Genomic DNA, 41,473 nt, shown 5'->3' on the forward strand with positions numbered 1-41,473 from the left:
GAGTCAGGAGAAACCGGCAATGACCTTGTTACAATCCCGTATTGCCGGATCATTTCCGGCAGTTCAGGCAATTCACTCATTGTAAATACAAGGTCGAAAAGCTTCAGGAACTTGTCCCTGTCGGCAGGAAGAACGCATCCCGACACGAAAGTAACCACATTCCTTTTGTTCTTGGCCTTATTCCAGCGCGCTATTTTCGAATATACCTTATCAATTGATTTCTGCCGGACAGAGCAGGCGATGATTCCCAGGATATTCGCTTCATCTTCATTTTCCGTCCAGCGGTATCCCATTCCCTCAATAACGGTACGCACACGTTCGCTGTCAGACTTGTTCATCTGGCAACCCAGTGTAAGTATAAAATACTTCATTTCAATACACTAATAAGCGTGTACCGATTGCCTAAAAATACACTTCAGTTTTTATATTTCCCGATGGAAAACCGCGTGCAGTAAGGAAATCATACACATCGTAAATCATATCACAATTTCCGCAAAGATACACCAATGTATCAGAATCCAAAGACATTTGTTTGAGGTATTCGGTTACCCTGCCGTTGAAGGTGCCTTTATTATCTCGTGAAGTGCAAAGGGTATACCTTTCAACCGGGTATCGGTGGCTTTCGTATGAATCTCCTGCGAATCTCACTCCATGGAGCAATGTATAATTTAAATCAGGATATGAACCGGTAATGCTTCTGAACGGGGCTATGCCGGTACCTGTTCCGATAAACAGGTATTTTTTATCCATTTTCTGTTCATCAATTGTAAAATAGCCAAAAGGCCCGTCCACTTCAAGTAATTCGCCGGGGATGAGTTTATGTAATTGTTTTGATACCAGTCCGGTATCCACTTCCTTGATCAGCACTTCAAGAGCACCACTGTCCTGTTCGGTGCTGTAAATGGAGTATTCACGCACCTGGTTATTGCCGGGTATACCCAGGGTAATATGCTGGCCAGCCCTGAATTGCATGTTATTCCTGTCGAACCGCAGCACATACGTATCATTGTTCAGATTACGGACCTGCTGTAACCGGTATATTTTCCGGAGGGTTAATGAATCAGAGGATGGCATTGACTTTACTGAAAGATTTCCAAGCAGACTGTTGCCGTTTTTATGTTTATGCTTTTTTGCAAAGGTGGAAGAAGAACTCATTATATAGTTTTTGGTTTTACGAATAACAGACAGATGAATAATTTGTTCTGGTTGATTTCAATCCCCGTATTTTCAGCTATTTTTGCATAAAAGCATCTGCATTTGATCTATCCTGCATCTTTCGAAATTAAAACAGGCTTTAACCAGGTAAGAGAACTGGTTAAGGACCACTGCCTTTTCAGTCGCGGCAAACAAAAGACCGATGAAATTTCTTTCACGTCGAATTATGAAGAGCTGAGGAAAATACTGGAGGAAACAGCCGAATTCAAAGAGATTTGCCTGTTCGAGGAAAATTTTCCCACCGATAACTACAGGGATCTGATCCCTGCACTTAAAAAGGCAAAGGTTGAGGGAACCTACCTTGAAGTTGAAGAGGTTTCGGATCTGAAGAAATCTCTTGAAACCATTAAAGCCATTATCCGGTTCTTTAAAAATACTCCGGCTGAAAAATACACCCGGTTGAAGAAGCTTGCCGGCGATGTGAAATATTTCAGTTATATAGATGACCGGATCGATGCCATCCTGAATAAACAGGGAAAAATTAAGGACAATGCTTCATCCGGCCTGCGGAAAATCAGGGAAGATATAGCCCAGAAGCAGGCAAGTGCCGGTAAACGGCTGCAGAGTTTGCTAAAAAGGGCCATTGATGAGGGAATTGTAGAAAAAGACACTGCCATTTCAATTCGCAATGGCAGGCAGGTTATTCCGGTTCCCGCTTCAAACAAACGCAAAATCAGCGGCATTGTGCATGATGAATCGGCAACAGGGCGAACTGCCTTTGTTGAACCCGGTGAAGTGGTTGAATTGAATAATGAAATCAGGGAATTAGAAATTGAAGAGATCCGTGAAATCATCCGGATCCTCATACTCTTTACAAACGACATAAGGCCCTATGCTGAAGACCTGGCAACAACGTATGATTTCCTGGGAACCATTGATTTTATAAGGGCAAAAGCACTGTTCGCATTGGATATTAATGCCGGGATGCCTGCTCTTATCAACAGTACAGGGTTTCGTTGGAAACAGGCAGTCCATCCCCTGTTGTTCCTGCATCATAAGAAGGAAGGCAAGCCGGTTGTTCCGCTGGACATTTACCTTGAAGAGAAAAGCCGCATCCTGTTAATTTCAGGTCCCAATGCCGGTGGAAAATCCGTTTGCCTTAAAACGGTGGGTCTGGTTCAATATATGTTGCAATGCGGTTTGTTGATACCGGTTGTGGAAAGTTCGGAGGCCGGAATTTTCAATGATATCCTGATTGACATCGGTGATGAACAATCGATTGAAAATGACCTGAGCACCTACAGTTCGCACCTTCAGAACATGAAGAACTTTCTCAGGAACGCTTCTTCTAAAAGCCTTATTCTCATTGATGAATTCGGAACCGGAACAGAGCCGCAAATAGGAGGTGCCATGGCTGAGGCTATCCTTGAAAGCCTCAACAATAAAGGCACTTATGGAGTGATTACAACGCATTATTCAAACCTGAAGCATTTTGCATCCGACGCGCCCGGCATAACAAACGGGGCCATGATGTTTGACACAGGTAAAATGCAGCCGCTATTTAAGCTTGAAATCGGAAAGCCGGGTAGTTCTTTTGCCATTGATATTGCCAGGCAGATCGGCTTGCCGGAAGATATTCTAAAATCTGCTTCAGATAAAGCGGGCGAGGATCACATCAACTTTGACAAACATTTGCGTGAGATTCTGCGCGACAAACGGTATTGGGAAGAAAAACGCGATCGCATCCGCATTGCCGAAAAACGACTGGGCGGAATGCTGGAACAGTATGAGCAGGAACTGGGCGAGACAAAAAAACTCCGGCGGGAGATCCTTGATAATGCAAAACGTGAAGCGGAAAATCTCCTGATGAACACCAACAAGGAAATCGAAAAAACGATACGGGTTATCAAAGAATCCCAGGCAGAAAAAGAGATTACACGTGAGGCCAGGAAAGGGCTTGACAATTATAAGAAAGAATTGCCTGAAAATAAATCAACCGGGGATAACAAGCTGGACCAGAAAATCGAGCAGGTAACCATGCATGTCAAAAAATACAGAAGTGCTGCTCAATCCGAGCCAAACGAAAAGGAGAACGTTGAGAAAGACTTACCACTGGCGGCCGGCGACAGGGTGAAGATACTGAGCCTGCAGGTTGACGGCGAAGTACTTGAAATCAACGGCGATAATGTCCTTGTAACCTATGGCCAGAGCATGATTACCACTGTAAAAGCAACGAATATTCAGAAACTGCCGAGGGTAAAATCAAAGCAGGTTAAAGCCTCACAATTCGACTGGAGTATAAGTCAGCGAAAACTGAATTTCAAAAATGAAATTGATATTAGGGGCAAAAGAGGTGATGAGGCAGTTGATATTGTGCGTAATTTTGTTGATGATGCCACTATTGTGGGTGTTTCAGAATTAAGAATATTGCACGGGAAAGGAAACGGGATTTTAAAATCACTTGTACGCGATTACCTTAAATCCCTTGATGTAGTAAGATCGTGCAAGGATGAACATGTTGAACGGGGCGGATCGGGCATAACTGTAGTACAACTCGATTTCTGAAAACATGGAGACACGGGAAACTATAAATATTAAAAGTTCTCAGGTTTCTCCCAGGTTTCGTTACGTGTTGTCTTACCTTTCAGAGCAACTGGGTATTGATTTCACTATAAACAGTGATTCAGACAGAACTCTTTATTATAGCCCAAAAACTATTGAAGATTCAGTTTGTATATATGATTCCGGTTTACTCCGGGAAAAATCGATAAGCAAAAGGTTAATACCGGTTTCCGCAGAACCCGGAAATGTTCAGCTTTTTCCTTCGCCTTCCGGGTTTGATTTTCCCCTGGACATATTTTCAGCCATATTTTATATGCTGAGCAGGTATGAAGAATACCTGCCTTTTGAGCCGGACCCTTACGGACGCTTTGAAGTATCACAGGGTCTTGCGGGTAGACATGGTTTTGCTGAGGAGCCGGTCGTCGATCGGTGGATAAAAATGTTCAGAACCGCACTTGTTCGGTGGTTTCCGAGCATTAAAGTCCCGGAAAGAAAGTTCGGATTTGTGTCCACAATTGATGTGGATAGCCCCTGGGCTTACCTTCACAAAGGATTTTTACGCAATACGGCAGGAATACTCAGGTCACTGACTTTAATGGATTGGGCTGAAGTGAGTAACAGGTTTTCAGTTATTACTGGCAGGAAGAAAGATCCGTATGACGTATATGATTACATAAACCGGGTTGAAGAAAAAAACGGTATCCGTTCTGCTTATTTTTTCCTTTCGGGTGATTATGGTGGATACGATGTCAATGCCGCATTCAGGAAGACGGAATTCAGCGAACTGGTCACTAAAATCAGGGCACATAACCAGGTTGGAATTCATCCTTCATACCGGTCAAATATAAATTTCAACATACTGAAATCCGAATTCAAACAATTCGGCGCAATTCTGCGAACTGAACCGGAACTCAGCAGACAGCATTTTCTTATGCTTAAACTTCCGGATACCTATGACAGGCTTGTTGAATCAGGTATTACGCATGACTACTCAATGGGCTACGCGTCCACACCGGGTTTCAGGGCGGGCACAAGCAGGCCTTTCAAATTTTACAATCTGAAAAAAGAAACTGAAACAGGTTTGGTAGTGCATCCCTTTGTTGTGATGGATGTAACATTGCAGCAATACCTGAAGTTAGATCCATTGCAGGCAACACGTAAAATAAAGCAACTGATTCAAAAAACGGCTGCAGTCAACGGATTGTTCACCTGGCTCTGGCATAATGAATCGTTATCGGAGCACGGCATATGGAAAGGATGGCGGAAGGTTTTTGAGGAGATGGTTGGCGAGTGTAAATCAGTGACTGGTGACTGGTGACTGGTGATTAGTTAGTAATTAATTAATAAGCGATTAAGTAATAAGGCCAATTCAAAATCGGAAATTTCAATCGTAAATCGTAAATCGTAAATTAAAATGATTCGATTTTTAGCACATAATGAAATTGATGTTGTGAAATGGGATCATTGTATTTCCGAATCCGGCACTACCCTGCCCTATGCCTACTCATGGTGGCTTGATACGGTTAACCCCGGATGGAACGCGCTCATTATGGATGATTACCTGGCAGTGATGCCGCTTACCGGAAGCAAAAAGCTGGGATTCAATTACCTTTTTCAACCCTGGTTTACCCAGCAACTCGGTATTTTTTCACCCCGTGAAGAACCTAAAACCGAAGCCGGCCGGTTCTTACAGGCTATTCCCGGCATTTACAGGTTTGTGGATATTCAGCTGAATGCTGAAAATATTCCGTCTTCTGACCTTTACCGTGTTAATTACAGGACCAACTTTGAGTTGAAACTGGACAAGGACTATATGTCGATATATTCCTCATATCACAGGAATTGCAGGCGAAACGTGCAAAAGGCAAAAGCAGCAGGACTTAAAGCTGACCGTGGTCCCGGAGCTTCACTCTTCAGCCGGTTTGTTGCCCGCAATATCGAAGACAGGCTGCCTCACTCCAAAGACCTTTTCACAGTACTTGAAAAGCTTTTAGGAACCTGTGAAATGAACGGAACGGGGAAAAGCCTGGGGATATACAGGAATCAGGTGCTTCTGGCAGCCGGGTGGATTGTTGAAATGCCGGAGCGTGTATTGTTTATGGCATGTGCATCAACAATGGAAGGTAAACAGAACCAGGCCATGTATGCCCTGGTTGACCACATTATTTCAACCTATGCCGGAACAGGAAAAATTCTCGATTTCACAGGTTCCACAATGCCCGGGGTGGCTTATTTCAATGCCGGCTTCGGCGCAATAAAAACTGCCTATCCATCAGTGAAGAGAAATACGCTTCCATGGTATTTGAAAATGCTGAAAAAGTGACTGGTAACTGGTGACTGGTGACTGGTGACTGGTCCCATTACCGATCACCGATCACCGATTACTGATTACTGATTACTGATTACCTTTTACCCCTTACTCTCTCCCCCTTTATCTCCGAGACTTTGCTTCTTAAAAAATCCCTGAACTCACGGCTTGGCCGCTGGCACAAGTAAACCGTAGTACCATATTCCCTTGCCAGGGTATCCGTAATGGATCCGAGTGAATCAACCCGTTCAAACATAGGAAATACGTCGTCTCCCCTTTCATCGTTGATGTAAAAAAACAAATCGGCATTCGCACTGAGTGTATCAGGCATCCATAGAATATAGCTGTCGGAAAAGCTCATTGCCTGCGGCAGCCCGTGCCCTCTTCCATAAAGATCAACCGAACCTGCCTGTCCGTAATTTTCGCCATAAATAAAAATGCGGCTTTTATCCTGCACCGTGTCGGCAGCTTTGATTACGATACCTGCGAGCTCATCCCAGCCGATCATATCAGCAAAATCCTGGGGAAGCGTGTGCATTTTACCGTCTTCCCATCTCAAAAGAGCCTCCGCGCCCATTTTCGGTGGCATTTTCGAAAAATAGGATGCCAGTTTAGGACCCGATGCCAGCGGAATGCCGGCTGGAACCATTGGAATTGAAAAGGCAACAAGGCCAACAAGGAAGACCGTTCTCCAAATTGCTGACCGGATTGTCTTCTCCCACGACACAGCTCCGGCAGCGAAAAGAAATGGGTACAAACCTGCCAGGTAATAACTTTTCCCTTTCAAAATCAGGAAGAAGACCAGTATGGATAGGTAAATAATGGCAAAAATGCGGAACCTGGCGTTTGTCTTCCTGGCAAGCAGCCATATTAATCCGGCAATCCACAAAAACGATCCAAAGGTAAACATCAGCACCTGGTCGATTACGATATCAATCCTTTTTACATTCACCAGCTGCGTATCCCGTAATTCAATCATGTGTTTGGTTACAGGAAATCCATGATTGTACTGCCATAGTATGTTCGGTAAAAACAGCAGAATGGCAATTCCTGCAGCAATCCATGTATATTTATCAGCCAGCACTTTCCTTTTGGGTGAAAGCAACAAACCTATAAAAATTCCGGCGGCAAGAAATACGACCATGTATTTGTTGAGCATTCCCAGTCCGAATCCGACACCAAGCCACAACAGCCATATATGATTTTCAGTATTGATATATTTCAGCAGGAAATACAGAATGGCTGTCCAGAGAAGAATGTCAAACGGAACGGGCTGCAACATGGAATAGGCCCTGAGAAATAGCAACGTGGTTGAAAGCACAAGGCATGCAAGAATTTTTGAATAGATACCTCCGCCCAGTTCCCCGACAATTAAGCCGGTGAGTAATACAAGCAGGAAACCCGCAATTGCGGATACCAGTCTAATCGAAAATAACGGACCAAAAGGCAACAATTGGGCAAGATAACTCACCAGCCCTATCAAAGGAGGATTCGACCAGTAACCGGCTGACAGGTGTTTGCCCAGTGAAAGATAAAGAAACTCATCCCGATGGAAACCCAGCGTGTTATAGGTAAAAAGGTGGAACAGGAAACCGGCCGAAGCAATGACAATAATCCAGAAAAGGCCTTTGTCTTTACTTAATGGTGTCATGATGGAGGGTTTTAGTTAATCAAAAATAAAGAAAATTGATTCTCTTGTAACTGGTTAATTACGAAATCCGTAAAACTTTAAAAACTGGCTTATGTTGCGGATAGTATTTTTGATTTCTTTATTCATAGCTCCCGGATTTATTCAGGCACAGGAAAAAGCCTCAGGCTGCACCTTTGGAAATTGTGATAACGGGAAAGGAACCTACAAGTATTCGAATGGTTTTGTCTATGAGGGAACTTTTGTGAACGGACTGCGTGAAGGAAGAGGAATGCTCAAAGGCTCTGACGGCAGCTGGTATGATGGAATGTGGGTAAAAGATAAATTCCAGGGCCAGGGTACCTATGTATGGCCGAACGGAGCAAAATATACAGGAGCGTGGGAAAACGGTGTTCAGAACGGGTATGGCATTTTCTTTTATAAAAACGGAGACAAATACACCGGATATTTCAAAGACAACCTCTTCGAAGGTCAGGGCAAGTATACCTGGGCAGATGGTTCAAGTCAGGAAGGAATTTATTCCAAAGGTCAGCTTATATCAGAGCGTAAATAAAAAAGCACTAACTTTGCAATCGATTCTATAAATTGAGATAATGGAGGACGTCAAAGGGCCCATAGTGAAGGATTTTGTGAAGGCAGCAGCAGATTTCTGCCAGTTAGTTGAACAGGCTTCCAAAAAAAAGACGGGTGAACTATTCAATGAATTTCAGCAGTTGGTGCCTGCACTGTATATGAAGGCTGCTTTATTGCCATTGCCAAAGTATTGCTATGATGAAGAAATGACAGCCTTTGTTAAAGAGGATGATTATGCCCGGATCCATGATGGATTGCAGCATAAATTTGAACTCTTTACCGGCATAACCGGAATGTCGCCGGGAACCTTGCCAAATCAGCATGAATTGATAAGCTTCGCGCTCGCTGAAAGTTTTACGGATCTCTACGAAGAATTAAAAAATTTCGTAAAGCTTTACGAAGTAGGATTGCCGCAATCGATGAACGATGCAGTATGGTTCTGCCGGAAAAGCTTTGAACAAAGTCTCGGAATCAGAATTATCGAATCGCTGAAATCTCTCCATTCCCTTGTTTATGATAAAAATTCTACCGGTTCAAGGGCTATTCAGAATGACGATTTTCTAAGGGATGAAGAAGAACCCTGGTTCTCTGATGACCAGGAACAAGTATACGGAGATGATGAATAATCTCAGGTATTTCTCCAATGTTGAAGATGATTATATAAAGTCGTTGCCTTCAATGACTTTTCCGGGTACAATCACAGTTGTGGATCAGCCTGCTTCATATGATGTGATACACCGTTTGCTTAAAGATGAATTTATTCTTGGTTTTGATACAGAAACCAGGCCTTCTTTCAAAAAAGGAAGGACACACAATGTGGCGTTGCTGCAATTATCAACTCGCGAACAAGCTGTTCTCATCAGGACCAACCTTGTTCCCATTCCACGTTTTGTAGTAGACATTCTTGAAAATGAAAACATTATCAAAGTGGGTGTTGCCATTAAGGACGATTTGAATGCTCTCAACCGTCTCGTCAGTTTCAAGCCCGGAGGCTTTGTTGATCTTCAGCAATTCGTTAAGAAATTCGGAATTGAGGATAACGGTCTGAAAAAACTGGTGGCCAATATTATGGGATACCGGATCTCTAAGAAATCACAAACATCCAACTGGGAACAGGAAGTTCTCAGCCGTGAGCAACTCGAATATGCCGCCACGGATGCCTGGGTATGCCGGCAAATGTACGAAATACTGAATAACACCATTAACTGACTTTCGCATGAACGGTTTTACAACCATTTTTCTGAAGCCCGGAAAAGAACAATCGGTCATGAGAATGCATCCCTGGATTTTCTCCGGGGCCATTAAGAAAATTGACGGAAAGCCGGCTGAAGGCGATATCGTTGAAGTTTTTTCCTCTGAACGTGAATTCCTGGCAATGGGCCATTACCAGGTAGGTTCAATTGCCATAAGGCTGTTCTCTTTTGACCCTGTTGAACCCGGCAAAGAGTTCTGGAAACAGGTTATCCGGAAAGCATATGATTTCAGGGCCACACTGAATCTTACAGATAACCCCGGCACAAATGTATACAGGCTTATAAATGGCGAAGGCGATGGTTTGCCGGGATTGATCATTGACTATTATAACGGGATCGCCGTAATGCAGATGCATTCTATCGGGATGTACCGTATCAGGAAAGTAATAGCTGAAATACTTGCGGAGTTGTATGGTAAAAAACTGACCGCAGTTTACGATAAGAGTGAAAGTACGTTGCCCTTCAAAGCCAACCTGAACGCCAAAAATGAATTTTTGATTGGCAGCAGGGCATCGGGTGAGGTTATTGAGAATGGGCACCGGTTCGGTATTGATGCCGAGACCGGGCAAAAGACGGGATTTTTTATTGACCAGCGCGAAAACAGGGAGCTGCTTACACGGTATATTAAAGATAAAGATGTACTGAACATGTTTTGCTATACGGGAGGCTTCTCGGTGTATGCCTCTGCAGAAGGGGCACGCCTTGTGCATTCGGTAGACAGTTCAGCACAGGCCATTGAGCTTACAGACAAAAACATTCAGCTTAACAATATACCTTCAGAAAAGCACCAGTCCTTTGCTACGGATGCTTTTTCATTTCTGAATAACATTAAGGATAAGTATGATGTGATAATCCTTGATCCACCTGCTTTTGCCAAGCACCAGGATGCTCTGAACAATGCTCTGATGGGCTACAAAAGACTTAACCAGAAGGCGATTGAACAGGTCAGACCCGGTGGGATCATTTTTACTTTTTCCTGCTCCCAGGTAGTTACCAAAGAAAACTTCCGCAAATCGGTTTTCGCTGCCGCCGCCAATTCCGGTCGTGAAGTCCGTATCCTCCACCAGCTCACCCAACCCCCCGATCATCCCATCTCCATTTACCATCCCGAAGGAGAATACCTCAAGGGATTAGTGATACAGGTAGAGTAAGGGGCTTGCCCCCATATCATCGGGGTTCATCGGTGTCGGTTCATCGGGGTCGGACCAGAGTACATCATTGTTTTTCAATAATTTAAACCCTAAAAAGAGGCCTTTTTTAGCCTTAGAGCTTCATTTTTAGTATCAAAAACAGGCTTCTAAGAAATTTTTAGGATTTTTAATTAGCAGTCCATAACATTAAAATTCCTTAGAGGGCCAAAAAAAGGGTCAAAAATGGGCCTCTAAGGCCGAAAATAACCAAAAAAACAGGCGTATAATATTGATTATATGTTATTTAGTCTGGTCCGACCCCGATTTCTTCTTCAGCTTAGCCAATGCATTTTCAAGTGATTCATCGGGTTTGATGAAGTTGTATTCTCCCCAGAAGGATTCGTCGTAATCGCCGAGCTGGTCGATGAAGAACTCGAAGGGACGGGCGCTTTCACGATAGGAAAAACGGTTTACATCAACTGTGTCCATGTCGATTACAACGGTTTCAAGACGGGTGTTATATACTGAACTGCTCAGCTGATGCCGGTTCCGGATCTTAAACGCGGTTTCACAGTCGATCATATGCAGGTAATACCGGCTTCCTATTTTGCGGAATGCCACTTTGTAACTGGCTTTTAACGTCTTCACAATCATATTCGGGGGCTTCCGTACAATGAACCTGTCAGTGGCAAGATCAAGGTATTCAGGATCCACCTGGAATTCAACCCATGAATAAGCCATGTCCTGAATATCAATGATGATACGCCCCGAATAGAATGTTCCCTGCGGAGAACCTTTTATGGGTTTAAACTCAACCACATACCTGTCCCTGCCGTCCTCCACCACAATGTCGGATAACTGGTAATGATAATCGCCAAGGTTTTCCCCTGTCAGAAAATCAGGCATGTTCTTAACCACATCAAGCATGAGCATGGTGTTTAACCCGGCTTTCAGTTTCAGCATTACCGAATCATTACGGCTGAAATTCTCGTTTCTTCTTCCCTTGAGTATCTTTACCCTGTCGGGCGCCGAAGACATATACGCGGTCTTGAAATTTTCAAGAATTGCCTCGGATACCATCATGTATTTGCTGCCTTTCTTTATGGTCTCCCTGTAAAAAGAAGTAAGTAACGCCGGTTTGTCGGGGTAATTGTCCCGTATCCTGCGGTCGGCATTCCGCAAAAGCATTACCGGGCTTATTTTACGGATAATTACCTCCTGGATGGGTATAATATCGGGTTCAAGATAATACTGCTGATTGGTGTTGATGAGCGAAGAAACCGGTGCTGAAAAGTTCTTGTATCCTATACATGAAATACTGAGCGTTTCCTTTAACATAGACGATTCAAGCTTTAGCTGGAATTCACCTTCCCCGTTGCTGACCACGCCTATAGGCTTTCCTACAAGGTACACACTGCTGAAAGGAAGAGTTTGCCGGGTTTCCCTGTCAAATACTTTACCGGATATTTTAACCAGGAACACCGAATCAACCACACTGTCGGGATTGGCGGATACTGTTCTGAAGGGTTTATAAATCACCAGGTGCCTCCCGATCACATCATAATCGAGTTCCGGATTGTTAAACATTTTTACAAGAATGCCTTCCAGTGTTTCCTGCTGTGCCTTTAAGGTAATGGTCTTTTTTCTGTCGAACAATCCGGAATTATAAGAAGGTGAAAGACCCGTTTGTTGCTCCAGAATTTTTAATGCCTGGTCAATAGTGCAGGTGGTTTCAGGAATCGTGAGCCGCTTGAGAAGCAACGAATCCTGGGCCTGTGCGACAATTGTCGCAACCAGCAGGCACAGGACTAATGCCAGGGAGCGGTGAGACACCATCAGGGAAATTTATTGTGAAAGATAGATCGTATCGTTTGATTTTGCAAAGTTGAAATTACCTATAATGCTAATTGTTTTAATTACCGTATCAAGGGGATCACCCTGAAAAGATCCGTTTGCTTTAATCGTACCGTTCGGCACATTTTTAAGTATAATTTCAGTATCATAAACACTTCGTACAACTGAAATTACTTCTTCGATAGGAGTGTCTGAGAAAGTGAGTGAACGGGTTTTCCAGGCAATTGAATTGGCATTTACAGCCTTCACAAGGTTTATTTTCTCATGATTAATTGAACCTATGCTACCCGGTTTTATAAGAACCTTATTATTGAGATCATTTCTGTCTGACAGTTCCACCAAACCTGTGGTTACATATACTTCAGCATGTTTTTCGCTGTTGCTTGAATTCACATTAAAAGTGGTTCCGAGAACCCGGATGCGGGCATCACCGGCATATATTATAAAAGGCCTGTCGCTTTCATGTTTCACTTCAAAATAAGCCTCACCATCAAGCCGTACTTCCCTAATTTTTTTACCAAAATGTTTCGGATAAGTAAGGGTGGCATTGCTGTTCAAATAGATTACCGACCCATCTGCGAGTTCAATCGATCTTCCCTTATCCATCAATGAAGCCGTGAAGGTAACTTTACTGAACCGGTTTACAATACTTACTGATGCAACACCAAGCACAACAAGCAATAACAGCGACGCGGCAATACGCATCACCATTGAAAAACGACCCGAAACGGTTTTTGGCTGAACCGGCATCTGTTCCATAACCGGTTCTGCTGCGATCCGGTTCTGAAACTTGCTCCACGCTTTATCCACATCAAAATGAGGCTCCATTGAATTCATCTTCTTCCAATCTGATTTAACATCATTCAACAATGCCCTGTTTTGGGGACTTTTTGAAGCCCATTCCATCAGCGTATTGTTCTCCTTTTCATTGGTTTCACCGGCCATGTACTTTGCTAGTAAATTCCAATCTGTTTTATATTTTGTAAACATAATTTTCATTTTTAAGCCATTTCAGCATATTCTTTAAGGTTCTTCCGGAGCATTTTCAGCGCCTTTCCCATATTAGCCTCCACTGTTTTAACCGAAATCGAAAGCTTTAAGGCTATTTCATTGTATTTCAACCCCTCATAGCGATTCAGCCTGAAAATCCTGCTGCACCGTTCGGGCAATGAATTCAGCGTATCATCAATTATACCCTGCAATTCGCGGGCATTTGAGCTATGCTGTGGCTCGTTGTCCACCTCTGATTCATGCAATAAGTAATAATTCCTGTATCTTGTTTCCACATTCCGGTGCTCGATAAATTTAAGGCACCGGTTATGAACGGCCGAATACAGGTATGATTTCAAAGAACTGTTGATCTGTAACTCCGATTTTTTTTCCCATAACTTGTAAAACAACTCCTGGACAATTTCTTCTGCAGTATCCGAATCATTAACAAAACGGTAAGCGTAAGCGCACAGCATCTGGTAATATTGCCGGAACATGGATTCAAATGATTGCAGATCCATTAATGAGATCTGGCTTGTATTGCCGTAATCGACCATCTTTGCTACTGCCTGTTCAGGGTAATTCATTTGGTTCGATCGTAAAATTAACATTCTTATTGATATCCTGTGAGCTTTTTACTAAATCACCTCCCTCGGACCGGAGTCTTCGGGAGGTGATGACCTTATATTAACCTTCTACCTAACCCCTAGTCAATGTTCTGCCACCGCAGTTTCTTATTGAGCTTGTTTATAACCGACTCAATTGATTCTTCAGGTTTAATGTAATTGTAGTCGCCCCAGAAATTCTCATCTTTATAGGCATTTACCTTGTCGGCAAAAATATCTGTCATCCTGGTCTGGTCCCTGTATTTTGCCTTGTTAATATTTTCCGTATTCCGGTCAGTCACTGCCATTTCAAGTGCCGTGGTATAAGTGGCATCGAAACGTTTCTTTTTCCAGTCGCATTTGAAAACCAGTTCTGACCGTACATGGTTGAGGTACCATTTTTCATTCAGAACCCTGTAATTGATTGAGTAATCGGCACCAAGGACGTCAATCTTAAGATCCATGGGTTTTTTCCTTACCAGTTCATTGTCGGCAATGTCAAGGGCCTTATCACTGAAGGAAAAGTCGATTCTTGAAATGGCCATGTTCTTCGTGTCGAGATAAACAGTGCCTTTGTAAAGAGCAATGTCAACTTCAGGTTTCTGATCAAACTGGATTACATAGTTATCGCGTCCGTCAATGGATGCATATCCGGCGAATTTAAAATTATACTTGTCGAAGTATTCTTCTGAAAGGATTTCACCCGGGTTTTTAACCACATCAAGGAGGAAGCTAGTCTTAGGACCACCCTGTAATTTGAACATCAGGGTATCCATTTTCTTCACATCCTCACTTTTACGGCCCTTGAAAATTTTAACCCTGTCATAATCCATCAGGCTTGTGTAAGGCGATTTATATACATCAAGGACAGCTTCTGCAACAGCCACATAAGAACGGTTCTGTTTAACCGTTTCACGGTAGAATCCAACCTGCATTTCAGGGTCAGCGTTGTAATTTTCAGGAATTCGCCTGTAGGCCATCCTGAGAAGATCCATGGGATCGTCGCTGCGGATAACTACCTGCTCCAGCGGAGTTGCCGCTATTTCGAGCCTGAATGTGTTTTCCCTGTCTTTTAGTTCTGCCAGGTCAACAATCAGGTTTTTGTAACCGAGGTTTGAAATACCCAGCTTGCGGTTCAGTTCTGTTGTGGGAACTTTTAAAATAAATTCACCGTCGGCATTTGTAACAGTGCCCAGGCTGCTTCCAACCAGGTAAACGTTTGCAAATACAACCGGTTTCTTTGTAGTGTGATCGATAACCTTACCTGTAAAAACTTTAAAGGCGGTATCCTGAGGATTTCTTTCGCGGTTCCAACCGGAACCCATTGCCTGCACTGATGTTATGCCGACGAGGATCAGCATCAGGGCAAGAGTGTTTACTGAATTTTTAATTAATGATTTCATGACAATTCGTATTGAGTGATTTATTTATTTTCCTGGTCTTGATCATTCGGAAAAGCTTTTCTGTCTATATGACCTCGACCCCCCTCAATACCCTATCAGGAAATTTATTGATTTGTTGATTTTAAGATTTAACGAGGTTATCCGGCGATTCGTTTTTATTCAACTGCGCGAGATACCAATTGATAATGACACTGTTAAACCCGTTGTAAGGGAGCTTTTTCCTTATTGACGGGTTGATATCGGCAAGCATCGGACCGGTTAACTTTTCATAACAGGCCCAGTCATTTTTCAGAATATACCTGTAACGGACAGATCGGGGTAGCAAAGGTTTCAACCGGTTTTTGATCTTTTGCAATTTTTTTGTGAAGCGACCGGGTGTTAATTCCTTTTCGAAGTTAAGGCTGTACTTTTTAAAATAATTCTCCCGGAGGCAGCTGTCATAAATATGTTTGTGGTTTTTACATTCCGGTGGAAGTTTCCTGAAGAAATCAACTAATTCATTGTCCCAATAAAAGAACCTGACCTGAAAACCAAAAAAAGAAAATACGTGTGACGAATTAATAATGAATTTCGCAATCTTTTCCCGGATATCCCAGTCTTCGAATATACTATATCCCAAAAACGCGGATTTTGCATCCAGTTCCGCGTCAAGCCTTTTCCTGAAGATTTTCAATACCTGAAAGTTATCAGGATAATTAAAATACTTACTTTTAAGAATCCGGGTTAAAACTTTATTGGGTTTTATATCAACGGGAAACACCTTACCAAACTGGCTTCCACCCAGCAGGTCACCGGAGTGTCCGGGTAAAAAAACACTTTCATCCGGAATCAGTTTATGTTTTAACAGGTACAGTACAGCAGGGTATTCCTGGAGGTAGAACATCGATGTAAATTTGGACGCATACCTGTAATAGTCATAAAATTCCTTACTGCTGATTGACAGGGCCTCATCCTGAAATTTTTCATAGTCTACAAAATACCATTTGAAACCAAGCAATTCAGCCACTTTTTGCGAAATGTCAACCTCCCTTGTCCTCCGGCCGTAGGTAAAACAGATCGTATTATCATACCCGTAATTTTTGAGAATACAGGCAATCAGCCTTGAATCAAATCCTCCGCTAAGCGGCAATACGGGGGTGGATTTACCAATTGACCGGATGAAACGCAATGCGGCTCCTTCGATGGCTTTGTGCATGGCTGCAACAGGATCACCATCATGACTGATTTCACCTGGTTTGACTTTAAAGGAGAAAATCCGTTCCCTTTCAATCTTTCCATTGCGGATAGTTACCAATTCCCCCGGGGGCACCTGTTTGATTTCATCAATGAGAGTGTCAGGACCTGTTGTATATCCCATATGTCTGAATTCCGCGGAAACATCCTCCGATATCGAGTCGCCCGGCAACCGCAATTCTTCAGGATCATCGCTGATTGCTATTTGGGGACTTATACGAAAGAATACCGGGAAGAATCTTGATTTATCACAGTACAGGTAAATTGTATTGCCTGATGAATAAATGAAAGAGTATATACCATTTAATGATGTTAACTCCCGCACCGGCTTTTCGGGATTATCCGTCATCTGGGAAAAATAATTCAGCAACGCATCTTCATTCATGAATTCACCACCGGGAGAATGCGCATGACCAGCAACATACAGGTTCCTGCCTTTTCTCCACGAAAAATCGTTGGTGATTATTTTAACAACCGATTCCATTCGGCTTATTTAAATGATTCAGCACTTTTTGAGACGGGCTTAATATTCTTACCGTAATTTTTCAGTAACGACAGGTACCAGACGAAATTATACGTTAACACAATACAGCCGGAGATTACAAATAAAATGATAGCCAGGATGACATCCTTATAATAAACACCGATACCCAAAGAAACCATTCGGACAATCAAATAAACAATATCGATTATCAATGCTTTTCTTTGTTTAAAAAAGATATCCGGAATAAAGCTGATGGGAAATGTGAAAAGAACCAAAAATACCCATGGCAAAAGAATACCGGAAATGCTTCCGGCTTCCTGCCATTCGATTCCAAAAAGTAAAACAAAGACTGGCCTTGAAACAAAAAAGAACAGGATAAACAATACGGCTGTTACCGGCATTAAAATCCGAAGCCATTTAAAAAGTTCCTCTTTGATAGGTGCTTGTTGATTCACCCTTTCAACTATACTTTGGTTGAGTACTTTCGACACCGAACCTGTAAGCAGTTGTACGGGAGTCAGCAGGACCCCCGCAGCGAGTGAATACTGACCGGCATCATGAACAGTAAAAAACTTTGAAAGAACAAAAATCGGTAGCGTTGTGGAAATCGCATTAATTAATTGAAGAGGCATACTGAAAACAGGGAAGTTTTTATACCTGACAGCAACTTCTTTTATGTTGTTCCATGCAACAGGGATCTCACCTGCGGTGATCCTGACCTTTCTCAACACCTGGCAGACCAGTTGAATGGCTGATGTTAACTGTCCGATTAACCTCCCCAAGATAAGACCGTAATTAGTATAATTAAATAATCCAAAGAGCAGTTTGGATATATTGACTCCTATTCCCTGGTTTATTGAACACTGTGAAATGAAACTGAAATATTTGTTGCGGTTCGAATAGCTGATAAAAATGGCATAGATATTTCCAAGTATTACAGAAACAGGCACCCATAAAAGAAACGAACTGATTTCAGGAGTATTGAAAAATTTCTGAGCTATGACATTCCGAAAAAACAGTGAAATAAAAAAAACGACGAGGCTTATCACCACCGTACACATCATGGCCAGAAGAGCAAGAGATCTGGCATGTGTATCATTTTTGGGCAAAAGTATTGCCTGCTCATACACACCGGAGGCCAGTAAAGATACGATGCCTGTAATACTTGTAAATAAACCGAAAACACCAAACTGTTCAGGTGAATACATCCTGCTGAATACAGGGTAAAGAGCCAGCGATAATAGCAGTGCAATTGAAGATCCCAGGAACAGAAAAAATGAATGTCTTACAAATTCCGTTTTGAAAATGCCCGACAACAAATTTTGGTTTCCTGGTTTGTACATTTCTATTCCATCAATGTAAAATCAATTTCAGCACTCTCCTCCACCTCCACCAGTTTTCCGTCATCACACTTCAGTGTGCGGGCGGGATATTTTTTGAGAAGTGTATAGTTATGGCTGGCCATCAGCACAGCCCTGCCACTCTCACTTATTTCGCGAAGCAGTGCCATAATGGATTCGGATGTCTCAGGATCAAGATTTCCGGTAGGTTCATCAGCCAGGATAACCTCAGGATCATTCAGAAGAGCCCTTGCAATGACAACACGCTGCTGTTCTCCGCCTGACAATTGATGTGGCATTTTGAATCCCTTGTTGATCAGGTTCACTTTCTCAAGAACCAGCTTTATCCGGCCGTCAATTTCCTCTTTGACCTTCCAGCCTGTGGCATGAAGTACGAACCAGAGGTTATCATAAACAGACCTGTCCGACAACAGCTGGAAATCCTGGAAAACTATGCCCAGCTTGCGGCGAAGTAAAGGAACCTGTTTGGGTTTTATGTTTTCAAGCGAAAAACCCACCACAGTTGCGGTGCCTGTATTAAGCGGCAATTCGGCGTTTATTGTTTTTATGAGGCTTGATTTACCACTGCCCACACGGCCTATTAGGTAAACAAATTCACCTTTGGATATCGAAAAATTCACATCCGACAGGACAAGGTGATCATCCTGGAAGATAGAAGCCTTTTCAAAAGATATTACAGTGTTTTCGGGCATGCAAGTTGGCTGATGAATGATTAACAAACCCAAAAATAGACAATATCATGCAATTATTACGGGCCGTTAATTAACAACGTAATGTTAATTTAAACAGAATAAGCCGGTCACTTTATACGTTATTAATCCGTAATTTTGGTCAAAATCTGATAATAAGTATGAAACTAGCTGTTAGTCTGATAATTACGTTTGTTCTTTGCACCACCCTCAAATCCCAGCAAACCTATTACAACACCGATGAAGACAAACAGTACCGGCAGGCTGTTGAACTTTACAATAACGGAAAATACAGCGCAGCGCAGGTATTGTTTGATGAATACGCCGCCATGTATGCCGGAGAGAATTCTGATGAGGTATCCGGAAGCCAGTTTTATGCATCGATGTGTGCTGTGAAATTATTCAATAATGATGCAGAGGCAAGGATTATTAAGTTCCTTAATGATAATCCCGAGAATCCGAATAAGAACGAAGCGCTGTTCAACCTGGCGGGATATTTCTTTCAGAAGAAAAGCTACAGCAATGCACTTATATATTACGAACAGGTTGATAATACAAGACTTAGCAAGGATGACAATGCAGAATACGAGTTCAAAAGAGGTTACTGCTATTTTGTGAAAGAGGATTATGATAAGGCACGGATGGCTTTCAACGAAATAAAGGATCTTGACACCAAGTATACTGCTCCGGCACTGTATTATTATGCCCATATTAATTACACACAGGGTAACTATGAAACAGCGCTTGCTGGTTTCAACAGGCTGAAAGATGATCAGAATTTCGGCCCGATAGTGCCTTATTACCTGACACAGATTTATTACAAGCAGAAAAAATACGACGAGGTCATTAAATACGCTCCGCAACTGATGACGGATGCGAGCGAAAAGCGGGGACCTGAAATTGCACGAATTACAGGTGAATCCTATGTTCAGATGAATCTTTACGAGGAAGCCATACCCTATCTTGAGAAATTTATTGAATCGGGAAGCAATGTAACCTCAGAGGATAAGTACAGCCTGGCCTATGCCTATTATAAAACCGGCGCTTTTGAAAAAGCAGCCAACCTGTTCAGCCAGATAACAGGAAGTGAAACAGCTTTGAGCCAGAATGCCCTCTATCACCTTGCGGATTGCCAGATTAAGCTCAATGACAAAAACAAAGCTCGTATGGCTTTCTCTTCGGCGTCGAAAATGAGTTTTGATCCGGCCATCCAGGAGGATGCACTGTTTAACTATGCTCTTCTCACTTATGAACTCGACTATTCCCCTTTTAACGAGGCCGTGCAGTCGCTTAACGAATATCTCGAAAAATATCCCAATTCGAAACGCAGTGAAGAAGCCACCAATTATCTTGTTTTAGCTTACCTGAACGCAAAAAATTACAGCCTGGCGCTTGAATCGATCGAGAAGCTTCACGGCATGAATAACGAGATAAAAAAGGCCTACCAGAAAATCGCCTATTACCGTGGCCTTGAATTATTCAGCAACCTGAGCTTTGATCAGGCCATTGATATGTTCAGCTCGGCCGATAAATACGGGAATTTCGATAACAAGATCTACGCGCTCTGCCATTACTGGATGGGTGAAGCCTGGTACAGGAAAGGCGACTATTCAAAGGCTCTTGATAATTACAATGCATTCCTTGCCCAGCCCGGAGTATCATCGTATCCCGAATATGCCCCGGCGAACTACAACCTTGGATATTGCTATTTCAGCCAGAAACAATACCCCGATGCAGCGGTATGGTTCGGAAAGTACGTTTCACTGGCAAAGAACCCGCAGAAAGAAGTTCTCAGCGATGCTTACAACCGCCTTGGCGACTGCTATTTTGTACAGCAGCAATATTTAAAAGCCGTTGGTTATTACGATAATGCACTGAAAAACGGATCTGGCGCCAATGATTACACCATGTTTCAAAAAGCAATGGCGCTGGGTGTCACAGGTAAAGACAATGAGAAAATCAATGTTCTCAACCAGATGCTGACTACTTATCCTAATTCTTCATATAAACCTGATGTATATTTTCAGATTGCTGAAAGCAATGTAAAGCTGAATCAGAATGATATGGCCATCAGCAATTACAGGCGTGTGGTGAATGATTACCCCAGAAGCAGCTACGTTAAAAAGTCACTTCTTGCACTTGGCCTTTTATATTATAACGCCAACAGGAACAATGATGCCATAACCAGTTATAAAAAGGTAATTGAGGATTACCCGGGCACACCTGAAGCGGAGAATGCGATGATCGGCCTGAAAAACGTATATGTTGACGATAAAAACGTAGAGGGCTTTTATGCTTACATGAAAGATAAGGGGCAGCTTACCTCATCCGATCTCATTGAGCAGGATTCACTCATGTACCTCACTGCCGAAAGGACTTATATGTCGGGTGATTACGCTAAAGCACAGCAAAGCCTGTCGAGCTACATCGAAAAGAATCCGGACGGCCGTTACCTTGTGAATGCCTGGTTTTATAAGGGCGATTGCCATTACCGCAATAAGGAAGACGGTCCGGCTCTTGAAGCTTTTGATTACGTGATAAACAGTCCTCGCAGCAAATTTACAGAACCCGCACTTCTGGGCGCTTCCCGGATAAAATTCAGGCAAAAAGACTATGCCGCTGCTGCTGATTACTACCAGAAACTTGAAGAAAATGCAGAAGTGCAGGCAAACCGGCTTGAAGCCAGGATGGGAATGCTTGAATGCTATTCAATGCTGGGAGATAACCCAAAGGTAATTGAACAAGCCGACCGCATTTTACTTTCAGAAAAACTGTCAAAAGACCAGGAAAGAAAAACAAGGTTTGCAAAAGCTAAGGCACTACAGGCAAACGACAGGCAAATGCTTGCACTCGAAGAATACCAGAAGGTAGCTGTCGAAGTGAAAAGCGCAGAGGGTGCCGAATCCAAATTCAGACTGGCAGAAATCTATTACCAGAGAAAAGATTATGCCAATGCCGAGAAAGTGATTGCAGATTTTGCCGATAAGACAACACCACATCAATACTGGATGGCAAAAGGATTCCTGCTATGGGCCGACATTTTTAAGGAAAAAGGCGATGATTTCCAGGCCATTCAAACCTTGCAGAGCCTGATTGACTATTATGAGAAAACCGATGACGGTATCCTTGTTGAAGCCAAAGAGAAAAAGAAACAGCTTACCGACAGGCAGAACAATGCCGGCAAGGCTAAGCCCGAACAGGATGACCAGGAAATAGAAATCAGGTAAAACACAGTATAAAACGGTAAAAGTAAATCACCATGTTAAAAACGTTCAATATGATCAGATCCGGAATATTCACTGCGTTGCTGGTTTTAGCCTGCTCTGTTTTGAAAGGCCAGGACCTGAATAAGGAAGTTTTTGTAGTAAGGCCTTACGAGCCTACCCTTTCGGATGCCTCAAAATATAATTTTATGCCTCCGGAAAACACGATGGAAACATCCATACCGGCTTTCCAATACCGGATAGCACCGAAAAGGCTGAGCAGCAGCTTTGTTCCCGATCCTATTAAAGCCGCCAGGACCGTTACTACTTCCCTTCCCAAAATTTACAATACTTGGCTCAAGGCTGGTCTGGGCAATTATTCGACTCCGTTGTTTGAATTCAACATCAGTAATGTGAGATCCAAGGATTACGCCTACGGAGCTTACATTCATCATAAGTCGTCGCGGGGAAAGGTGTTCCTTAAAAATGATCGCAGCATGAATGCCGGTTACGTTGACAACCTTGTGAAGCTTTACGGTAAGCGCTTCTTTTCAAATGTCACCCTCAGCGGCGGACTCAATTTTGAACAACATGCTTTCAATTATTATGGTTACAACACTGACACCCTTGTGGGACCTGTTGAACTGGATAAAGACACTTTAAGACAACGTGTTTTTAAACCAGGCGCTGAGATTGGGCTGAAATCCAGTTATGCCCCTGACCGGTTCAATTTTGACCTGAATGCCCGGTTTGACTATTTCACCGACAGGCAGAAGAACAGAGAACCCGATTTTCTTGTTTCAACCCGTTTTACAAAAGAAGTTTCCGGCCTGTTGGGCGGACTTGACATGTCGCTCGACTACTCAAGACTAACCAACAACATGGATACAACTGCCATAAAAACCAACAACACCATATTCAGGTTCAGTCCCTGGATCAGCAAAAGCAGTGAAGACTGGCAGTTCAGGCTGGGTTTTGAAGGTGCGGCCGATTTGAGCGGAATTTCAAGGTTTTATTTTTATCCGAAAGCGGATCTCAATATTATTATTGTTAAAGATGTGCTGATCCCGTTTATAGGCGTTTCAGGCGAATTAAAAAAGAACAGCTACCAGAACCTTTTCGGGGAGAATATGTTCATTCAGCCCGGACTTGCGCTGAAAAACACAAGCAGTAATTTTATCGTATTCGGCGGTATAAAAGGTAATATCAGTTCTGTTGTGCGTTTCAGGGCCGATGCGAGTATTACCATTTTCAAAGATTACCATTTCTTTGTGAACGATACGATTACGCCGGTTAATCTTTTACCTCTTGACAACAAGTTCACAGGAGAATACGATGACATGAACCTCATTACCTATCATGGTCAGCTTGTATTTTCGCCCGGAAACAAGTTTGAACTGATGGCTGACGGCAAAATTTTCAATTATAAAACTTTTGATGTAAAGAAATCCTGGCATGAACCCGATTTTGAAATAAAGACACAGGCTGTTTACCGGTTTGACAAGTTTGAAATAGGTGCAGGCCTCGATGTAATAGGCAACCGCTGGGTGAAAGTGAGAAAAACGATCAATCCTGAAGGGATGGAGAAAATCAAACCTGTTTTTGACGGTAATCTGAGTTTCAATTTTCATTATTCGAAACTCCTTACTGTTTTTGCCGATTTTTATAACCTGGCAGAAAGGAGTTATACCCTCTGGAACCAATACCCTTCACAACGATTTAACTTTCTTGTTGGTTTTTCATACAAACTATAGATGAAGATTTATACCCGTACAGGTGATAAGGGGTTTACCTCGCTCATTGGCGGAAAGAAGGTAACCAAAGATCATATACGTATTGAAGCATACGGAACCATTGACGAACTGATAGCTCACACCGGAATGCTCAGAGATATGTTTACGCATGACATGCAGTATCAGGAATTCCTACTTCAGGTGGAGGACCGCCTTATGGTATGTGCCGCTATACTGGCCAGTGATTGCGAAGACTGCAATGTGAAAATACCCGAAATAACTGAGGGGGATATTACTCAGATCGAAAATGAAATCGATACCATTGTGGCCTTATTGCCGGCCCTTACATCGTTTGTCCTGCCCGGAGGCCACACTATCTCTTCACAGTGTCATATAACACGCACCGTTTGTCGCAGAGCTGAAAGACAAATTATCCATCTGTCCGGTGAACTTTTTGTTCCCGAAACCGTAATAAAGTACGTCAACAGGCTTTCAGATTTTCTTTTTGTGTTGGCACGCAAAGTGTTATACGATTTAAAACAAAAAGAAGTACTGTGGAAACCAAAATAGTAAGTTGTATTTATATTTTTTTATATTTGCACAATTTTTAAGAAAAGTAATCGATTATGTACTGGACCCTTGAACTAGCGTCTAAATTAGAAGATGCACCCTGGCCGGCCTCTAAGGAAGAATTGATTGACTTCGCCATCCGATCTGGTGCTCCTTTGGAGGTAATCGAAAATCTCCAGGAAATCGAAGATGAAGGTGAAATTTATGAAAGTATTGAGGATTTATGGCCGGACTATCCCAGCAAGGACGATTTCTTTTTTAATGAAGACGAATATTAGACAAAGCCCCTCTAAGGGGCTTTTTTATTGATCTACACGTATTGTTTTATTCTTTTTAGTTCCGCTAAGTTCTTCAGACGATTGTTTATGCTCAGGTTTCAGGAAAATATCTTCCATTTTTGCAGGGCGCATATCCTGCAGCCATTTAAAATCTTTTAAAATAAGTTCTTCCGGGGGTGCCACGGTCAGCGGATAAGTGACACCGTTCGGTTTCACATAAAATCGGATATCATCCGGCTTATTGTTCTTCAGATGGATCGTAAGATTAGAACTTTGTGCCACATTCACACCCACCAGTTCATTTTTATCTTTGGCATAATAAACGGTTTGTCCGTTACCTTTCACATCAATTTTATAAGCTTCGTTATTCCTGAAATATCCAATCATGTTTTTTCCCTTGATCTGGTTGAATTTACCGGTATCTTCCTCATTGATTATAAAAGCGGTCTGCTGCATATGAACCTGGTCAACCTCTTTGTTTTTTGTCCAGATTTCGATGTAATCGGCTGATAGTTGATTTACTCCCGACCACAACACAGGTTGCCTGTACAATCTGAGTATTGAATCGGATGTGGTATAAAACAACGAATCGCACATTCCCTGCAGATCCGATTTAAAAAGACGCACACCAAAGTAAGCCTTCAAAACCCGGTTGCCGGCTGAATCAGTTGAAGCCCTCAATGTGTCGGCATGAACAAAAACAGAATCCTGTTCCCCCGTAATATAAACAAACATGGCCTGGTTGGTCAGAACGGCGCTGTCCTTCTTTTGGTTAATAAAAGCATGATTGCCTCTGAGGATTACGTTCTGTACCGAATCAAAAACCTCAATATGGCTAAATCCTTCGCCGTATCCGGTATTTCTTTCATAATAAAGACTGTCGCCTTTAATCACCTGGTCTTTATTCCTTACAAGCGCTTTCTGTTTAAGCATGGAAATATCCGTATCGGTATTATACCAGCCGTCTTCACAATAGATATAACTGCTGTCGCCGATAATTTCGGTTGGTCCGAAAAAATAAGCAACTTTAGTAAGGGTATGGTACCGAAGCGTGTCAGAATAAATGGTGTATTTGGGATTCGTAAGTACAACCGAATCGTTAAAATAATACATTTCCTGCCTTGAATAATAGTAGCCAATCCTGCTGCGTAATTTGTTTTCGCCACTCACGATATTGGCATGTTTTGTATAATATGCCGTGCTGGTACCTGTATTGAATTCCAGTTCGCGGGTTGTAAGAGTTGTATTACGGCCGATCAGCTTTACATTTCTTTTAATCTGTGCTATTTTAATATTGCCGTCGTAGGTAAGGTAATCACCATATAGATTTACGGTGTCACCCTGAACAAGATGCACCCTGCTGAAAGCCTCGAGAGAGTTTTTGTCCCTGAACCAATAGGCACTGTCGCAGTACATTACGGTACCCTGATGGGTAAACATAACATTGCCGATAAGCCTGTAGGCGCCTTGAGCAATATCCTGTGCCTGTTCAAGATAGTCAGCTTTCTGGGTTATTTCTACCTGTCGTTGGGCGAAAGACACATTGCCCAGAAGCAATACAAAAATCAATATCAGAACGCAGGCTCGTTTCAAAAATCAACAGGTTTAAGGTTTTGTCCAGCATTTCAGGTTGAACGGACAATCGCGGAAATTATCCGTAATCCGTATGTACGTGGTTTTGGCTTTGTCAAGCACCCAGTCGTTTACTTTTTCATTTTCCTTTATCTGCAAGGCCTGGGATTTAAACAGGTTGTAATCGTCTTTCAGGTTGCCAACATGAGGGTTTGTACGATTTTTAAGATAAATCACTTTGAACACTGTCTTTCCTTTGCTATCGATTGATTCATACGGGGCTGACATTTCGCCAACCTTTAGTGCATTAACAATGCTGTATTCCTGTGGTTTAAATTCATCAAGTGACCAGCGGATACCGCCGCTCCTTGGATTCACTGCCTGTCCACCGTTTATACGTGTATCTTCGTCCTGGCTGTATATTTTGGCAGCCTGCTCAAAAGTAAGTGAGTCCTGCTTAATAAGGGCCACAATACTGTCGAGTTTTTGACTGGTAGCCTGTTTATCGGAAAAATTTATTTTCGGTTTTATAAGAATATGGCGGGTATGGATACGGTCTTCGGTTTTATCGAGGCATTGAATAATATGGTAGCCGAAAGAGGATTCCACTATTCTTGAAATAGCGCCTTTTTTAAGGGCAAAAGCGGCCTTTGCATATTCAGGGTCAAGATCGGTTTTAGCAGCCCAGCCGATATCGCCGCCTTTAACTGCGGAACCATCTTCTGAATTAATTACAGCCATCGTGGCAAAGCTCCCACCGTTCATGATTTGTTCCCTGATCTTGAGCAATTTTTCCCTTACATCGATAACAGCCTGTTCGCTCGATTTAGGATACATAAGTATCTGGTTGAATTCCACTTCGGCATTTATATAAGGAAGACTGTCCGGGGGAAGGTTTTTAAAGTATGTTTTTACTTCTGACGGAGTCACTGAGATACCTTCGGTAATCTTCCTGCGCATTTCACGTACCATAAGTCCCTGGCGCACTTCCTCGCGGGTGTCCTGTTTGATTTCGATAATCGACTTATTCCAGTAGGCCTCAAATTTTTCCTGGGTACCGAACATGTTAATGAAGTAATTCATCCTGGAATCAAGCTCGCTCTCAATCTGTGAATCGGTCACTTCGATACTGTCAACCTCAGCCTGGTTCAGGAGAAGTTTCTGGATCAGCAGTTGCTCAAGTATTTGGCATGACGTCACATTGCTCACATTTTCCCCACTCTCCTTTAACTGCATTAATCCTTTCTGGATATCTGAATAAAGAATTTTCTTATCTCCCAGCACAGCCACGACCTCATCAAGAATTTTTGCCTGTCCGTATATCCGTGGACATACACATGCAAATAACAACAGAATAGCAGCAATTAGTTTTCGCATCGTTGGATTTTAATAAATGGTGAATTTCTCACGGTTCTGGGCATCCGATAATATGCCGGATTCTAGTTCATTGATGAGTGTAACTTTTCTTTTGTTAAGAATAATTGAATAAATATTATTCTTAACGAGTTCAAACGGGCTTACAGTACCTTCAGGGGCAATTTCCTTGAGAGAAATAAAATAAAAATGGTCTTTGTCGCTTGTTTCAAGATATTTCCTGCTTAACAAGCTGTTTACCATCGTTGATCCTGAAGGGATCATACGGAGGATCTCATTCACATTCACCCAGCCATCATTGAAATGGTTATAAACAAGGGCATTGTTGAAACAATAACCTTCAAGATTATTAAGGTCTTCCGGTTTTTCCGACCTGTACCATTGCCGTACTTTATATAATTCAGGTGCTTTCACCGATAATTTAATAAATAGTCCTTTTACAAGAGTCTCCCCCAATATAAAGTTTGGCTGGTTTTCCTTGTAATAGGCCAGAATGGTGCTATCACTGACAACAGTATCAAGTTTCTGCTGCAAATAGCGTTGTTCATATGCGTAAATAAGCAGTGAGCTTTTATAATTATCAATCTGGTTCTCTACATCCTTTTCCTTATCGGTAAGGTTCATTTCTGCCGTATTCAGAAGGATCTGATTCCGCACCCATTTTTCAATAAAGTCCTTTGACATGGCAATACTGTCCTGGGCTGAAATACCCACCGGAATAACCCCTTTCAATTCTGACGGATACAGGTATCTATCATATACTTTGGCAAGAGGTTTTTCGGAATTATTTATTTTGCCTTTATTGCAGGAAAAGAATGCCAGGGCAACCATACCCGTGAAGAGGATCTTTCTCATGGATCGCTTTATTTTACAGTGTTTAGGACGTCCCGGTTTACCGAAATTTTATGCTCAGCCCTCAGTGATTCGATCCATTGTTTATCAAGGTAATTCTGGTAATCAGCGGTTACCTGGCCCTGCGTTTCACTGAATAATTTTTGCGCAGGTGGCAGGATTGCATTGACGACAAGGATTTTTACATCATTCTTTTCAGGAATTGTTTTAACAGTGCCTTTTTTCCATGTAAATCCGCCGAGAGGAAGCTTTTCGTCCTTTTCTATTTTCTCATCACTTATAATCACGCATTCAATCGTATCAGATTTGCAGGCTGCTCTGATAAAAGCATCCGCTGTCTGCCCGTTTTTAATTCTTTTTTTAGCAAGTGATGTAACTGTTTTCACCTCAGCAGGATTTTTAACGGTATAGATTGAGATATCAGCTCTTTCCTTCCACTGGTACTCTGATGAATGGGCTTTGTAGTAAGCCTCGAGCCCGGAAGTGTCACTCACGGCCTTTGCCCAGACTTTATTATCCATAATATTGAAAAGCAGGATGCCGTCATGGTACTCCTCCATCAGGTAACGGAACTGAGGGTATTTTTCTTCAAGACGGCCTTTTTCGTAATTCATCAGTTCATTTTCGGCCATCTCATTGCACTTGCGGTTAACGATAGCCTGGTAGCTTTCTTTCCTGTTATATCTTTTAGTTTTGAGGATGAAGGCAACCAGGTCCTTTTGTGAATATTCTTTATTACCGATAGCAAAAACCGGTTCAATCAGATGGTTTGTCATCGAGGGATCCCAGGTTCCGTTATAAACTGAGCTGTCCATTTCGCTGGCAATGGCATCCATATTTTCAGGATACGACCTGAAATTGTATTCTTTTTTAAGCCTCTCCACGAAATTGCTTTCCGTCAATTTTCCGCGTTCATCCAGAAGCACTTTTTCTTCAAGTTGCGGTTTGAGCTTTTCAAAGGATGCAATGGGTCTTTTGCCCTGAAGCTGGAAAATATGCCAGCCGTATTCTGATTTAATAGGGGCTGTAAAATCGCCACTGTCTTTTATTTCAAAAACTTCATTTTCGATATCAGCAGGAAGCTCGCCTGAACGAAGCCATCGCATCTGGCCGTTATTCCTGACTGTTCCGGCATCCTCGGAATATTGCTTAACCATATCGGTAAATCTGCTGCCGTTTTTAAGGGCCTGGTAACAGGTTTTTATTTTTTCTTCGTTTTTTGCATTCTGTTCATCAGTAGAAGCCGTGCGGATCATAATGTGTGCGAGTTTTATCTCACCAAGGGCGTCTCTGAAGGCGTTCACGTGTATAATATGATAACCGTATTTTGAACGGACAGGCATAGAAAATCCTCCCAACGGTGTATTATAAGCAGCATTCTCGAACGGGTATACCATTGTAAAGGCAGAGAACCAGCCGAGACTGCCGCGGTTCACTTTGGCTGACGGATCGTCTGATTCAACCATGGCAATCTTTTCAAACGGTTCACCAGCATCAACCCGTCTGCGGATATCCATAGCCTTTTTATAGGCTTTCAGAGTATCCTCAGGAGTGGGATTAGCGGGTAGTTTGACCATTATGTGACTGGCATTTACTTCTTTTACTGTGCGGTCATAAGCCTCCTTTACAAGCCTGTCTATCTGGGTTTTATCCTGAAGATAGGGCCTTGCAAGCTGATCACGGTATCCTGCGAGTTCAGCAGTAAAGGTATGAAGCGTATCATAGCCCAGCTTCCTGGCTTCGAGAACTTTAAGCTTGAAATTAATGAACATATCAAGGTATTCAGCCGGGGTTTTATTTTCATAACCCTCGATATTGCTGTTTTTATGATATATTCTTTCGAATTCCGACTTATAAACCGGTTTACCATCAATTGTTAAAAGTACCTCATCCTGTGAAATTGCCCTGAAAGGTAAAAGAATGAGGATTAGTGAAAGAAAAAATATGTTTTTCATTGTGAATGGGATTATGAATCTAACGGCTGTAATTTGGAGCTTCACGGGTTATTGTAACATCGTGCGGGTGGCTTTCAGTGATTCCTGAACTGGTTACTCTTACAAAACGGGCATCCATAAGTTTTTCAACAGTATCGGCACCGCAGTATCCCATTCCGGCCCTGAGACCGCCGATCATTTGATACACCACTTCAGAAAGTGAGCCTTTAAATGGTACCTGGGCAACGATACCTTCAGGAACAAGTTTTTTAATATCGTCTTCCTGATCCTGGAAGTACCGGTCGCGTGAACCCTGCTGCATGGCTTCGATAGAACCCATGCCACGATATGATTTGTATTTTCTGCCGTTGTAGATAATTGTTTCACCTGGTGATTCCTCAACGCCGGCGAACAATGACCCTGCCATCACTGAGCTGGCGCCTGCCGCAATAGCTTTCACAATATCTCCGGAATACCGGATGCCTCCGTCGGCGATAATGGGCAAACCTGTGCCTTTGAGCGCAGTAGCTACATTGAAAATAGCGGACAACTGGGGAACGCCTACACCCGCAATGACACGGGTGGTGCAGATTGAACCCGGTCCGATACCTACTTTAACACCGTCGGCCCCTGCCTTCAGCAGGTCAGTTGCGGCCTCAGCGGTAGCAATATTTCCAACAATAATTTCCAGGTTTGAATATAACTTTTTAGCCTTTCTGAGCGTCTGGAGTACATTTTCGGAATGCCCGTGAGCGGTATCGATAACAATAACATCCACATCCGATTTCACAAGAGCTTCCATACGTTCAAAAGTGTCAGCTGCAGTCCCTACGGCAGCAGCAACACGTAACCGGCCCATGCTGTCCTTGCATGCATTGGGACGGTCCTTGGCTTTTGTAATATCTTTATAGGTGATCAGGCCTATGAGCTTCCCATGATCATCAACAACAGGAAGTTTTTCAATCTTGTAATTCTGAAGAATATCGGCTGCTTTTTCAAGATCTGTTTCCTGGCTTGTTGTGATAATGTTTTTACTCGTCATTACCTCACGGATCAAACGGCCCATATCATGTTCAAACCTGAGATCACGGTTGGTAACGATGCCTACAAGTTTATGCTGATCATCAACCACGGGTATACCGCCAATACGGTATTCCTTCATGAGGTTCAGGGCATCGAGCACTGTGGCAGTGGGTCTGATTGTGATAGGGTCATAAATCATCCCGTTTTCAGCCCGTTTAACGGTTTTCACATGCTTTGCCTGTTCTTCAATACTCATGTTTTTGTGAACCACCCCGATACCGCCTTCACGGGCAATTGCAATTGCAAGCATTGCTTCAGTGACAGTGTCCATGGCTGCCGAAACAATGGGCGTGTTAAGCTTAATATTCCTTGTCAGATTTGTGGTTATATCCACCTCGCGAGGCAATACCTTTGAATAGGCAGGTACCAGTAAGACGTCATCAAATGTCAGGGCTTCGGAAATTATCTTATCAGAGAGATTCTTCATGATGGAGATTTATAAATTGTGCGAAATTACAAAAAAAGAAGTAATATTGATTATTAAATAATATTAAAGGTTTCCTTTCATAGTGCATCGTTTTTAGAGATTTAGGATGCTTCAGCCTATGATACCTGATTACCAATCCACACTTTCCAGACACTGGGGATACAGCAGTTTCAGGCCTCTCCAGGAAGAAATTATTATTTCGGTATTATCGGGTAAAGATACCCTTGGTCTTATGCCCACTGGTGGTGGCAAATCTCTTACTTTCCAGGTACCTGCCATGACGCTTCCGGGTATATGCCTTGTTGTTACGCCATTGATCGCCCTTATGAAGGACCAGGTGGAGAACCTGAAAAAACTGCAGATTAAAGCCGTTGCCATTCATTCCGGTTGTACGCGCGATGAAATTGATGTAGCACTCAACAATTGTCTTTACGGAGGTTATAAATTCCTATATGTATCACCCGAACGTCTCACGACGGAGCTATTCAGGATACGGTTCCAGGAGATGCCGGTAAACCTTATAACCATTGACGAAGCACACTGCATATCACAATGGGGTTATGATTTCAGGCCATCCTATCTCAGAATAGCCGAATTGCGACAATATCATCCTTCTGTTCCAATCCTTGCACTTACAGCTACTGCAACTCCCGAAGTTGCCGCTGATATACAGGAAAAGCTCCTTTTCAGGCAAAAAAATCTCCTTACAACCAGTTTCAGAAGGGAAAACCTGATTTATGCCGTTAAAAAGTCTGAAAACAAGGACCGTGATGTTATCGACATGGTGAAAAAGCTCAGGGGAAGCGGAATTATTTATGTGAGAAGCAGGCGTAAAAGCGTTGAAATTGCACGAATCCTTCAGCAGGAAGGGATTGCAGCCGCTTATTACAACGCCGGACTTGAACATCCTGTACGCACAGCGGTGCAGCAGGACTGGACGGTGGGTAAAATCAGGGTGATTGTGGCTACCAATGCTTTCGGAATGGGTATTGACAAGGCAGATGTGCGGTTTGTCATCCATGCCGACCTGCCAGATTCGCCTGAAGCGTATTTCCAGGAAGCAGGCAGAGCAGGCCGTGACGGCACAAAATCTTTCGCCATCCTTTTATCAGCTGCTTCCGACGCCTCTTCCGTAAGCCACCGCATCCAGGTTAACTTTCCGGATATTGCCACAATAAAAAGTACGTATGCAGCACTCGGCAATTACCTTCAAATTCCGATCGGCGGAGGTAAAGGAATGTCGTATGATTTCGATATTCATGATTTTGCCCGCACCTACCGCCTGTCGGTTTTCACTTCATTCAGCAGCCTGAAAATCCTCGAAATGGAAGGATATATTGAGCTTACTGAAGAAATCAACAACCCGTCGAGAATCAAATTCATACTCGACCGCGATGATCTTTATAAGTTCCAGGTAAGCAACACAAGGTTTGACGCGTTTATCAAACTGCTGCTACGGTCTTATACGGGTGTTTTTACTGAATACACGACAATTGATGAAACCATGCTTGCAAAGAGAGCCAATGTTGACCAGGGACTTGTAAGACAGTACCTGAGCAAACTGGTTACATTAGGCGTTATCAGTTATCTACCGCAGAAGAGATCGCCCATGGTCATTTTTTTCGAAGAACGGCTTGATGATAAATCCATTTATATATCAAAAGAACACTACCAGGTAAGAAAAACACGGTACACCGAAAGAGCAAGCGCAATGCTCCTGTATGCTTTATCGGCCGATAAATGCCGGAGCCAGTCGCTTCTTGCCTATTTCGGTGAAAAGGATACCGCTCCCTGCGGTGAGTGTGATGTTTGCCGGAATAAAAACCAGGATACACTGGTACGTGAAGAATTTGATTCAATAAGAAACCAGGTACTTGAAAGCCTGGCTGCAAATCCTGCCGGACTGGAGGAATTTCTCGAAAACAGCACTGTAAACCGTGATAAACTCATTACGGTTCTTCAGTGGATGCTTGACAACGATTTTATTCAGTTTAACGAGGAACAGTTGTTAGTACCGGCCAACCAGCGGCATCTTTCTTCCTGAGCCGAAAGCTTTTGTTGAAATCCGCAGTACAGGCGGTGTCTGGTAGCGTTTGTATTCGTTATAGTTGACCATCCTGATCACTTTTCTCACAATTTCAGCATCATAGCCCATAGCCGAAATCTCTTCGGCCGACTTCTTCATTTCGATGTAGCTGAATAAAATCGGATCGAGGATGTTATATTCAGGAAGTGAATCGGAGTCCTTCTGATCGGGCCTAAGTTCGGCCGAAGGCGGTTTTGTAATGGTATGGTTGGGTATGATTTCCTTATCCTTGTTGATGTAAGCGGCGAGACTGTAAACATCGGTTTTGTAAACATCACCAAGAACCGAAAGTCCGCCGTTCATATCACCGTATAGCGTGCCATAACCTACAGCGGCTTCGCTTTTGTTGGATGTGTTCAGAACAGTGTTCCCGAATTTATTGGACAGGGCCATCAGCAGGTTTCCCCGGACACGTGCCTGGATGTTTTCTTCGGTTATATCTTCGGGGAGTCCCCTGAAAATGTTACCGAGTGAAATTGTATATTCCCTGAATATCTCGCGGATATCGAGGATATCATACCGAATGCCCAGGTTTTTTGCAAGCGCTACCGCATCAGAAACCGAATGGTCAGATGAATATTGTGAAGGCATCAGAAGCGCCCGCATATTGGTACCGCCAAGCGCGCGCACTGCAAGGACAAGCGTGACCGCGGAATCAATTCCACCCGACAATCCCAGTATCCCTGACTTAAGCCCCGATTTATGAAAATAGTCCCTGATTCCCATTACAAGGGCATCATGAATTCGGCCTGTGACATTTTCAGTCACCGGCTTTTTCACGGAAGGAGCATTGAATATCTCAGTGGTTTCGAATACTTCAAAATCCTCTTCAAAAAATTTCATACGGCTTACAACACCTTCCGGGTTAACCACCATGGAACCACCGTCAAATATAAGATCGGTATGGGCCCCTACCTGGTTAATGTAATAAACAGGCAGCCTGTAATTGGCTGCATTTTCAGTCAGAATCTCGGTTTTGATTTCCTCCTGCATATGTGAAAAAGGAGAAGCAGCAATATTGACAACAAAATCAGGACAAAGCGCCGCAATTTTGTCCATCGGGCATACCGAATACATCCTGTCTTTTCCATAACCTGTGAGGATAGGCTGTTTGTACCAGAGGTCTTCACAAATGGTTATGGCTATATTGCATCCCTTATAATTTACAAGTTTAAATTCGGTATTCTGTTCAAAATACCTGTATTCGTCGAAAATATCATAAGTAGGAAGAAGAGTTTTATGAATAACCTGTTGCACCGCACCGTTGGCCATGAAATAAGCGGAGTTGAACAGGTTCTTGCCAAGCGGATTCTGATTAACCGACGGACCTCCGACAATGGCCGCAATTCCATGGCATTCGGCAGCGATCTGGTTGATCCTTACCGAGCATTCATCAACAAAATGCTTGTATTCAAGAAGGTCATGAGGAGGATAGCCGCAAACCGCCAGCTCCGAAAATACAACAAGGGCAGCCTTTTCCTGGCGGGCCTGCCTGATAGCCCGTATTATTTTTTCGACATTTTCGTCAAATGCCCCGATTGTGTAGTTTAGCTGAGCGAGTGCGATTTTCATGGATGATCAGAATAATACTCCCACTCTGAAGCTAAGGTAATTCATAACCGCTTTATGGTCATTATTTGAAAGTACGTCAACGAAGCCGTTGTGGAACAGCACCCCGGCAACCAGGGAGGTGTTTCCCCCGATATTGTATTCGATTCCTCCTCCGAAGAAATACGACATATTCAGCAGGTTAACTTCTTTCGGAACGTTGTCTTTGTTAAGCCCGTTTCCGCTTGAACTGGCCCGGGATCCGATGTTAATATTCTGGTTGAATCCGAGTTCAGCAAAATAGGTAACATAACCAATCTGATTGGTTTTCAATTTCAGACCCACCGGAATGCTTAAGTAGCTAAGGCTGTATGCAACCGTTTCACCTCCCGGGACCCAAACTGATGAGCGTTCACCTGTTGAGATTCTTACCGAATCATTGTAGAGCACGTTGCCACCCATAACGCCCAGGTTAAAGCCGGTCACCAGGCCATAATTAGGATGGAAATAGTATTCAACCATTAACCCGCCATTAATTCCGGGACGTGCACCATCCTTATCAATCCTGTTGGTTTTTGGAGATAACCAGGTTGCAACGGGATCGAGATTAACACCAAGGCGCAGCTTCGACTGGCCGAAAACGACAAACGACAAATTTACAATCAGCAATACCAACAGGATTTTTTTCACGGTTTTAAATTTTAGTTAACTGCAAGGCAAATTTAAGCAGTTCTGCTTTTCCCAAAAACAAATTTCATGAACAATTCGCTATTGTTGCAAACAAAAAGATTTTGTCATTGAATTAATTGCATGTATTTTTGATGTTATATAAATCATTTTCCATGCGGTTCGCTGGCTGTTTGTTATTACTCATAGCGCTTCTTCCGGGGTGCAGGTATAATTCACGAAATGTTGATATTTCGGGTGTTGAAAGCCATATCCAAATTACCCGTTTTGAAAAGGAACTGTTTACTACTGATCCCTCGGCACTTGAACAAAAGATACCGTTGTGGCAGAAGGAATACGGGACTTTCTTCTCCCACTTTTGTTACATTCTCAGACTGGGAAGTCCTGAAGACCCGGGATTTGCTGAAAGGCTGCGCGCTTTCGTAACCGACAAAATAAATTACGAAATATTCTCGAGAACCTTGAAGGTTTTCCCTGACACAGCGCTTATTGCCGATCAGCTAAATATTGCCTTCAGGCATTATAAATACTATTTCCCGAAAAAGACTGTGCCTGCAGTTTATACTTTCGTTTCTGCCTTTAACCAGTCGGCTATTATCGATGACAGTCTCATGGCCATTGGTATTGACAGGTACCTGGGCTCAAATGAAAAGCTTTACAGGGAGGCCGGTATTTATAGTTATATCACCGCAAAAATGAACCCCGCCCGAATTGCACCCGACTGCATGAACTTTTGGGCTGAAACCGAGTTTGTGTTTAATGATTCGGTTAACAACCTGATCAGTCAGATGATATATAACGGCAGGCTCATTTATTTCACCAAAGCAATGTTGCCTGATTTACATGATTCACTCACTGTTGGCTTTACCGGCAAACAGCTGGATTATCTTGAAAAATCGGAAAAATCTATCTGGACTTTCCTGGTTGAGCATAAGTTGTTATTCAATACCGATCATTTCACAATAAATAAATTCATACAGGAAGGCCCTTTTACTGCTGATTTTGGCAGGGAGTCCCCTTCAAGGGCTGCTGTATGGACAGGTTACAGGATAATAGAATCATATATGAAAAGAAACCCGGAAGTTACCCTTGAGCAGTTGATGCAGGAAAGAAATTATCTGAAAATGCTCAACCAGAGCGGATATAACCCGTGAAAAGGATTTGCGATTTACGATTTACGATTTACGATTTAACAATTGGCCATTTACGATTTACGATTTAACGATTGGCGATGAAAAAAACTGTTAGTATACTATTTTTTCTGGCTGTTATTCTTAATGCTGGTTCACAGACAATTGACACATTGTGGAACAGGGGAATTAATTCCTTTTCGCAGAAGAATTATCATGGCCTTAGCGCTTACATGGACAGCGTTCTGGTGTTGAATCCGACAGTGGGTGAAGCGTATTACAACCGTGCCCTTGCAAAGATCAACCTTGGCAATACGGAAGACGCCTGTGCCGATCTGCAGCTGGCACAGCAGTATGAAACTAAGATCAGCAAAGATTTCATCGAATACCAGTGTGATCCTGAATTTATCAGGAAAATCATGATAAAGGAATTCTATAAAAATGAAAAAGTTTATCCTCAAACCGGATACAGGCCGCTATACACCAGGGCGGATACACTGAGGGGTGCCCTGCGGCCTGAAAGAACCTGTTTTGACGTTACCTTTTATGATCTGAATGTCAGTATCTTTCCGGATACTAAAAAGATTAAAGCCTCCAATGATATCTATTTTAAAGTAGTTGAACCTACCAAAACCATTCAGATTGATCTTTTCGATGATTTCAAAATTTCTTCGATAACATGGAATCATGTAAGTTTGAAGTGGCGCAGGGAGTTCAACGCGCTGTTTATCGAATTTCCACAAACACTCAATGCCGGTGAACGCCATTCAATAAAGGTTATATACAGGGGAAAACCGATGTCGGCCCCCAACCCTCCATGGGACGGAGGATTTGTATGGAAAAAAGACAAGAACCGTAACCTTTGGCTGGGAGTGGCCTGTGAACAGCTTGGGGCAAGCAGCTGGTGGCCGAATAAAGACCATCTTTCGGATAAACCCGATTCCATGCAGATCAGCATTGAGATCCCGGCCGGGTACCAGGCTGTATCCAACGGGAATCCCAGGAAGGTTGAGAAAGTTAGTGACCGTCGCAACCGGTTTACCTGGTTTATTCATTACCCGATCAATAACTACAATGCGACGTTTTATGTAGGAAAATACGTCAGCTTCAGCGATACCCTTATTGAAGGAAAGGACACTCTGAGGATGGATTATAACGTGCTGAATTATAACCTGGATACTGCAAAAATGCATTTCATCCAGGCCCGTGATGTTCTTGCATTCTACAACAAAGCCTTCGGGTTTTATCCTTACCCTGAAGACGGTTTTGGCCTTGTGGAATCGTCATATGAAGGAATGGAGCACCAGACGGCAATTGCCTATGGGCATGGTTATAAGAAAAACAATGATGATTACAGGAATAAAATGTATGATTATATCATTGTTCATGAGGCCGCACACGAATGGTGGGGCAATTCCGTTACAGCAAAGGATATGGCCGATATATGGATTCATGAAGGATTTGCCACATATGCTGAATACATGTTCCTTGAAAATCGTTTTGGAAAAGATGAATATTATTACGAACTGACCGATAAGAGCCGGTATATTTTCAATGTATGGCCCATGGTGCAGCACAGGGATGTGAATGAAGACGCGTTTGCAAGTAACGATGTGTATAACAAAGGCGCCATGATGCTTCATTGCCTCAGATGCATCATCAACAACGATTCAATGTTCTTCGGTCTTATTCATGAGTTCTGTGTTCAGCATAAATACATGACAGTGACAACCGATGATTTCATCGCCTATGCCAATAATTATGTGCATATGGACAATACATCTTTTTTCAAAAAATTCCTGTATGACACTAAAATTCCGGTACTTGAATACAGGTTTAAACAGGACGGTCATGATCTTGTGCTGACGTATCGCTGGGCAGAAGTTGAAAAAGGATTTTCAATGCCTTTCGGAATTCAGACCGATACACAAAAGGCTTTACGCATTGAAGCCGGCACCACATGGCAGGAAATGAGGATCCCTGAAACTGCCTGGTTTAACTTTTTCAATATCTGGAACGGCTATGAAGGTTGTGCCGATAATTCTTACACGTATTATCATACGAGGATTGTAAAAACGGTCGATTAATAACCGTTTGCAGAGACGCACGATCGTGCGTCTCTACGATTTAAGGCATTATCTTCCGGTTCAACTCCTGCATTTTGCGTATCACACGTGTTTTAAACCGCGTAGGAATGATTCCCGAAGCCTTTGCAATGGATAAATTGATAATTCCGGGAACGACTATTTCTTTCCCTTCCATCAGTGCTTTGTAAGCAGCTTCGGCAACGGATGCGGATGTGGCCATCATACCCAGTCTTGAAGCGTTACTTTTTTCAGAACCGACTTCCTGCTGGAATCCTGTTTTTGTTAACCCGGGACACACGGCAGTGATCATAACACCGGTTCCTTTAAGTTCGCTATTGATGGCTTCGGAAAACGATTTCACGTAAGCCTTGCTTGCATAGTAAACCGCCATGTATGGGCCTGGCAGAAAAGCCGCCAGTGAGGAGACATTCAGAACTTTACCTTCCCTTCTTTCAATCATGCCGGGGAGAAATAACCGGGTAAGCTCCGTAAGGGCAAGTATATTCAGGTTAACCATCCGCGATATCCGGGCAGGATCCTCCCTGCTGAACATACCGAAATCACCTATACCGGCATTGTTTACCAGAACGTCAACCTGAATGCCGTAATTCATAACCTGTTCAAATACTTTTAAAGAGGCGTCCTTTTCTGACAAATCCTGACCTATGATCCTGATTTTTACCCGGAAACTTCGTGAGAGTTCATCCCTTACCCGTTCAAGCCGTGACAGGTTCCGGGAAACCAAAATAAGGTTGTAATGTTCTCTTGCCATTACACGGGCAATATCAAATCCGATTCCCCTGGATCCTCCTGTTATAAGTGCGGTCTTCAATAGATATTCTTTAATTACTAACACCTCAGCACGACAGATGCCTAACGTGTTGATAATTAATTAACAAATATTTAGCAGTAAGCAGGCCGGCGGCGGGTTTTAAAAGTAAAGTATAGTTTTTTCAGATTTATTTGTATAAAATCATAAAATACTTACCTTTGCAATCCGATTTTTAAGGAAAATATAAAAATACACGGCAATGAAAAGAACATATCAGCCCTCAAACAGGAAAAGACGCAATAAACATGGCTTCCGCGAAAGAATGTCAACCGCTAACGGCCGCAAGGTGTTGTCAAGTCGCAGGGCAAAAGGCAGAAAAAGACTGACAGTTTCTGACGAAATAGCCAGCAAATAAATCAGGGCTGTTCTTTAACGATACTACCCCGAAGCATTGTCTTTGGGGTTTTTTATTTTTTACTTGCTCTCAGAATCTCTCTTTTTCCGGGAGGGCCCGGAAGCTTTTCAATTTCAAAACCGCAATTTCTGAGAGTTCTTTTCACTGATCCTTTGACGCAATATGTAGTAAGAATTCCACCGGGATTCATTGATTGATAAATGGCGTTAAAAATTTCTGCCGTCCAAATCTCCGGCTGGGTTTCCGGTGAAAAGGCATCGAAATACACAAGGTCAATATCCCAGGGAGGTAAGTAACCGGTTACATCGCGATGAATTTTATGCAACGTGAAATAGTCATGGATAACAGAATCCGAATCCCAACCGCATTCATGGATTTTGTAAAATAAAGCATTATGCTCCTGTTCAACCGGGTAATTAAGTGTTTTTATCACCTCTGAAGGAAGGGGATTTTTTTCTATCGCATAATAATGAA

General features: G+C 42.8%; 34 protein-coding genes. 15 read left to right on the forward strand and 19 right to left on the reverse strand.

What is annotated here, in order from left to right; translation table 11 throughout:
- The coding region (locus VK179_01230) for a hypothetical protein (GenBank protein ID HLO57340.1) at positions 1-371 on the reverse strand (371 nt) is incomplete at its 3' end.
- Between the two features lie 31 nt (positions 372-402).
- Positions 403-1,155, reverse strand: a complete 753-nt coding sequence (locus tag VK179_01235; GenBank protein ID HLO57341.1) for an FAD-binding oxidoreductase — start codon at positions 1,153-1,155, stop codon at positions 403-405.
- Between the two features lie 102 nt (positions 1,156-1,257).
- Between VK179_01235 and VK179_01240 the strand changes: the two genes are divergently transcribed.
- The 3 genes from VK179_01240 (at position 1,258) to VK179_01250 (ending at position 6,040) form a co-directional block, all read left to right on the forward strand.
- Positions 1,258-3,720, forward strand: coding sequence for a Smr/MutS family protein (locus VK179_01240; GenBank protein HLO57342.1), 2,463 nt, complete (start codon positions 1,258-1,260; stop codon positions 3,718-3,720).
- Positions 3,721-3,724: 4 nt separating this feature from the next.
- A complete protein-coding gene (locus VK179_01245) occupies positions 3,725-5,035 on the forward strand; it encodes a polysaccharide deacetylase family protein (protein ID HLO57343.1) in 1,311 nt (436 codons plus the stop codon).
- Positions 5,036-5,131: 96 nt separating this feature from the next.
- Complete coding sequence (locus VK179_01250; protein ID HLO57344.1) at positions 5,132-6,040, forward strand: hypothetical protein; 909 nt, start codon at positions 5,132-5,134, stop codon at positions 6,038-6,040.
- Between the two features lie 79 nt (positions 6,041-6,119).
- On the opposite strand, the gene VK179_01255 is transcribed toward VK179_01250, so the two are convergent.
- The gene (locus tag VK179_01255) at positions 6,120-7,676 is read right to left on the reverse strand and encodes a glycosyltransferase family 39 protein (GenBank protein ID HLO57345.1); all 1,557 of its coding nucleotides are present in this window, start codon (positions 7,674-7,676) and stop codon (positions 6,120-6,122) included.
- 91 nt (positions 7,677-7,767) lie between these two features.
- On the opposite strand from VK179_01255, the gene VK179_01260 reads away from it, so the two are divergent.
- From VK179_01260 to VK179_01275, 4 genes are read left to right on the forward strand one after another with little or no spacing between them, the layout of a single operon-like run.
- On the forward strand, positions 7,768-8,226 hold the full coding sequence (locus VK179_01260) for a hypothetical protein (protein ID HLO57346.1): 459 nt from the start codon (positions 7,768-7,770) through the stop codon (positions 8,224-8,226).
- Positions 8,227-8,266: 40 nt separating this feature from the next.
- Positions 8,267-8,872: a DUF5063 domain-containing protein gene (locus VK179_01265; GenBank protein HLO57347.1), complete on the forward strand. Its 606-nt coding sequence runs from the start codon at positions 8,267-8,269 to the stop codon at positions 8,870-8,872.
- The gene (locus VK179_01270) at positions 8,814-9,455 is read left to right on the forward strand and encodes a 3'-5' exonuclease (GenBank protein ID HLO57348.1); all 642 of its coding nucleotides are present in this window, start codon (positions 8,814-8,816) and stop codon (positions 9,453-9,455) included. The genes VK179_01265 and VK179_01270 overlap by 59 nt, the downstream gene beginning before the upstream one ends.
- Before the next feature lie 7 nt (positions 9,456-9,462).
- Complete coding sequence (locus VK179_01275) at positions 9,463-10,650, forward strand: class I SAM-dependent rRNA methyltransferase (GenBank protein HLO57349.1); 1,188 nt, start codon at positions 9,463-9,465, stop codon at positions 10,648-10,650.
- A gap of 279 nt (positions 10,651-10,929) precedes the next feature.
- Here the strand turns inward: VK179_01275 and VK179_01280 are convergent, their stop codons facing one another.
- From VK179_01280 to VK179_01310, 7 genes are all read right to left on the reverse strand, one after another.
- Positions 10,930-12,465 carry a carboxypeptidase-like regulatory domain-containing protein gene (locus VK179_01280; protein ID HLO57350.1) on the reverse strand — a complete coding sequence of 512 codons (1,536 nt, stop codon included), beginning with the start codon at positions 12,463-12,465 and terminating at the stop codon, positions 10,930-10,932.
- 9 nt (positions 12,466-12,474) lie between these two features.
- On the reverse strand, positions 12,475-13,473 hold the full coding sequence (locus VK179_01285) for a FecR domain-containing protein (GenBank protein HLO57351.1): 999 nt from the start codon (positions 13,471-13,473) through the stop codon (positions 12,475-12,477).
- A gap of 11 nt (positions 13,474-13,484) precedes the next feature.
- A complete protein-coding gene (locus tag VK179_01290; GenBank protein HLO57352.1) occupies positions 13,485-14,060 on the reverse strand; it encodes an RNA polymerase sigma-70 factor in 576 nt (191 codons plus the stop codon).
- Between the two features lie 119 nt (positions 14,061-14,179).
- Entirely contained in the window at positions 14,180-15,481 is a 1,302-nt protein-coding gene (locus tag VK179_01295) for a carboxypeptidase-like regulatory domain-containing protein (GenBank protein ID HLO57353.1), read from the reverse strand.
- Positions 15,482-15,602: 121 nt separating this feature from the next.
- The gene (locus tag VK179_01300) at positions 15,603-17,198 is read right to left on the reverse strand and encodes an asparagine synthase C-terminal domain-containing protein (protein ID HLO57354.1); all 1,596 of its coding nucleotides are present in this window, start codon (positions 17,196-17,198) and stop codon (positions 15,603-15,605) included.
- A 5-nt stretch (positions 17,199-17,203) separates the two neighbouring features.
- Positions 17,204-18,541, reverse strand: coding sequence for an oligosaccharide flippase family protein (locus VK179_01305; GenBank protein ID HLO57355.1), 1,338 nt, complete (start codon positions 18,539-18,541; stop codon positions 17,204-17,206).
- Positions 18,542-18,543: 2 nt separating this feature from the next.
- Positions 18,544-19,251: an ATP-binding cassette domain-containing protein gene (locus VK179_01310; protein ID HLO57356.1), complete on the reverse strand. Its 708-nt coding sequence runs from the start codon at positions 19,249-19,251 to the stop codon at positions 18,544-18,546.
- A 158-nt stretch (positions 19,252-19,409) separates the two neighbouring features.
- Here VK179_01310 and VK179_01315 point away from each other — a divergent pair, with 158 nt between their 5' ends.
- The 4 genes from VK179_01315 to VK179_01330 are packed head-to-tail and all read left to right on the forward strand — an operon-like array spanning position 19,410 to position 25,032.
- Complete coding sequence (locus VK179_01315) at positions 19,410-22,475, forward strand: tetratricopeptide repeat protein (GenBank protein ID HLO57357.1); 3,066 nt, start codon at positions 19,410-19,412, stop codon at positions 22,473-22,475.
- A gap of 50 nt (positions 22,476-22,525) precedes the next feature.
- Positions 22,526-24,205, forward strand: coding sequence for a hypothetical protein (locus VK179_01320; protein HLO57358.1), 1,680 nt, complete (start codon positions 22,526-22,528; stop codon positions 24,203-24,205).
- Positions 24,206-24,754 carry a cob(I)yrinic acid a,c-diamide adenosyltransferase gene (locus VK179_01325; protein HLO57359.1) on the forward strand — a complete coding sequence of 183 codons (549 nt, stop codon included), beginning with the start codon at positions 24,206-24,208 and terminating at the stop codon, positions 24,752-24,754.
- 56 nt (positions 24,755-24,810) lie between these two features.
- Complete coding sequence (locus tag VK179_01330) at positions 24,811-25,032, forward strand: DUF2795 domain-containing protein (protein HLO57360.1); 222 nt, start codon at positions 24,811-24,813, stop codon at positions 25,030-25,032.
- A 24-nt stretch (positions 25,033-25,056) separates the two neighbouring features.
- Here VK179_01330 and VK179_01335 read toward each other — a convergent pair whose 3' ends face one another.
- The 5 genes from VK179_01335 to guaB are packed head-to-tail and all read right to left on the reverse strand — an operon-like array spanning position 25,057 to position 32,274.
- Positions 25,057-26,625, reverse strand: a complete 1,569-nt coding sequence (locus tag VK179_01335; GenBank protein ID HLO57361.1) for an OstA-like protein — start codon at positions 26,623-26,625, stop codon at positions 25,057-25,059.
- Between the two features lie 12 nt (positions 26,626-26,637).
- Positions 26,638-27,981: a peptidylprolyl isomerase gene (locus tag VK179_01340; GenBank protein HLO57362.1), complete on the reverse strand. Its 1,344-nt coding sequence runs from the start codon at positions 27,979-27,981 to the stop codon at positions 26,638-26,640.
- 9 nt (positions 27,982-27,990) lie between these two features.
- Positions 27,991-28,833 (reverse strand): hypothetical protein, encoded by an 843-nt coding sequence (locus VK179_01345; protein ID HLO57363.1) that lies wholly within the window; start codon positions 28,831-28,833, stop codon positions 27,991-27,993.
- A gap of 8 nt (positions 28,834-28,841) precedes the next feature.
- Positions 28,842-30,785: a peptidylprolyl isomerase gene (locus tag VK179_01350; GenBank protein HLO57364.1), complete on the reverse strand. Its 1,944-nt coding sequence runs from the start codon at positions 30,783-30,785 to the stop codon at positions 28,842-28,844.
- 19 nt (positions 30,786-30,804) lie between these two features.
- Positions 30,805-32,274 (reverse strand): IMP dehydrogenase, encoded by a 1,470-nt coding sequence (guaB, locus tag VK179_01355; protein ID HLO57365.1) that lies wholly within the window; start codon positions 32,272-32,274, stop codon positions 30,805-30,807.
- 118 nt (positions 32,275-32,392) lie between these two features.
- On the opposite strand from guaB, the gene VK179_01360 reads away from it, so the two are divergent.
- Entirely contained in the window at positions 32,393-34,318 is a 1,926-nt protein-coding gene (locus tag VK179_01360; protein HLO57366.1) for an ATP-dependent DNA helicase RecQ, read from the forward strand.
- Here the strand turns inward: VK179_01360 and VK179_01365 are convergent.
- Positions 34,283-35,932, reverse strand: a complete 1,650-nt coding sequence (locus VK179_01365) for an NAD+ synthase (protein HLO57367.1) — start codon at positions 35,930-35,932, stop codon at positions 34,283-34,285. The genes VK179_01360 and VK179_01365 overlap by 36 nt on opposite strands.
- A gap of 6 nt (positions 35,933-35,938) precedes the next feature.
- On the reverse strand, positions 35,939-36,598 hold the full coding sequence (locus VK179_01370) for a porin family protein (protein ID HLO57368.1): 660 nt from the start codon (positions 36,596-36,598) through the stop codon (positions 35,939-35,941).
- A gap of 152 nt (positions 36,599-36,750) precedes the next feature.
- Here VK179_01370 and VK179_01375 point away from each other — a divergent pair, with 152 nt between their 5' ends.
- Both VK179_01375 and VK179_01380 read left to right on the forward strand, forming a co-directional pair.
- Complete coding sequence (locus tag VK179_01375) at positions 36,751-37,749, forward strand: hypothetical protein (protein HLO57369.1); 999 nt, start codon at positions 36,751-36,753, stop codon at positions 37,747-37,749.
- A gap of 77 nt (positions 37,750-37,826) precedes the next feature.
- Positions 37,827-39,812: a M1 family metallopeptidase gene (locus VK179_01380; GenBank protein HLO57370.1), complete on the forward strand. Its 1,986-nt coding sequence runs from the start codon at positions 37,827-37,829 to the stop codon at positions 39,810-39,812.
- Positions 39,813-39,852: 40 nt separating this feature from the next.
- Here the strand turns inward: VK179_01380 and VK179_01385 are convergent, their stop codons facing one another.
- Complete coding sequence (locus tag VK179_01385) at positions 39,853-40,644, reverse strand: SDR family oxidoreductase (protein ID HLO57371.1); 792 nt, start codon at positions 40,642-40,644, stop codon at positions 39,853-39,855.
- 199 nt (positions 40,645-40,843) lie between these two features.
- Between VK179_01385 and rpmH the strand changes: the two genes are divergently transcribed.
- On the forward strand, positions 40,844-40,999 hold the full coding sequence (gene rpmH, locus VK179_01390) for a 50S ribosomal protein L34 (protein ID HLO57372.1): 156 nt from the start codon (positions 40,844-40,846) through the stop codon (positions 40,997-40,999).
- A 52-nt stretch (positions 41,000-41,051) separates the two neighbouring features.
- On the opposite strand, the gene mnmD is transcribed toward rpmH, so the two are convergent.
- On the reverse strand, positions 41,052-41,473 hold a 422-nt coding region (gene mnmD / locus VK179_01395; protein ID HLO57373.1), incomplete at its 5' end, for a tRNA (5-methylaminomethyl-2-thiouridine)(34)-methyltransferase MnmD.

It is taken from the genome of Bacteroidales bacterium, from assembly GCA_035299085.1.
Taxonomy (GTDB): Bacteria; Bacteroidota; Bacteroidia; order Bacteroidales; family UBA10428; genus UBA5072.

Coding starts and splice junctions, on each gene's coding strand:
- VK179_01265 (HLO57347.1), top strand. CDS start 8,267: ATGGAGGACGTCAAAGGGCCCATAGTGAAGGATTTTGTGAAGGCAGCA.
- VK179_01235 (HLO57341.1), bottom strand. CDS start 1,155: ATGAGTTCTTCTTCCACCTTTGCAAAAAAGCATAAACATAAAAACGGC.
- VK179_01285 (HLO57351.1), bottom strand. CDS start 13,473: ATGTTTACAAAATATAAAACAGATTGGAATTTACTAGCAAAGTACATG.
- VK179_01345 (HLO57363.1), bottom strand. CDS start 28,833: ATGAGAAAGATCCTCTTCACGGGTATGGTTGCCCTGGCATTCTTTTCC.
- VK179_01340 (HLO57362.1), bottom strand. CDS start 27,981: ATGCGAAAACTAATTGCTGCTATTCTGTTGTTATTTGCATGTGTATGT.
- VK179_01310 (HLO57356.1), bottom strand. CDS start 19,251: ATGCCCGAAAACACTGTAATATCTTTTGAAAAGGCTTCTATCTTCCAG.
- VK179_01305 (HLO57355.1), bottom strand. CDS start 18,541: ATGTACAAACCAGGAAACCAAAATTTGTTGTCGGGCATTTTCAAAACG.
- VK179_01350 (HLO57364.1), bottom strand. CDS start 30,785: ATGAAAAACATATTTTTTCTTTCACTAATCCTCATTCTTTTACCTTTC.
- VK179_01365 (HLO57367.1), bottom strand. CDS start 35,932: ATGAAAATCGCACTCGCTCAGCTAAACTACACAATCGGGGCATTTGAC.
- VK179_01245 (HLO57343.1), top strand. CDS start 3,725: ATGGAGACACGGGAAACTATAAATATTAAAAGTTCTCAGGTTTCTCCC.
- guaB (HLO57365.1), bottom strand. CDS start 32,274: ATGAAGAATCTCTCTGATAAGATAATTTCCGAAGCCCTGACATTTGAT.
- VK179_01300 (HLO57354.1), bottom strand. CDS start 17,198: ATGGAATCGGTTGTTAAAATAATCACCAACGATTTTTCGTGGAGAAAA.
- VK179_01250 (HLO57344.1), top strand. CDS start 5,132: ATGATTCGATTTTTAGCACATAATGAAATTGATGTTGTGAAATGGGAT.
- VK179_01315 (HLO57357.1), top strand. CDS start 19,410: ATGAAACTAGCTGTTAGTCTGATAATTACGTTTGTTCTTTGCACCACC.
- VK179_01275 (HLO57349.1), top strand. CDS start 9,463: ATGAACGGTTTTACAACCATTTTTCTGAAGCCCGGAAAAGAACAATCG.
- rpmH (HLO57372.1), top strand. CDS start 40,844: ATGAAAAGAACATATCAGCCCTCAAACAGGAAAAGACGCAATAAACAT.
- VK179_01290 (HLO57352.1), bottom strand. CDS start 14,060: ATGAATTACCCTGAACAGGCAGTAGCAAAGATGGTCGATTACGGCAAT.
- VK179_01255 (HLO57345.1), bottom strand. CDS start 7,676: ATGACACCATTAAGTAAAGACAAAGGCCTTTTCTGGATTATTGTCATT.
- VK179_01360 (HLO57366.1), top strand. CDS start 32,393: ATGATACCTGATTACCAATCCACACTTTCCAGACACTGGGGATACAGC.
- VK179_01270 (HLO57348.1), top strand. CDS start 8,814: ATGAAGAAGAACCCTGGTTCTCTGATGACCAGGAACAAGTATACGGAG.
- VK179_01380 (HLO57370.1), top strand. CDS start 37,827: ATGAAAAAAACTGTTAGTATACTATTTTTTCTGGCTGTTATTCTTAAT.
- VK179_01330 (HLO57360.1), top strand. CDS start 24,811: ATGTACTGGACCCTTGAACTAGCGTCTAAATTAGAAGATGCACCCTGG.
- VK179_01280 (HLO57350.1), bottom strand. CDS start 12,465: ATGGTGTCTCACCGCTCCCTGGCATTAGTCCTGTGCCTGCTGGTTGCG.
- VK179_01320 (HLO57358.1), top strand. CDS start 22,526: ATGATCAGATCCGGAATATTCACTGCGTTGCTGGTTTTAGCCTGCTCT.
- VK179_01295 (HLO57353.1), bottom strand. CDS start 15,481: ATGAAATCATTAATTAAAAATTCAGTAAACACTCTTGCCCTGATGCTG.
- VK179_01260 (HLO57346.1), top strand. CDS start 7,768: ATGTTGCGGATAGTATTTTTGATTTCTTTATTCATAGCTCCCGGATTT.
- VK179_01325 (HLO57359.1), top strand. CDS start 24,206: ATGAAGATTTATACCCGTACAGGTGATAAGGGGTTTACCTCGCTCATT.
- VK179_01375 (HLO57369.1), top strand. CDS start 36,751: ATGCGGTTCGCTGGCTGTTTGTTATTACTCATAGCGCTTCTTCCGGGG.